Raw genomic sequence first — 50,060 nt, 5'->3', positions numbered from 1 at the left:
GGCGCGGCGGGCTTGGCCTTCACGGCCGGGGTGTAGAGATAGCCGAGGGCGACCACGGCGGCGAAGCCGGCGGCGGCTAGCCAGGCGCGAGGCTCCTTCCAGCCGGGCTTGGCGCCGGGCGCCATGTTTCCGAACACCTCGTCCTTGTCGAGGATCTGATGCTTGGCGACCGCGCCCAGGTGCAGGGCCAGAAGAACGTAGGTCAGCTTGACCAGCACGCCGTGGCCCAGTTCGCCGATCTCATGCCAGACGTGCTTGGGGCCGGCGGCCAGTTCGGGAATGCCCGGCACATGCGGCCAGGGAATGACCCCGTAAAGCAGGGTCGGGATCGCCACGCGGCTGGCCGAGACCAGGATCCAGCCCGTCAGCGGCAGGCCGATCATGATCACGTAGAAGCCGATATGGACGACCTTGGAGGCGATCCGTTCCCACTTCGGCTGCCCCTCGGGGGCCGCCGGCGGCTTGTTGAACAGCCGCCAGGCCAGGCGCGCCAGGCTCAGCAGCAGGATGGTGATGCCGATCGACTTGTGCAGCTGGAAGAGGGCGAAGGTCGTGGGCGAACCCTTGGGCCCGTCGCCCATCCGCCAGCCCAGGATGATCTGGAAGACGATGGCCGCGGCGATCAGCCAGTGAATGACGATCGCCACCGTCGTGTAACGCGTCCGGCTCGCGGCCATGCGTGTCTCCCAGATCCCCGAGTCTCGAACAGATTACTTCTTCTGGAACTCGACTTCGATGTTCAAGGTGACGTCGTCGCCGACCAGCGGGACATATTTGCTCACGCCGAAGTCCGAGCGTTTGATCGTCGTCACGGCCGAGAAGCCGGCGCGCGTTTGCAGCGGGTTCATGCCCGGACCCGAACCGTTGAAGGTCACGTCCAGCACGACCGGCTTGGTCACGCCGTGGAAGGTCAGGTCGCCGGTCACCTTGCCATGCTGGCCGTCGCCGACATTGATGGCGGTCGAGACGAAGGTGATGGTCGGGTACTTGTTGGCTTCCAGCCAGCCGTCGCCGATCAGTTCCTTGTTGAACTTCAGGCCGAACTCGTCGGCGCCGGTCGAGGTGTCGAGCGAGGCCGGATCGACCGTGACGCTCAGCTTGGCGGCCGCCGGCTGGGCCGGATCATAGGTGTAGTCGGCGTCCAGCTTGGTGAAGCGCAGGGTGTAGTTCGACAGGCCCATGTGCTTGAGCTTGGCGGTCAGGGACGCGTGGGTCTTGTCGAGGACATAGTGGCCGGCCGGCATCTTGGCCGGATCGGTCGACGGCGCGGCGTAGGCGGCCGGCGCGGTCAGCAGGGCCGCGGCGAGGGCGGCGTAGACGAGAGGACGATACATCGTGGGCTCCGAAAATTAGAACAGCACCGGTTACGGATCCCCGACTTAGGAACTCCACCATGGAGTTGAAGGGAGCGCTTATCACGAACCCGTGATTTCCTGCATAAACATGCGCGCGGCTTGGTGACGCCGCGTCACCCCGCCTAAAGAGGGGACCGAAATTCTGGAGCTTTCGGCCATGACCTACCGCGCGCCCGTCCGTGACCTCGCCTTCTCGCTGCGCCACGCCGCCGGCTTCGACCGGCTGGCCGACGCCTTCCCGGAGGCCGACGCGGACACCGTGGCGGCGGTGCTGGAGGCGGCCGGCGCCTTCGCCTCGGACGTGCTGGCCCCGCTGAACCGCCAGGGCGACCTGGTCGGCGCCAAGCTGGAAAACGGCGTGGTCCGCTGCGCGCCCGGCTTCGCCGACGCCTATCAGCGGTTCGCGCAAGGCGGCTGGACCAGCCTGGCCGCGCCAACCGAGCATGGCGGTCAGGGCCTTCCCAAGACGCTTGAGGTGGCGGTGCTTGAGATGGTCCAGGCCGCCAACATGGCCTTCGGCCTGTGCCCGATGCTGAGCCTGGGCGCGATCGAGGCGCTGGAGCACCACGGCTCCGAGAGCCAGAAGGCGACCTATCTGCCCAGGCTGGTCTCCGGCGAGTGGACCGGCACGATGAACCTGACCGAGCCGCAGGCCGGTTCGGATCTCGCGGCCCTGACCACGATCGCCACCCCGGACGGCGACGGCGGCTGGAAGATCAGCGGCCAGAAGATCTACATCACCTGGGGCGATCACGACGCGGCCGATAACATCGTCCACCTGGTGCTGGCTCGCACGCCGGACGCGCCCCCCGGAGTCAAGGGCATCTCGCTGTTCCTGGCGCCCAAGGTGCTGGTCAACGCCGATGGGTCGCTGGGCGAGCGCAACGCCCTGCGGGTCGGCGGGCTGGAGCACAAGCTGGGCATTCACGGCTCGCCCACCTGCGTGATGCTGTTCGAAGGCGCCAAGGCCGAGCTGGTCGGGGGTCTGGGTCAAGGGCTGCCCAACATGTTCACGATGATGAACGCCGCGCGCCTGCAGGTCGGCACGCAAGGCGTCGCCATCGCCGAGCGCGCCTACCAGCAGGCGCTGGCCTTCTCGCAGGACCGCGCTCAAGGCCGATCGGCCTGGACCGGCGCCTATCCCTCGCGCCTGTTCGATCATCCGGACGTGCGGCGCTCGCTGGTCTTGATGAAGGCCCATATCGAGGCCGCGCGCGGCATCTGCCTGTCGACCGCCGTCGCCGCCGACCTGGCCCGCGCGGCGACCGATGACGCGGCCCGGACGGCGGCCAAGCTGCGCGAGGAACTGCTGACCCCGATCGCCAAGGCCTGGTCGACCGACGTCGGCGTCTGGGCGGCCTCGCAGGGCGTCCAGATCCACGGCGGCATGGGCTTCATCGAGGAGACCGGCGCGGCCCAGCACTACCGCGACGCCCGCATCGCGCCGATCTACGAAGGCACCAACGGCATCCAGGCCATCGACCTGATCGGCCGCAAGCTCTCCATGGGCGAGGGTCAGGCCGTCGCCGATCTGATGGACGACATCCGCGACACCATCGACGCCCTGAACGCCTCGGACCTCAAGGCCGTCGGCCTGCGCCTTTCGGCCGCCCTCGACGCGGCGGCCAGCGCCACGGCCTGGCTGATCGAGCGCCGCGCCAAGTCCATGCCCGACGCGCTTTCGGGCGCCACCGCCTATCTGAAACTGCTCGGCGACGTGGTCGGCGGTTGGATGCTGGCCAAGGGCGCCCTGGCGGCCTCGGGCGAGGCGGACGCCGCCTGGGCCGAGAGCAAGCGCGCCCTGGCCCGCGTCTTCGCCGAAAGCGTCCTGGCCCAGGTCCCGGGCGCGGCGGCGGGCGTCATGATCGGCGGCGCGGACTTCGAGGCGATGACGCCAGACGTGCTCGGGGCTTGATGACTCAAAGGTAACGGGCGGTCGCGTTCGGCTTGATCTAGCTTCCCCGTCATCCTGGGGAGGAAACATGCGCAAAGCTCTTGGCCTGGCCGCCGTGGCCATAGCGACGGTCCTTTCAGGCGGGACCTCCCTGGCGGCGGACCGCTACGCGGGGCCGGTGATCGATACCCACGCCCACCTGCGGACGAGCCAGACCAACGGCCTGACCGACGCCCATCCGATGGGCACGGCGGCTCTGCGGGCCTTGGACGCGGCCGCCGGCGTCCAGCGCAGCGCCTTGATCGTCATGGCCGACAAGGGCGACATGCCCGCCACACGCGCTCTCAACGACGCCCTCCTGGCGGCGGTGGCGGCCGATCCTGACCATTTCTATCCCATCGCCTCGGTCCATCCGGCGGACGGCGACGCGGCGCTGGCGGAGCTGGAGCGCCTCGCGCGGCTGGGCGTCCGGGAGATCAAGCTGCATCCCAACAGCCAGCAGCTGGATGTCGCCGACCCGGCCGTGGCCCGCGTGACCGAGAAGGCCGGCCAGCTGGGCATGGCCGTGCTGTTCGACAGCTACAACCCGCTGGACACCAACCAGCCCGGCAAGCTGATGATGCTGTCGTTCCAGCAGCCGGGCACGAACTTCATCTTCGCCCACATGGGCTTCACGGAATTCCGCGAGTTCCAGAGCCTGGCGACGCTGCGCAAGCTGGGCCGCGGCGGCAACGTCTGGCTGGACGTCTCGGCCATCGCCTCGGCCTATGCGGGATCGCCGGTGGCGCCGGAACTGGTCTGGACCCTGCGCCGACACGGCATCGACCACGTGCTGTTCGGTTCGGACTGGCCCGTGGACAGCCCCGCCGAAGCCTTGAAGGCGGTCCGCGCCCTTGGCCTGACAGCCGCCGAGGAGAAGCTGGTGCTGCATGACAACGTGGTCAAGCTGCTGAAGCTGGACAAAGACCGCTGAGCCGCCATCCCCCGCCCTGGACAACAAGGCGCGGGATGGCGAGCGGGTTGGCGAGACCTACGACTTGAAGAACGCCAGCAAGTCGGCGTTGATCACCTCGGGATGGGTCGTCGCCATGCCGTGCGGCAGGCCCGGATAGGTCTTCAGCGTGCCGTTCTTGACCAGCTTGATGGCCAGATGGGCGCTATCGGCGATCGGGACGATCTGGTCGTCCTCGCCGTGCAGGATGAGCACCGGCGCGTCGATCGCCTTCAGGTCTTCGGTGAAGTCGGTCTCCGAGAAGGCCTTGATGCTGTCATAGTGGGCCTTGGCGCCGCCCATCATGCCCTGACGCCACCAGTTGTCGATCATGCCCTGGCTGACCTTGGCGCCCGGACGGTTGAAGCCGAAGAACGGACCTTCGGGGACGTCGCGGAAGAACTGAGCGCGATTGGCCAGCAGGGCGGCGCGGAAGCCGTCGAACACCTCGATCGGCAGACCGCCGGGGTTGCTTTCGGTCTTGACCATGATCGGCGGCACGGCCCCGATCAGCACGGCCTTGGCGACGCGGCCATTACCGCCGAAGCGGGCCACGTAGCGGGCGACCACGCCGCCGCCGGTGGAGTGGCCGACATGGATGGCGTTCTTCAGGTCCAGAGCCTCGACCAGGGCCGCGGTGTCGGCGGCGTAGGTGTCCATCTCGTTGCCGGTGTCGGTCTGGGTGGAGCGGCCATGGCCGCGACGGTCGAAGGCGATGACGCGATAGCCCTGGCCCAGGAAGAACATCATCTGGGCGTCCCAGTCGTCGGCCGACAGCGGCCAGCCGTGATGGAAGACGACCGGCTGGGCGTCCTTGGAGCCCCAGTCCTTGTAGAAGATTTCGGCGCCGTCGGTGGTGGTGATGAAACCGCTGCTCATGTCCCTCGAGTCCCTTGTCTGGCTGGCCGCGAGACCGTTCTCGCCGCTGACAAGAGAAAGATGCGCCCATCTCCGAGGATACGAAACGGAAATGATCGAAACTCATCGTTTCTGATATCGCGCCACAAAAAAGGCGGCCCCGGCATTCGCCGGGCCGCCCTTTCCGCGTGCGACCAAACGCCGCTTACAGCTGTTCCAGCAGGTACTCGGCCGCCGAAGCCTTGAAGGCGGTCCGCGCCCTTGGCCTGACAGCCGCCGAGGAGAAGCTCGGTGCTGCATGACAACGTGGTCAAGCTGCTGAAGCTGGACAAAGCCGCTGAGCCGCCATCCCCCGCCCTGGACAACAAGGCGCGGGATGGCGAGCGGGTTGGCGAGACCTACGACTTGAAGAACGCCAGCAAGTCGACGTTGATCACCTCGGGATGGGTCGAGGCCATGCCGTGGGGCAGACCCGGATAGGTCTTCAGCGTGCCGTGTTTGACCAGCTTGATGGCCAGGTGAGCGCTGTCGGCGATCGGGACGATCTGGTCGTCCTCGCCGTGCATGATGAGGACCGGCAGGTCGACCTTCTTGAGGTCGGCGGTGAAGTCGGTTTCCGAGAAGGCCTTGATGCAGTCGTAATGGGCCTTGGCCCCGCCCATCATGCCTTGGCGCCACCAGTTGTCGACAAGGCCCTGGCTGACCTTCGCGCCGGAACGGTTGAAGCCGTAGAACGGACCGGCCGGAACGTCGCGGAAAAACTGGGCGCGGTTGGCGAGGAGGGCGGCGCGGAAGCCGTCAAACACTTCGATCGGCAGGCCGCCCGGATTGGCCGGAGTCTTCAGCATGATCGGCGGCACCGCGCCGATCAGCACGACCTTGCCGACGCGGCCGGGCTTGGCGCGCGCGGCGTAGTGGATCGCCTCGCCGCCGCCGGTCGAGTGGCCGACGTGGAAGGCGTTCTTCAGGTCCAGGTGATCGGTCAGGGCGATGACGTCGGCGGCGTAGGTGTCCATCTCGTTGCCGGTGTCGGTCTGGGTCGAGCGGCCATGGCCGCGACGATCATGGGCGATGACGCGGTAGCCCTTCAGCAGGAAGAACATCATCTGGGCGTCCCAGTCGTCGGCGCTGAGCGGCCAGCCGTGGTGGAACACGATCGGCTGGGCGTCCTTGGGGCCCCAGTCCTTGTAAAAGATCTGGACGCCGTCCTTCGTGGTGACGAAACCGCTCTGGGCGCGGTGGGCGGCGTGCGGCTTGGCTGCGGCGGCCTTGGGGGTCGCCGCCTGGGCGGCCAGGGGCGCGGCGGCGGCCGCGGCGGCGAGGCCGAGACCAGCGGTCATCAGCCCGCGGCGGGAAGCTTGGTTCGACTGGCTCATGGTGATCCCTCTTTTCGTTTCCGCGATATTCGTTATCGCGATAATGATATGGCTAAGCCCAACCTAAGCCAGAGTCCAGAAGATTCTTATCGCGATATCATTTTTCGTGGTAAGGGCGGATCAGTACGCGAACGGAGACGCCGCCGATGCGCCCGCTGGATCAGCAGATCTGCTTCACCCTCTACGCCACGAGCATGGCGATCACCCGGGCCTACAAGCCGCTGCTCGACGAGCTTGGCCTGACCTATCCGCAATATCTGGTGCTGAGCGCGCTGGGCGAGACCGATGGCGCGACCATCGGCGGCGTCGCCGCGCGGCTGGACCTGGAATCCAGCACCGTCACGCCCCTGGTCAAACGCCTGGAAGCCGCCGGTCTGGTCGAGCGGCGGCGAAGCTCGGAGGACGAGCGTCGGGTTGAGGTGTGGATGACCCCGGCGGGTCGCGCGCTGCTCGAGCGGTCGGGCTGTCTAGGCGACCTGCTATTGGAGCGCTCGGGCATGGACGGCGCGGCGCTGGAAGCATTGAACGGCCGGATCCAGGCCCTGCGCGAAGCGGTGGCCGGGAAATAGGAGCGGCGTCCGCTCTGCCGCGCGCGGCGAGGAACGGACGCCAGGCCTGGAGCCTACAGCTGCTCCAGCAGGTACTCAGCGGACGAGACCTTGAACTGGCCCGCTTCCTCGACGTGCAGCTGGGTCACGACGCCGTCCTTGGCGATCAGCGAATAGCGCTGCGAACGCGGACCCATGCCGAACTTGCTGCCGTCGAAGTCGAGGCCGATGGCGCGGGTGAAGTCGCCATTGCCGTCGGCCAGCAGCAGGACCTCGCCGTCGATGCCTTGGTCCTTGCCCCAGGCCTTCATCACGAAGACGTCGTTGACCGAGACGCAGGCGATCGTGTCCACGCCCTTGGCCTTCAGGTCGGCCGCGTGGTCCTTGAAGCCCGGCAGGTGCTTGGCCGAGCAGGTCGGGGTGAAGGCGCCGGGAACGGCGAACAGGGCGACGGTCTTGCCCTTGAAGATGTCGTCGGTGGTGAGCGGCGCCGGCCCCTCGGCCGTGCTGGTCATGAAAGTCGCCGCGGGCAGCGTGTCGCCAACCTGGATCGCCATGGGGCCGTATTCCTCGTCTCGGGGGTGAGTACCGCGCCTTCGATATCCCTCGCCGAAGCGGTCGCCAAGCGCGCTTTCACGAAGCCTACGACTTGAAACCGTCTCCTTCCGAGCCAATGCTCCGCTCATGGCCAGCATGATCGAAGACTCCGAGCATGAATTCCTGACCGGGCGGCTCCTGGTGGCGATGCCCGGCATCGAGGACGAGCGCTTCGAGCGCACGGTGCTCTATCTCTGCGCCCACGACGAGGAACAGGCCGTGGGCCTGGCGGTGAACCGTCCCGTCGAGGGCCTGACGGTGTTCGAACTTCTAGAACGCCTGGGCGTGAAGTCCGAGATCGAGGCGCCGCGCGACCTCGTCCTGCTGGGCGGACCGCTCGAGCGCGAGCGGGGCTTCGTCCTGCACACCGACGACTTCAACTCGCCGGACTCGACCTTGCCCGTCGCCGAGGGCTTGGGCCTGACCGCCACCCGCGACGTGCTGGACGCCATGGCCAGCCAGACCCGCCGCCCGCGCCGATCGATCCTGGCCCTGGGCTACGCCGGCTGGGGTCCCGGCCAGCTGGAGCAGGAACTGCGCGACAATGTCTGGCTGATCTGCGACGCCGACGAAGGCCTGCTGTTCGACGAGGACCACGCGCACAAGTGGACCCGGGCGCTGGCCAAGCTGGGGATCACGGCGGATCATTTGTCCGCCAGCGCCGGTCGGGCGTGAGGACCTAAATCCGACTACCCCCGCGCCTTCACTGGCGCGGCGCCGTCGACATAGGCCTCGTTCAGATAGACCTCGGCCTCCCGCGGCGACAGGGCCGGCGCGTAGCCGAAGCCCTGGCCGTAGTCGCAGCCCAGAGACTGCAGGGCGTGGGCCATCTCGGCGTTCTCGACGCCCTCGGCCACCACTTCCAGATCCAGGTCCTGGCCCAGCTTGACGACCGAGCGGACGATCTTGGCCGACCCGGCGTTCGTGCCCATGGTGCGGACGAAATAGCGGTCGATCTTCAGCGTGTCGAACGGCAGGCGGGTCAGATACGACAGCGACGAGAAGCCGGTGCCGAAGTCGTCCAGCGCCAGACCCGCGCCGGCCTCGCGCAAGGTCTTCAGGATCACGGCGGCCCGCTCGGGGTCGCGCATGATGTCGCTTTCGGTGACTTCCAACTTCAGGGCGCCGCGCGGCAGGCCGTTGACGCGCAGGGTCTCGGCGACGTCGGCCACCAGGCCAGGGCGGTCGATCTCGCCGGTCGAAAGATTGACGCTGACCGTCAAGGCGCCCATGGCCGGATGGCTATCGCGCCAGGTCGCCAACTGCTTGGCGGCGGCGTGCATCATGTGCGCGCCCAGCTCGCTCATGAGGCCCATTTCCTCGATCAGCGGCAGGAACTCGTCCGGCGGCAGCATCCCCCGGCGCGGGTGGATCCAGCGGGCCAGGGCCTCAAAGCCCGACAGCGCGCCGGTCGACAGGCGCACGACGGGCTGGAAGTAGGGCATGATCTCGCCGCGCCCGATGGCGCCGCGCAGGTCGGCTTCCAGCGCCAGGCGCGAGAGGCCGTCGGTCTCCATCGAGCGGCCATAGGCGGCGGCGCCCCCACGGCCCGCGGCGGCGGCGGCCTCGACGGCCAGTTCGGCGCGGCGCAGGAGCTCAGCCGCCTCGGGGGCGTCCTGGCCGCCCTCGACCGAAACGGCGCCAACCGACAGGGTCGGATGAATGTCGAAGCCCGCGATGCGCAGCGGCTGCTCCAGCGAGTCGCGCAACACCGAGGCGGGCTCGTAGCCCCTCGGCTCGCAAAGCACGGCGAACTCGTCCTCGCCGATGCGGCCCAGGATGGCGTCCGAGGGGAAGGCGGCGGCCAGGCGCGACCCAAGCGCCGCCAGCACCAGGTCCGCGCGCTCGTGGCCCAGGGCCTCGTTAAGGCGGCGCAGCCGGTCGAGATCGGCGACGACCAGCTCATGCACGCCGTCGCGCGACAACCGCTCGCGAGCCCGGGCGATGAAACTGCGACGATCCAGAAGGCCGGTCAGGCCGCAGCGTTCGGAGGCCGAGAACTTGGTTTCGGGGGCGACGACGCCGGCGGCGCGGACGCCTTCTTCCAGCCAGACGCCGCGCCACAGGCAGGTCTCGCCGCCGCGCACGCGGAACCGGGCGACGACCTCGCAACCGGGCTCACGCGGCCTGAGGACCTCCTCGGCCTGGGCCCGGTCCTGCGGCAGGGCCAGGGCGCGGAAGGCGGCGGAGGAGCATTCGGGGGCCAGCGGGCCCAGGCCCAGGGCGCGGGCGGCGCCGTTGAGGCGCAGGCGGTCGGCCTCGGGCTCCCAGATCCACAGGGCGACGTCGGCGCCGCTCAACGCCTCCAGCGTCGCCGTCGTGTCCCAGATCCGTCGTTCGCCCGTCTTGAAAGACATGCCCGTCCCAACCGCGTCGAGCCCGATCCACAGCGCTTACTCGGGCGCGATCAGGCCGAACAGACGATGATCTCGCCAATCGCCGTTAATTTTCAAATAAGCGCGGGCGTATCCCTCTTCCAAAAACCCGCATTTCACCAACAGGTTGGCCGAGGCGTCGTTCTCCGGCATGCACGCCGCCTCTAGCCGATGCAGGTTCAGGCCCTGGAAGGCGAAGCGGATCAGGGTCTCGACCGCGTCCCGCATATAGCCCTGGCGCGCGAACGGTTGCCCGGCCCAATAGCCGATGGTCCCGGTCTGGGCGACGCCGCGCCGCACGTGGAACAGACGCACGGCCCCGACCAGGGCGTCGTCTTCCTGGCGGAAGATGAAAAACGGATAGGCCTCGCCCAGCTCCATTTCGCGAGCATAGGCGGCGAGGCGGGCGCGGAACGCCGGGCGCGTCAGATCGCCTTCGGGCCAAGTCGGCTCCCAAGGCTCCAGAAAATCACGCGACGCCAGGCGCAGCGCCGCCCACGGCTTATGGTCATGCGGACGCGGCGGCCGCAGATAGACCTTGCGCCCCAGCAACCGCGGCGGGGGACGGGGCTTCAGGAACGACAGCAAGGCGGATACGCACCAGACTCTGTTTGCTTCACCGCGCCACCTTTAACGCTCACGCCGCCTGGAACAACGCCTTGTCGAAGGCCTCGCCGGCCTTAAGGGCCGACTTGGCGCCGAGCACGGCGGTGGCGGCCTTGCCGGACAGCAGTCGCCCGCCCAGCCGCGCGACGTCGGCGGGCGTCACCGCGTCGACCTCGGCGGCCAGCTCGGCCGGGGCGTACAGCCGATCGAACAGCAGCACCTGGCCGGCGCCCTGCTCGGCGCGGGACAAGGGCTGCTCGCGCGCCATGAACATGTGGGCCTTCAGCTGGGCCTTGGCCCGGGCCAGTTCGGCCGGCTCGATGCGCTCGACCAGCTTGGCGATCTCGCCGGCGCAGACCTTCGCCGTCTCGACGGCGTCGCCCGCCGCGCAGCCGGCATAGATCCCCAGAGCCCCGTGGTCGGCATAGGTGTCGGCGTAGGCGTCGATGTTGTAGGCGAGGCCGCGCTTCTCGCGCGCCTCCTGGAACAGCCGCGAGGACATGCCGCCGCCCAGGCACTCGGCGAAGATCCGCAGGGCGAAATAGTCTTGGTCGCGCGAGCCGCAGGCCGGCAGCATGAAGACCAGATGCGCCTGCTCCAGCTTGCGCGCCTCGGCCTGGGGGCCGCCCACGAAGGCGGCGGCCTCGGGGACAGGCGCGCCCGGGGTGGCGGGCAGGTCGCCGAAGGCCCGCTCGGCGGCGGCCATCAGCTCGACCTCCTCGACCGCGCCGGTGGCGCTGACGACCAGGCGGTCGGCGGCATAGAGCGCCGCGCGCCAGTCGCCCAGCGCCTCGACAGAGGCGGCCTCGACGGTCTCGGCCGTGCCCAGGATCGGACGGCCCACCGGATGATCGCCCCAACTGGCGCGCTGGATCAGGTCGAAGACATAGTCGTCGGGCGCGTCCGCGGCCTCGGCGATCTCCTGGGCGACGACCTGCTTCTCGCGGGTCAGGTCGGCGGGATCCAGCGTCGGGCGTCGCACGAGGTCGGCGGCGACGTCCATGCCCAGATCCAGCCCGCCCTTCAGCGCCCGCACCTGGAAGCTGGTGCGCTCATAGCCCGTCGCGGCGTTGATCGAGCCGCCCTCGCTTTCGATCACTTCGACGATGTCGCGGGCCGAACGCTGGCCCGCGCCCTTGAACACCATGTGTTCCAGAAGGTGCGACCAGCCCGAGCGCGCCGGATCCTCGTACGCGGCGCCGCGCCCCGCCACGACGGTCAGGGCCAGGGTTTCGAGACCCGGCATCGGGTCGCAGACGACGCGGACGCCATTGGGCAGGGTGCGGAGGATCGCGGTCATGAGGCGCGGTATCTAGTGCCTCACGCCGCTAAACACCAGTCTGGCTTCAGCTATTGGCCGCGAAGGTCCGCACGAAGGCCTTCACCGACGCGCCGTCGGCCGGGAGGCGCTCGAACTTTTCGGGCTTCCTGGAGAGGTCCGGCGTCGCGCGCGGCGTGCTCGGCAGCAGGCCGGTGGCCGCCTGCACCGCCTCGGGGAACTTGGCGGGATGGGCGGTCGACAGCACGACGACCGGGATCGACGGGTCCAGACGCAGGCCCTGCGCCGCCGCCAGCCCAACGGCCGTATGGGGATCGACGATCTCGCCGGTCTCGTTCAGCGTCGAAAGCATGGTCTTGGCCGTGTCGGCCTCGCTGACCGAAGCGCCGCGGAAGAGCTCGCGCATCCAGGCGTGGGCGCCCGGCGGGATGTCCAGCAGGCCCGTGTCGGCGAAGGCGCGGAAGGCGCGGCCGGTCTCGACGCCGTCGCGACGGACGGCTTCGAAATACAGGCGCTCGAAATTGCTGGCGACCTGAATGTCCATGGCGGGGCTCTGAGTGGCCGCCACCGCGCCGCGCGCATAGCGGCCGGTCTCGAAGGCGCGCGCCAGGATGTCGTTGGAATTGGTGGCGGCCGTGACCGAATGGATCGGCAGCCCCATCGTCTTGGCCACGAAGGCCGCGTAGGCGTCGCCGAAATTGCCGGTCGGCACGACGAAGGCCACCTCGCGGCTGGGCGCGCCCAGGGCCACGGCGGCGGTGAAGTAATAGACGCTCTGGGCCGCGATCCGCGCCCAGTTGATCGAGTTGACTCCCGACAGGTCGACCGCGTGGCGGAACTGGTCGTCCTGGAAGGCCTGCTTGACGATCGCCTGGCAGTCGTCGAACGACCCCAGCACCGAGATGCAGGCGACGTTTGCGTCGGTCGCCGTGGTCATGAACCGGCGCTGCACCTCGCTGATGCGGCCCTCGGGGAAGAGGGCGACGATGCGGGCGTTCTTGCGGCCTCGGAAGGCCTCGACGGCCGCGCCGCCCGTGTCGCCCGAGGTGGCGCAGATGATGGTCATCTTCCGCGACTGGCGTTCCAGCACATAGTCGTACAGCCGCCCCAGCAGCTGCATCGCCACGTCCTTGAACGCCAGGGTCGGGCCGTGGAACAGCTCCAGCAGGTAGCGGTTCGGGGTCAGCTGCTTGACCGGGACGACGGCGGTGTGGGCGAAGGTGGCGTAGGCCTCCTCGCACATCGTCAGCAGGTCGCCCGCCGGAATGTCGTCGCCGACGAACTTGCCGACCACGGCGGCGGCGACCTGGGCGTAGGGTTTGCCCGCGAACGCGGCGATCTCGGCGGAGGTGAACCGCGGCCACTCGGAGGGCACGTACAGGCCGCCGTCGGGGGCCAGGCCGGCCAGCACCGCATCCAGGAAGCCGATGGACGCGGACTGGCCGCGGGTCGACACGTAACGCATCAGGGTCTCAATCTCCGCCAGAGCATGGCGGCATAGATAAACAGCAGGGTTACGGCAAGACCGAACCACGTCAGAGCGTATTCCAGGTGCCGATTGGAAATTTCTACCGGCAGCGGCGCGGGGGTGATCCCGGCGACAGCGGGGGTTTCCTGCTCGGCCATCAGGACCAGCGGCGCGGGCTTGCGGCCAGGAAAGCGCTTGAGGATCTCGCCACGATCGCCGCCCAGCTGCTTGATCGGGGTCAGGACGCCGACCACGCGCCGCGGGGCGTCGAAGGCGCGGGGTGGCGGGGCGACCTGGCCGGTCAGGTCGGGCGCGACGCCGCGATCGACCAGGATCATGTTGTAAGGACCGGCGAGCACCGCGCACGGGGCCTGGGCGCGCCAGACGACATCGCCGCCGCGCACGCCATAGACCAGCGGCAGGGCCGGCCCCGCGACATCGCCGCAGTCGACGCTGACCCGCGTCCAGGCAAGGTCGTCGGGCCGGGCCTCGGCGGTGAGAACCTGGACCAGCGGCAGGGCCGGCGCGGTCTTCAGCTTTTCGATGCGCGCGAGGATGCCTTCCTTCCAGTGCAGTCGCTGGACCTGCCAGGTTCCGAGGCCGCAGAGGATTAGGAAGGCGATGGCCGTCGCGATCGTCAGACCGATCGGAAAGGCGCGCGCGCCGGAGGCCGGGGCCTCAGACATCGCCGCGCCCCGCTTCCGAGGCCTTCTGAGCGGCCTGGGCGGCCACCATCAGTCCCTTGGCGGGGCGCATCAGGCCCAGGGTGATGACGAACACCGCCGGCAGCCAGACGATCAGCAGCGCCCAGACCGGCCAGTTCCAGGCGAACATCGAAAACAGCGCCCCGAACGCGCAGATCGTCCCGGCGATCAGGATCACGAAGGTCGCCGCGCCGTCGCCGGTCTCGTACTTGCCCAGCTCGAAGCCGCAGGCCTCGCAGAAGGGGGCCACCTTCAGGAAGCCCTCGAACAGGTGGCCCTCGCCGCACTGGGGGCAGAGGCCGCGCGCGCCGGCGGCGTAGGGATTGATCTTGGTCATGGAAACGACGCCTTGAAACGAAAAAGGCCCGGAACGCTGTCTGGCGTTCCGGGCCCCTTGGGATCTCTCGATCTAGTGGGCCGAGGCCCCGAAGATCACGTAGATGAACGCGAACAGGAACAGCCAGACCACGTCCACGAAGTGCCAGTACCAGGCGGCCGCCTCGAAGCCGAAGTGCTGCTTGGGCGTGAAGGCGCCGTTCATCAGGCGGATCAGACAGACGATCAGGAAGACCGTTCCGACGAACACGTGGAAGCCGTGGAAGCCGGTGGCCAGGAAGAAGGTCGAGCCGTAGAGGCCCGAGTTGGCGGCGGCTTCCGAGTAGAACAGGTGCTCGTGGTTGATGTGGCTGTACTCATAGACCTGGATGGTCGTGAACAGCGCGCCGAGCAGGATGGTCAGGATCAGGCCCCACTGGGCGCCCTTGCGGTCGCCAGTCTGCAGGGCGTGGTGGGCCCAGGTCACGGTCGTGCCCGAGAGCAGCAGGGTCAGGGTGTTGACCAGCGGCAGGTGCCAGGGCGAGACGGTCTCGACGCCGGCCGGCGGCCAGGTGGCCCAGGCGGTGCGGACTTCCTCGATCGCCGACAGGGTGCGGTGATGATGGAACAGCGCCATCTCGAAGAACATCCAGAACCACGCCACGAAGAACATCACTTCCGAGGCGATGAACAGGATCATGCCGTAGCGCAGGCCGATCGAGACGACCGGGGTGTGGTCGCCGGCCTTGGCTTCCTTGGCCACGTCCGACCACCAGCCGAACATCGTGTAGAGCACGCCCGCGACGCCGGCGGCGAAGATGGCCCAGTTGCCCTTCTCGATGCCGAGCACGCCGCCCTTGATCCAGCCGATAAGGCCGATCGCCATGACGGTCGCGGCGGCCGAGCCGACGAACGGCCAGGGGCTGGGCGGAAGGATGTGGTAGTCGTGTTTGACGGCGCCGGCCATGTTGCTGCTTACCCTTATATCCCTCAGGCCACGGTCGCAGGTTTCCCCCCAGCGCCGTGATCGTTGTTAAACGCTATAGCCCTCTCGACGGTGCGCCGCCAAGGGGTTCCACGATGCGAGGCGGCGCTTCGGCCGCGACTTTCGACTTCTTCGCGTCCTCGACGGCCGGGAAGAAGGTGTAGCTGAGCGTGATCTCGTTCTTGCCCTGGGTCTCCGGATCGTCGGCGAACTTGGGATCAACGAAGTAGACGACCGGGAATTCGACCGTCTGGTGGGGCTGTATCGTCTGGTTCGAGAAGCAGAAGCACTCCAGCTTCTGGAAATAGGGTCCGGCCGACTCGGGCACCACATTGTACAGCGCCCGCCCCGTCTGGGGCTTGTCGGTCGGGTTGGTGACCTTGAAGAAGGCCAGGCCCGTGTCGCCGATGCGGACGTCCTGGCTGGCCTGCAGGGTTTGGAATTCCCAGGGCAGGTCTCGGAGGTTCGCGTCGAAGCGGATGGTGACCTTGCGGTCCAGGATCCGGGTCGGCTTGGCCACGGCCTTGCGCACCGTGCCGTCGAAGCCCGTCGCCTGGCAGAACAGCTTGTAGAGCGGCACGGCGGCGTAGGCCGCGCCGACCATGCCGAAGAAGGTGACCGCGCAGATCAGGGCCACCTTGCCGTTGCGACGGGCGGCGACCTCCCGCGGCGTCAGGCCGTCCTTAGGGGTGCGGTTGGGCGACATTGGCGCCGAGCCTCACGAGGGTGACGATGAACACCAGGACCACGAAGGCCGCCAGCCCCAGGCCGATGGCGATGTTGCGGCCATTTCGGGCCTTGGCGGCCGCGTCCCGCGCCGCCTTGTCGTCGACGGGTTGATTCACTTGAGCAGCTCCAGGGCGGGAACGCCCGCGACGGCCTCGCCCAACAGGGCGGCGAACAGGGCGAACAGATAGAGGATCGAGAAGGCGAACAGATTGCGCGCGGCCTTGGCGCCGGCGGCGTGCTTGTCCTCGTCGACCTCGTAGAGGGCGCGATCGGTGACGCGCGGATCGGCCGCGTCGCCGGCCTTGCTGGCGAACACCCGCCAAGCCAGGACCAGGAACACCGCTCCCCCGAGGGCCGCGACGGCCAGATAGATCGGACCGCCCAGGCCCGTCAGCACCGGCGACAGGCAGATCGGGATCAGGATCAGGCTGTAGATCAGGATCTGCTTCCGCGTTTCCTTGGCGCCCTTGACCACCGGCAGCATCGGCACGCCGGCCTTGGCGTAGTCGGTGGTGACGTACAGCGACAGCGCCCAGAAGTGCGGCGGGGTCCAGAAGAAGATGATCGCCACCATCAGCCAGGCGTTCAGCGGCGCGTGGCCGGTGGCCGCGGCCCAGCCGATGGCGGGCGGCAGGGCGCCGGCCAGGCCGCCGATGACGATGTTCTGCGCCGTCCAGCGCTTGAGCCACATCGTGTAGACGACGGCGTAGAACACGATGGTGAAGGCCAGAAGGCCCGCGGCGAACCAGTTGACCGCGAAGCCCAGGAACATCACCGACAGCAGGCTGAGCACCACGCCCAGCGTGGCGGCTTCCTCGCCCTTGACCTTGCCGGCCGGGACCGGGCGGCCGCGCGTGCGGCGCATCTGGCGGTCGATGTCGGCGTCGTACCACATGTTCAGGGCCCCCGAGGCCCCCGCCCCGATGGCGATGCACAGCACGGCCACGGCGCCCAGCAGCGGATGCACCGGCGCGCGGGCGGCCAGCAGGCCGGTCAGGCCGGTGAACACGACCAGCGACATGACGCGCGGCTTCATCAGCTGGAAGTAGTCCTGCCAGCGGGCGGCCTGGATCGCGTCGGAACGCGGGGCATCCGGCGAGATGCTGTCCGGAGTCATGGCGGCGGTCTTCGACATGGAAGCTTGAATATACCGGTCTTCAATGGGCGAAGGGGCGCGGTCATGACCTTTCGGGTCTCGACCGCGCCCCCAGGCTTAGGATCCGATCCGGAGGACGAGCCTTAGTGGTGGCCGTCTTCCTTGATCACGGGCGGTTCGCTGAACTGGTGGAACGGCGGCGGCGAGGACAGGGTCCATTCCAGCGTGGTGGCGCCTTCGCCCCACGGGTTGGCCTCGGCCTTGCGGCGACGAATGGCGGCTTCGATCAGCACGATCAGGAAGACGGCGACGCCGACCACCGTGATCATGTAACCGACCGACGAGACGTAGTTCCACTTCGCGAAGGCTTCCGGATAGTCGACGTAGCGACGCGGCATGCCTTGGAGGCCCAGGAAGTGCTGCGGGAAGAAGATCAGGTTCACGCCGACGAACATGACCCAGAAGTGAACGCAGCCGAGGAACTCGTTGTACTTCACGCCCCACATCTTCTCGAACCAGTAGTAGAAGGCCCCGAAGATGGCGAACACCGCGCCCAGCGACAGCACGTAGTGGAAGTGCGCCACCACGTAGTAGGTGTCGTGCAGGCTGTAGTCGATGCCGGCGTTCGACAGGACCACGCCGGTGACGCCGCCGACGGTGAACAGGAAGATGAAGCCGATCGCCCACAGCATCGGCGTCTTGAAGTCCAGCGAACCGCCCCACATCGTGGCGATCCAGCTGAAGATCTTCACGCCGGTCGGGACGGCGATGATCATCGTCGCGGCCACGAAATAGGCGCGCAGGTTGATGCTCATGCCGACCGTGTACATGTGGTGCGCCCACACCACGAAGCCGACGAAGCCGATGGCGACCATCGCGTAGGCCATCGCCAGGTAGCCGAAGACCGGCTTCTTGGAGAAGGTCGAGACGATGTGGCTGATGATGCCGAAGCCCGGCAGGATCAGGATGTACACTTCCGGGTGACCGAAGAACCAGAACAGGTGCTGGAACATGACGGGGTCGCCGCCGGCGGCCGGGTCGAAGAAGTGCGTGCCGAAGTTACGGTCGGTCAGCAGCATGGTGATGGCGCCGGCCAGGACGGGCAGCGACAGCAGCAGCAGGAAGGCGGTGATCAGCACCGACCAGGCGAACAGCGGCATGCGGTGCAGGGTCATGCCCGGCGCGCGCATGTTGAAGATCGTGGTGATGAAGTTGATCGCGCCGAGGATCGACGAGGCGCCGGCCAGGTGGAGGGCCAGGATGGCCAGGTCCATGGCCGGGCCCTTGTGGCCGATCGTCGACAGCGGCGGATAGATCGTCCAGCCGCCGCCGAAGCCTTGGCCGGGACCGCCGGGCGTGAACATCGACGTCACCAGCAGCACCCAGGCGGCGCACAGAAGCCAGAACGAGATGTTGTTCATCCGCGGGAAGGCCATGTCCGGCGCGCCGATCATGATCGGGACGAACCAGTTGCCGTAACCGCCGATCATCGCCGGCATGACCATGAAGAAGATCATGATCAGGGCGTGGGCGGTGACCACGGCGTTGTAGCCGTGCTTGGTCTGCTCGACGAGACCCATCAGGTGGATCGGCGAGTCCGGACGGAAGATCTGGATGCCGGGGTTCATCAGCTCCCAGCGGATCAGGCCCGACAGGGCCCCGCCGACAATGCCCGCCATGATGGCGAACAGGATGTAGAGCGTGCCGATATCCTTGTGGTTCGTCGAGAAGAACCAGCGCTGGAAGAAGGGCGGCTTGTGGTCGGCGTCGTCGTGACCGCCGTGGCCGTGAGTGTCTGCGGCGTGAGCCATCGGACTGTTATCCTAACGAGCGTTCTAGACCGCCGGCGCGGCTTTCGCCGCGGCCGGAGCGGAAGCGGGAGCGGCCGGAGCCGAGACGGGGGTCGCGGCCGGAGCGGCGGCGGCGGGAGCCGCGGGCGCGGCGGCCGGCGCGGCCTTCGACTTCACCCAGGCGTCGAACTCGCCTTGCGAGACCACGTGGATCTCGATCGGCATGTTGGAGTGGTCGACGCCGCAGAGCTCCGAGCACTGGCCGTAGAACACGCCGGTCTTCTCGGCCTTGAACCAGGTTTCGTTCAGGCGGCCGGGGATGGCGTCGATCTTCAGGCCGAAGGCCGGCAGGGCGAACGAGTGGATGACGTCCGCGCCGGTGACCTGCACGCGAACCACCTTGCCCACCGGCACGATCATCGCCTTGTCGGCGGCCAGCAGGTACGGGACCTTCTTGGCGTCGGCGTCTTCCTTGGACAGCGGCAGGGAGACGATCTCGCTGATCTTCTGATCAGGATATTCGTAGCCCCAGTACCACTGATAGCCCGTGGCCTTCACGGTCATGTAGGGCTTGGGCATGTCGTTGTAGTGGAACAGCAGCCGGAACGAGAAGATGGCGATGACCATCAGGATCAGGACCGGCACCAGGGTCCAGATGATCTCGATCGTGGTGTTGTGGCTGAACTTGGCCGGAACCGGGTTCGCTTTCTTGTTGTAGCGCACCACGATCCAGATCAGCAGGCCCAGCACCAGCAGGGTGATGCCGGTGATGATCGGCAGCAGGATCATGTCATGGAACCAGATCGCGTGGTGCTTCAGCTCCGAAGCGGCCGGCTGAAGGTCGATCGCCCCCGGCGTCGGCTGGCCCAGCAGATCCTCGGCGAGAGCATGTCCCGCGAACATCATCGTGGCGGCGAGCGCCGACGCGCCCGTCAAGATCCGCCGAATCCCCGAAAATTGCGCCTTCATTTCCCTCACGGCCCGTTTCGGCGGATTTGACCTCTCTCAAGGTCTCGCCGCGCCGACTTGCTTATTACGACACACGATCGGCCCCCTTGCGATCGACGCGCCTCGAAATGAGTCGCGCGTCGGCGCCAGCCCGTCCGCATGTTGGTCCATCGGCTGCATACGCGCATCGCCAGCGGTTGCCAAGCCGCTGAGACCGCGCGCGTGGCCCGCGATTGCCCGCCTGCCCAAGACCCGCGCGCCTAGTCGAGAATCATTCTTAGAAAACCGCGACGATTTCGCCGGATGGGGCCTCCGCGTCATTACGTATCGTTCATGGATAGGTACCTTGCGGTGATCAGTACCTGGCGGTAGAAGAGAGCATCAACGGAGGCAAGAGACGCCGTGCCGGAAACAATCGAGATTCAACTGAAAAAGGGGGTGCTGGCCCTCTGCGTGCTGGCCCTGCTCTCCCGCGCCGACAGCTACGCCTACGAGATCGCCAGCCGGCTGACGAAGGACATCGATATGGGGGAAGGGACGATCTATCCGCTGATGCGCCGCATGCAGTCGGATGGGCTGGTCGAGACCTATCTGGTGGAAAGCCAGAGCGGTCCGCCGCGCAAATATTACCGCCTGACCAACGCGGGCCGTCGGAGCTTCGAGCAGCAGAAAGCCGAATGGGCCGCCTTCTCGAACGCGGTCAACGACATCGTGGGAGCCGCCGCATGACCCGCGCCGAGTTCATTTCACGTCTGCGCCGAGGCCTGGCCGGCCTGCCGGTGACGACCATCGCCGACATCGTCGCCGATCACGAGGCGCACTTCGCCGACGCCGAGGCCGCCGGCCGCAGCGAGGCCGAGGTCGCCGCGGCCCTGGGCGATCCGGACCGCCTGGCCCGCGAACTGCGCGCCGAGGCTGGCCTCAGGCAATGGGAAGAGAAGAAGAGCCCGTCGAACGCCGCCGGCGCCATCGTCGCCCTGCTGGGCCTGGGGGCGCTGGACGTGATGTTCCTGCTGCCGTTGCTAATGGGGGTGCTGGGCGCCCTGTTCGGGGTGCTGGTCGCCGTGGTCGCGCTGTTCATCGGCGGCGGCTTCGTCTTCGCCGTCGGACCACTGGCCTCGCCGCCCGGCGGACCGATCACCGCCTTCCTGATCGGCCTGGGCCTGATGGCCGCGGCCACCTTCCTGGGGGCGCTGCTGACCGCCGCGACGGTCGGCCTGTTCAACCTGGTGGTCTGGTACGGCCGCCTTCACTTCCGGCTCCTGAAGCCGGCCATCGATCAAGTTTGAGCGAAAGGGAGGGGACCTGACATGCTGATCCGCAATACGCTCATCGTCGGCGCCGCGAGCCTGGCTCTGGCCGTCGTCTGCTTCGCCGGCGTCGCCTGGGTCGCCGGACCGGAAATCATCAAGAACGGCTGGACCATTCCGATCAATGGCGACGAAACCATCGTCGTCCGCGACGGCGGCAGGGTCATCCATACCGGCCGCCATGTCGGCCTGGGTCACGGCGGCCCCGCGCCGGCGCTGGTCGACCGCACCTTCGCCTGGACCGGCAAGGACACGCTGTCGATCGACCTGCCCGTCGACGTCACCTACGTCCAGGGCGCCGACGCCAAGGTCGTGATCTCGGGTCCTCAGGCCTATGTCGACCACATGCGGGTCGAGGGCGGCCGGCTGACGTTGGACGACGAGGACATCGTCGAGCGCGCCACCATGACCCTCGGCGCCGACGGCCTGCAAGTTCGCAGCGACGCCGAAAGGGTCAAGGTGACGGTCGTGGCGCCGGCCGTGACCCGGTTCGAGGTCGAGGGCTCGGGCGACCTGAAGATCCACCGCTACGACCAGCCGCGCCTGTCAGTGTCGATCGAGGGTTCGGGCCGGGTCAACGCCCAGGGCAGGACCGAGACGATCTCGGTCGACAATTCCGGCTCGGGCTACGCCGATCTCTCCGATCTGAAGGGCCGGGACGCCGTGGTCGACGTCTCCGGCAGCGGCGGCGGCGCGGTGTTCGCCACCGGCAAGGTCAAGATCGACATCTCCGGCAGCGGCGACGTCGAACTGCGCACCGAGCCCAAGAGCGTCGACACCGAAATCACCGGTTCCGGCGAGGTGCGGCGCGATTTCTAGAAGGCGACGACGTCCACGGACGGCTCGCGACAAAGCGGCGGGGTGACGGACGCGTTCGGAAGGCCTACCTGTAGGCTCATGAACGCACCGCTCCCCGCCTCTTCACTGTTGGGTCCATCCATCCTGGACGCCGCCGGCGTCGATCCCGAACGCGCCCAGCGGATCCTGGGCGAGGCCCTCGCCGGGGCCGATGACGGGGAACTGTTCCTCGAGCGCTCCGAGAGCGAAGCCTTCGTCTTCGATGACGGACGCCTGAAGAGCGCGGCCTATGACAGCGGCGAGGGCTTTGGCCTGCGCGTCGTGGCTGGAGAGACTGCGGGCTACGCCCATGCCGCCGAGATCAGCGAGGCCGCCATCCGCCGTGCCGCCGATTCGGCCAGCCTGGCAAAGCGCGGCCACGCGGGCGTCTCCGCCGAAGGTCCTCGCGCCACCAACGAGAAGCTTTACGGCGAGGATAATCCGGTCAGCGCGCCGGACTTTTCCGACAAGGTCGCCCTGCTCCAGGAGATCGACGCCTTCGCTCGCGCCCGCGACCCGCGCGTCGTGCAGGTGATGGCCTCGCTGGCCGGCGAGCGCCGCGTGGTCGAGATCCTGCGCGCCGACGGCCGGCTGATCCGCGACGTGCGCCCGCTGGTGCGGGTCAATGTCCAGGTCACCGTCGAGAAGGACGGCCGCCGCGAGAGCGGCTCGTCGGGCGCCGGCGGCCGCGCCGGTTTCGCCGCCTGGATCTCGCCGGACAAGTGGCGAGACCAGGTCGACGAGGCCCTGCGCATGGCGCTCGTGAACCTCGACGCCGTCGCCTGTCCGGCCGGGGAGATGGACGTGGTGCTGGGTCCGGGCTGGAACGGCGTGCTGCTGCACGAGGCCGTCGGCCACGGCCTGGAAGGCGACTTCAACCGCAAGGGCATCAGCGCCTTTTCGGGCCGGATCGGCGAACGCGTCGCCGCCAAGGGCGTCACGGTGTTCGACGACGGCTCGATCCCGGGCCGCCGGGGCTCGCTGACCGTCGACGACGAGGGCACGCCCACCGAGCGCACGGTGCTGATCGAGGATGGCGTCCTCGTCGGCTACATGCACGATCGGATGAGCGCCCGGCTGATGGGCATGAAGGCCACCGGCAATGGTCGCCGCCAGTCCTACGCCCACATGCCGATGCCGCGCATGACCAATACCGGGATGCTGGCGGGGAACGACGATCCGCGGGAAATGATCGCCTCGATGAAGCGGGGCCTGTACTGCGCCAATTTCGGCGGCGGCCAGGTCGACATCACCAACGGCAAGTTCGTCTTCCAGTGCACCGAGGCCTATCTGGTTGAGGACGGCAAGATCACCGCCCCGGTCAAGGGCGCGACCCTGATCGGCGACGGCCCCTCGGCCCTGACCCGGGTGACGATGATCGGCGACGACTTCGACTTCGATCCCGGCATCGGCGTCTGCGGCAAGGCCGGCCAGGGCGTGCCGGTCGGCGTGGGCCAGCCAAGCCTCAAGATCACCGGCCTGACGGTCGGCGGCACGGCGGTTTAGGTCGCGAGCGTCCGCTCCAAGTACGTCACCGTCTTCTTCCCGCCGTGGATCGTCGCCGTCCCCACCGCGACGAACCCCAGCGCGGCGTGGAAGGCCTCCGAGGCCGGATTCGGCGGGTCGGAATTGACCTCGCAGACGATCCGCTCATGGCCCGCCAAACGGGCGGCGACGAACAGGTCGTCATAGAGCCGCCGCGCCAGCCCCCGACCCCGCGCGCCGTCGGTGACCACGACCCGGTCGACATAGACGAAGGCCGGATAGCGCTCGCGGAACCACAGGAAGTTGGGGCTGTCGTAGTCGGCCGCTTGGTCGAAGGTCAGCAGCAAGGCGTCGGCGACGCCGATTCGGCGGGCGACGAAGGCTTCCGAAACCAGATGCGCCAGCCGCGCGGGCTCCAGCCAGGACAGTTCCTCGGCATGGGCGTTGTTCAAGGCCAAAAGCGCCTCGCCGGCCGGGCCGACCAGGTCCGCCGCCGTCAGCCGCGTGATCGTGTCGGTCATCGTCCTCCCTCCCCGTTCGACATCCAAGACCGCCCCGCGCCTTGCAAATCCGGGCGGACTGTCGGTTTCTGTCGAAGGTTTAATGCACATTTCTCGCTTGTAACTGTCCTCGCCCGCCCCGCGCGGTCAACTTGCGCGGGTCGCGCCAGGGACGGCGCGCGAGGGATGGACGACGCTGCGCGCGACCGCGACGCACGCCGTCACAAGCCCTTCAAAGGAACACGCCAAACCACCGGACGGACCCGCGACGTCCGCCAAGCTTCGAACGAGCTTCGGGTAGGAGCGGAAAGCGGCCCTGGCGATTTGAGCCATCGCCAGGGCCGTTCCCACCTGGAGTGAGACGCGGCCCCTCCGCGTCTCGGAGAAGGGCCCCGGCGGATCACCCGGGGCCCTTCGTTTTTTCCCGCGCCCGGCCTTTAGGCCTGGCCCGAGACGGTGGAGTCGGCGATCGGTCCGGCGTCGACATCGTCGGCGCCGTGCGACCACTTCTTGAGGACCGGGGCCAGCAGCAGGAACAGCACCCCGATGCCGATGGCCGCCAGGCCGATAACCTTGAAGACCAGCAGGGCCTGCGCCATGGCCGCGCCCGGATTCAGCACCTGACCAGCGATCGTCTCGGTCGAGGCGATCGCCGCGATCCAGCCGCCGAACAGGTTGGCCATGGCCAGCGCCATGTACCAGACGGCCATCACGAACGAGACGATGCGCAGCGGCGACAGCTTGGTCATCTGCGACAGGCCGACCGGCGACATGAAGAGTTCGCCGGTCGTGTGCAGCATGTACATCACGACCAGGAAGATCAGCGGCATCTTGAAGGTGGGGCCGGCGAACTGCGCGCCGAGCAGCAGGACCAGGAATCCGCCGCCGACCTGGATCAGGGACAGGCCGAACTTGATCATCGGACTGGGATTGACGCCCTTGCGCGTCAGCACGGTCCACATCGCGGCGAACACCGGCGCGTAGATCAGGATCCAGCCCGCCTGGATGGCCTGGGTCTGGGCGGCGTTGAGGTCGGTGTTAATCCACAGCCTGCCGGCGGTCGAGATCCCCGCCGCCGCGAGTTGGCTGGGAGCGCCGAGCACCACCGCGCCCCCGAACCATTCGGCCGGCTTGGACAGCAGCAGCAGGTCGACATTGGTGGCCGCGAACAGGTTCAGCGACGAACCGGCCTGCTCGAACAGCGTCCAGAACACCACCGCGCCCAACACCAGCACCGTGACCAGCAACAAGCGCTCGCGCTCGACCTTATCGACCTTGGCGAAGGCGAACCACAGGATGTAGGCCAGCGAACCAAACATCCCGGCGATCAGCGCGCCTCGCACCACCGGCGTGTACTGCACCAGCAGGAACACCGCCGCCACGGCCAACAGCGAGACGCCGTAGATCACCACCTCGCGCGTGACGTGGCCGGCGACCCTTTCCTTGAGCTTGGCGTCCGCCGGCGGCTCGCCCTTGCCCAGCAGCCAGGGCTTGCCCAGCACGAAGATGACGAAGCCGGCCAGCATCCCCAGGCCCGCGGCGCCGAAGCCGGCCCACCAGCCAATGTTGACGCCCAGAATGCCGCACAGAATGGCCGCCCAGAACGAGCCCAGATTGATGCCGTAGTAGTAGAGGGTGAAGCCCGGATCGCGGCGCGGGTCGCCCTGCGGGTAGAGCTGCCCGACCAAGGCGGCGACATTGGACTTCATGAAGCCCACCCCGACGATGATGAGCGACAGGGCCAGCCAGAAGATGTTGAGATAGGTCGGGTCGCGGTCCTTAACGTCCAGCTTGTACTGACCCTTGGGCAGCACCGAAGGCAGGCCGGCGCCGGCCGGCAGGTCCTTGATCTCGAAGTCGCCGGTCTCGGTGGCTTTGACCGCGTAGGGCTTGCCGGCGACGACCATTTTGGCCACGCGCTCCTCGCCCCGGCCCTCGGCCTGGAAGGCGTAGGCATGGCCGCCATAGGTCAGGGTCTGGGTGGCCGGCGGCCCCTCGATCGCCATGGCCAAATGGCCGGCGACCAGCAGGATCGCGCCGAACGCGACGGCCTTGCGGGTGCCCAGATACCGGTCGGCCAGGAAGCCGCCCAGCAGCGGAACGATATAGACCAGCGAGGTGTAGGAGCCGTAGTGGCCGCTGGCGACCTTCGAGTCGAACAGGAAATGCTGGGTCAGATAGAAGATCAGCAGCCCCCTCATGCCGTAGTAGGAGAAGCGCTCCCACATCTCGGCCAGGAAGCAGATGATCAGGCCGCGCGGATGGCCGCGCAGCAGCTGGACGAGGACGGGCACGCCGGTCACGAGCGTGACCAGGATCCCCGCGGCGATGACGACATTCATACGCGAACCTTGAACCGTGACGAGAAGCGGGACGCCGCCCCCTAGGCCCGTCGAGCTTGGATAACCTCCAACTCGATGAAAAAGCCCTAGAAGCAAAACCTTGGAGCGCGTCGGACGGCGAAATCGCTCATACGTTCGCCCGACGCGCCCCAGGTCAAATCATTCCGCCGACCCCAAGTTGGCGGGAGAAGATCACGCGTCAGACCGTTTCACAAGCAACGGCTTGCCGCCGCCCCGGTCGCGCCCATCTTTGTCCGGAGCTTGGCCGAAACCCCATGCGTTTCTCCAGGCGACCCTATTCCACGGACGGGAGCCCGGCATGAAGATCCCCGACGAGACCCACCCGATCACCATCACCCCGGCCCCGAACGCCGTGCGCGCGCTGTTCGAGGGCCATGAGATCGCCGACAGCGACGATGTTCTGGTGCTGCGGGAGGCCAGCTATCCGCCGGTCTTCTACTTTCCGCGCGACCACGTGCGGATGGCCTTCCTGCGACGGACCGACAAGGTGACCCACTGCCCCTATAAGGGCGACGCCTCGTACTTCACGATCTATCGCGACGGCCATCTGATCGAGAACGCGGTGTGGTCCTACGAGACCCCGTTCCCGGCCGTGGAGTCGATCGCGGGCCGCGTCGCCTTCTACCCCGAGCACGTGGAGTTCCAACTGGGCGACCGCGCGACGACCGAGACGACGACCGTCGACGTCGACGAGGTGGTTCTTCACACCGATAGCGGTTCGGGCCGCAGCCAGGCCGAGCCTTGGCCCCCAAATGTCGAGACGCCCGATCCCGACCACGTCGAACGCGATGTCGATCGCCCCTACCGCGACACCGGGTCGCTGTAGGCGTTTCTTAAGCGCCCGTTAACGCCTGGAAGCGCTGCCTTGTAAGGCCGCTCCCGCCAGAGGAGCGCGGAGGAAGCCATGGCCTACGTCACGTATCATCGGACGTCCGCGGTTCACGCCTCGGCCGAACGTCCCGTCCGCCGCTTCGCCTGGGGCCGCCTGCTGGCCCTCGCCGCCACGATCGGATTATGGGCGGCGATCATCGCGGCGGTCCGAGCGGTGCTCTAGGGTTTGACCGTCACCAGGATCGGAAGCGTCGTCTCGGCGCTCGACGCGATCTGGATCACGTAGCGGCCGGGTCGCAGATCGAAGTTGACGATCTTGCGGACCGTTGAACAGGCGGGTCCGTGGCCGTGAGCGGTCGAGCGCAGCGCGACGCCGTCCTTGATCACATCGACCCACGCGCCCGCGCCCAGCGCGACGGCGTAGGTCCCCGCCACCGGCGCGTCGAAGGCCAAAAGGCCGCCCTTGCCGTCCGGGATGGCCGGGCGGTCGGGCTTGACCGGATAGGTAACGTCCGCCGCCGGGCTCAAGGTCGCCGCATAAGCCTTCCCGGGCGCCAGAACGGCCTTATCCAGCCCCGACACGCCGCGGGCGGCCGCGAGCGGGGCCCTGTCCCGCCACGCCGCCAGCTCTGGCGGCAGGTCGGCGTCCTTGGCGACGCAGGTCTCGGGCGGCGCGGCGGCCTGGGCCTGAACGGCGGCCGGCGCGGCCAGGAGCGCGAGGGCAAGCAGGATGGAACGCATTGAACGCCTCGTTATGAAGACAGACTTCATAACGCCACGAATTGCCGGCCACGGCCAGGGCTGACGACAACCCGCTCAGTAGGCGAAATCGGTGAACAGGCGGCCGATGTCGCCGCGCCATTCGCCATTGTACAGCGACAGCAGGCGTTCGGCCGGCGTGACGCCGCTGTCGGCGATCTCTTCCAGTTCGCCGAGATAGATCGTCTCGTCCAGGAAGCCGCCGTTCATGTAGGCGCGGTTCTTCAGGCCCGATTTGGCGATGGCCACGAAGTCGCGGGCGACGTCGCGGACGCCGCGCCCCGCCACCTGGGCCTTCAGCCCCAGCCTCGGCACGTCGCGGCGCAGGCCCTCGCGATCCTCGATCGTCCAGTCCTTGCAGAGGTCCCAGGCCGCCGCCAGGGCCGCGTCGTCATAGAAGACGCCGGTCCACAGGGCCGGCAGAGCGCACAGGCGGCTCCACGGGCCGGCGTCCGCGCCGCGCATCTCCAGATAGGTCTTCAGGCGCACTTCGGGGAAGGCCGTGGTCGTGTGGTCGGCCCAGTCCTTCATCGTGGCGATCTCGCCCGGCAGCTCGGGCAGCTTGCCCTCGATGAAGTCGCGGAAGCTGCGGCCGGCGACATCGATGTACGTGTCGCCGCGCTTGACGAAATACATCGGCACGTCGAGGGCGTAGCGGGCGTAGCGCTCGAAGTCGAAGCCGTCCTCGAACACGAAGTCCAATAGGCCCGTGCGGTTCGGGTCGGTGTCGGTCCAGACATTGGCCCGGGCCGACAGGAAGCCGTTCGGCTTGCCTTCCGTGAACGGGGAGTTGGCGAACAAGGCCGTGGCGATCGGCTGCAGGGCCAGGCTCATGCGGAACTTGGCGACCATGTCGGCTTCGCTGGAGAAGTCCAGATTGGCCTGCACCGTGCAGGTGCGCAGCATCATGTCGAGGCCGAGATTCCCGACCTTCGGCATGTAGTTGCGCATGATCACGTACCGACCCTTGGGCATGACCGGCACCTCCTCGCGCTTCCATAGCGGCGAGAAGCCCAGGCCCACGAAGCCCAGGCCCAATTCGTCGGCCACGGTCTTGACCTCGTCCAGGTGCTGGCCGGTCTCCGCGCAGATCTCGTGCATGGTCGCCAGCGGCGCGCCCGACAGCTCGAACTGGCCGCCCGGCTCCAGGCTGACATTGGCGCCGTTGCGCTCCAGCCCGATGATGGTCTCGCCTTCCATGACCGGCGTCCAGCCGAAGCGCTGAAGACCCGTCAGCAAGGCGTGAACGCCCTTGTCGCCCTCGTAGGGCACTGGCGCGTGAGAGCCGAGATAGAAGCCGAACTTTTCGTGTTCGGCGCCGACGCGGAAACGCTCGCGAGGCTTGCTGCCCCGCGCGAAGTAGTCGGTCAGGTCGGCGAGCGTCAGCTGACGCTCCTGGACGCTAGCGGTGTCGGCCATGCAAGCCGTCCCTCCCCAGGGTTTGCGATGATGCTGGAGGAGAGGGCCCAATCTCTCCGCCGACGGCGATACTACTCGGTCACGCCCAGTTGGGCGTTTTCTTTGAGAACCTCAAGGGGGCGCCTTGAGCATAATCGTTCCTGGCCAGCCTAACGCCAGTCGCCGGCGGCGGCTTGCCAGAGAGTCATGGCCGAAATCGCGGCCGTGTCGGCGCGCAGGATGCGCGGTCCCAACGACACCGGCGTGACGAAGGAAAGCGCCCTCAGTCGTTCGCGTTCCTCCGGCGCGAAGCCGCCTTCCGGACCGATCAGGATCGCCGCCGGCGCGCCGGTTCCAGCCAGGGCCTCGATCGCCGGCCTGGCGTCGCCGCCCTCGTCGCAGAACACCAAGCGGCGGGACGGGTCCCACGCGTCCAGGATCTTATCCAGCTTCTCCGGATCGGCGATCTCGGGCACGTCCAGGCGACCGGTCTGTTCGGCGGCCTCCATGGCGATAGCGTCCAGGCGGCCCAGCTTCACGAAGTCGACATTGGTTCGCCGCGTCACCGTCAGGCGAACCCGGCGCGCGCCCAGCTCGGCCGCCTTCTCGACGATGGTCTCGACCCGCCCGCGCTTGACCATGGCGACGATCAGGTCGAGGTCGGGACCCATCGCCATCGGACGGGTCTGTTCCTCGGCCTTCAGCAGGCAGCCGCGCTTGGTCGCCTCGACGAGGCTCGCGCGCCACTCGCCGTCGCGGCCATTGAACAGCAGGAGCTCGTCGCCGACCGACAGCCGCATGACCGAGGTCAGGTAGCGGGACTGGTCGACGGTCGGAACGACGCCGGCGCCGGCCGAGAGGTTGTTGGGAACAAACAGACGGATCATGACGTCCTTCTAGCTCATCTCGCCTTTCCGGGGGTAGGCTGACGTCATGAGCAAGCAAGACGACTACGAGAACGAGCTGGCCCAGCTGCAGCTGGCCCTGATCGCCACCCAGAAGAAGGCGATGAAGGAGGGCTGGAAGACGCTCGTGATCTTCGAGGGCCGCGACGCCGCCGGCAAGGACGGCGTGATCGCCCGGGTCACCGAGCATCTGTCCAAGCGCGACACGACGGTGGTCGCCCTGCCCAAGCCGAACGCGCGCGAACTCACGGAGTGGTACTTCCAGCGCTATGTCGAATACCTGCCGGCGGGTGGCGAGACGGTGATCTTCAACCGCTCCTGGTACAACCGCGCCGGGGTCGAGCGGGTGATGGGCTTCTCGACGCCCGAGCAGCAAGAGCAGTTCCTGAAGGATGTGCCGGCCTTCGAACGGATGCTGGTCGACAACGGCGTGCGGTTCGTCAAGTTCTGGCTGGACATCACCCGCGAGGTCCAGGCCGAGCGCCTGAAGGCCCGGCGCGACGATCCGCTGAAGGCGTTCAAGACCAGCGAGCTCGACAAGGTCGCCCAGGACAAATGGGACGACTACACCAAGGCCCGCGACGAGATGCTGATGCGCACCCACAGCGACGTCTCGCCCTGGGTCTGCGTGCGGGCCGACCACAAGAAGGAAGCCCGCCTCAACGTCATCCGCTGGCTGCTGCACGCCTCCGGCGAGAAGAAGCTGATCAAGGGCGTCGCCCGGCCCGACCCGAACGTGATCTTCTCGTTCGAACCCCGCGCCCTGGAGGACGGACGGCTGGCGCGATAGAGCGCCGCCTCCGTCACACCGGCCCTACGCCGCGCTCGCGCCTCTCGCGTTTCCGCCCCGCCGCCCGAACCGCGTTCTGAGCGACGCGGCGGCGGACAATGTCGGCCACCAGCTCGGGCGGCAACGGCGCTTCGGGCTGGAAGCGGATCGTGCCCTTGGCCGTCTCGAACCCCTTCAGCCGATCGGCGAAGTCTTGGACCACCGCGCCTGGATAGAAGGCGCAGTGCTTCGCCGCCGCGCCGAAATGCACGAGATTGCCGTTCAGCTTGAAGGTCGGCAGGCCGTAGCTGATCGCCTCGCTGGCTTCGGGCGCCGCGGCGCGGATCTGGTCGCGAAGCGCGGCCAAGGCCGAGCGCTGCTCGGCGGGCAGCGCGGAGAGATAGTCGTCGATCGTCGCGGCGGGGGACTTCGTCATCGGTCGCTTCTCCCAGGGATGGACCCAGGACGTTTCGGAAGTCCCTCCGCCGACAAGCCCTCGACTATTTCGCCTCGAACAGCGCCGCCACGTCCTTGCGGAAGGCCGCGCCGCTGTCGGGGCGGCTGTAGAACATGTGGCCGCCCGGATAGACGCTCAGCCTCACGCGGCCAGCGGCGGCCTTGGGCATCTGGTCGATCACGAGGCGCGAGACGAAGTAGGGGCATGACAGGTCGCCATAGCCGTGGACGACTAGCACCTTCATCTTCGGATCGGCGGCGACGGCCTTGCGGAAGGCGGTGACCGACTCGGCCGAGCTGAACCAGTTCTTTTCCCAGTTCTCGCCGACCTCGCCGCTGAGGGCGTTGTAGCGCCCCTCGGCCTTCCAGCCGACGACGCGCGTGGCGAAGTCGACATAGGCGCTGGTGGTCGGGGCGATGATCGAGTCGAGAATCGGGTCGCCGCTCCGCCGGTCGGCCGACCACGGGAAGGGATCGTCGGCGACGACGTTGCTGTCGTACCAGCTTCCGATCTTGCCCTCGGCCCGGCGGCGCTCGCGCAGATAGGTCTGGCTGTCGATCCGGCCGCCCATGGTGCGGACCAGGCGCGGATCCAGGCCCGTATAGGTCGCCACGTGGGTCACCAGATCGTTGAAGGCGGCTTCGTCGGACGAGCCCTTCAGCAGGTCGACGACCATGTCGCCGCGGGCGAAGGCCTCGATCGGAGCCATGGCCTGGGCGCCGATCGGCTTGCCCTGACGCTCCAGTTCGGCGGCGGCCATCGACGGCAGAGAGGTGATCCAGGGCATCGGCGAGAAGTCGCCGCCGACCTCGGCCTTGGCGTCCAGGAACGGCGAAACCATCACCACGCCGCTGACGCCGACGCCGTACTCGGTCTGCAGGGCGTAGGTGATGCGCGGCGCGCGGAAGCCGCCATAGCTTTCGCCGGTCACGTACTTGGGCGAGGCCATGCGGCCGTTCTTGACCAGCCAGTCGAAGACCACCCGCGACAGATAGGCGACGTCGGAGTCGACGCCGAAGAACGTCTTCTTGGTGGTCTCCAGATCGACCAGCGAGCGGGAATAGCCCGTGCCGACCGGATCGATGAAGACGAGGTCGGTGAAGTCCAGCCAAGAGGCGGGATTGTCGATCAGGGCCGGCGAATCGGAGGGGGCGTCGCCGGCCGCGCCGAACTGCACGCGCTTGGGCCCGATGGCGCCGAGGTTCAGATAGACCGAGGCCGCGCCCGGTCCGCCGTTGAACGCGAAGGTGACGGGCCGTTTGGTTCCCGGCGCCGCGCCGTCCAGCGTGTAGGCGGTGAAGACGACGTCGGCGATGACCTTGCCCTTGCCGTCGCGCACCGGCAGCGAGCCGACCGTGGCGGTGTAGGACAGGGTCTTGCCGCCCAGGACCATGGTCTGCTTGACCGACTTGTCGGCCGGCAGCGGCGGCAGGCTGATGTCGCTCTTGGCCTCGGCGGCCGGCTTGTCGCCGCCCTTCTCCTCGGCCAGGACCGGCCCGGCCCCGATCAACGCGGCGGCCAGCAAGCTCGCGACGCCCGCCTTGAAAGACTGTTTCATGTTCACCCCTCGACTGAGGTCGAAATTGCTAAGGCGCCCGGCCGCGCTTCACAACCGCGTGTGAGCGTGCTGCTGTCGGGCCAACAAGGGGAGACGCTGGACATGGACGCCGCCGAGGCCAAGCAGACGCGAACCGCCGCCGTCGCCCGACTGGCCATCGGCCTGGTTCAAGGGATCGTTCTCTTCCTGTTGCACCGGGCCGACGACGCCAAGACCTGGCCGGCGACCGCGCCTCTGCTGTTCGGCCCGCTGCTGGTCTGCGCCCTGACCGTTCCGCTGATCCCTCTGGCGGGGCTGTCGGCCATGCGCCGCGCGCCCCTCCTGGTCTGGACCGCCGCGGCCGCCACGCTGGCGGCCATCCTCGCCATCCACGCCGCCTGGACCGGTCAGCAGCCCGGCGCGGTCGGCGCCGGCGCCCTGTCGCCAGCCGTGTTCCCCGCCGTGGCGGCGCTGCTGTTCATCGCCCATCATCTGGTCCAACCGGCGGAGGCGGTCGGCAAGCCCGTCGCCCCCTATGCGGACTATTTCGACCTGGCCTGGACGCACGGCGCGCAGTTGGCCCTCTCGCTGGCCTTCACCGGCGTGTTCTGGCTGCTGCTGGCCCTGGGCGGCGCGCTGTTCAAGCTGATCGGCATCGACGCCATCCAGAAGCTGATCAGCGAGGCCGCGTTCTTCATGCCGGCCACCTGCGTGATGTTCGCCGTCGCCGTGCAGCTGACCGACGTCCGCGCTGGCCTGGTGCGCGGGGTGCGCGGCGTGGCCCTGACCCTGTTGGCTTGGCTGCTGCCGCTGATGACCCTGATCGCCGCCGGCTTCCTGGCCAGCCTGCCCTTCACGGGCTTGGCGCCGTTGTGGAAGACCAAGGCCGCCACCGCCCTGCTGCTCTCGGCCGCCGCCCACCTGATCGTCCTGGTCAACGCCGCCTATCAGGACGGAACCGAACCCGGCCACGCCGTGCTGCGCTGGTCGGCGCGGATCGCGGGCCTGCTGCTGATCCCGATCACCCTCCTGGCCGCCTACGCCCTCCATCTGCGGATCGACCAGTACGGCCTGACGCCCGAGCGGGTCTATGCCGGCGCCTTCGTGATCATCTCGGCGGGCTACGCGATCGGCTATGGCGTCGCCGCCCTGAGGCCCGGCGCCTGGATGAAGGCGCTGGAGCCGACCAACCTCGTCATGGCCCTGGCGGCGGTGCTGCTGCTGATCGGTTTGTTCACGCCGGTCGGCGATCCGGCGCGGCTGTCGGTCAACAGCCAGGTCCAGCGCCTGAACGCCGGCAAGATCGCGCCCGACCGATTCGACTACGCCTTCTTGCGCTTCGACGCCGGCCGCTATGGGCGCGAGGCGCTGGATCGCCTTAAGACCAACCCTCGGGCCGAGATCGCCCGGCGAGCCGCCGACACGGCCGCCCAGAAGGAAAAGACCTTCGCGCCAGCCAAGCGCGGTCCCGACTTCGCCAACATGAAGGTCTATCCCGTCGGCAAGGCCCTGCCCGACAGCTTCAAGGCCCAGGACTGGACAGCCGACAGCTCGGATTCCAGCTGCACCTTCGCCGGGATGCAGTGCGCGGCCCTGGTGGTCGATGTCGACGGCGATGGAGTCGACGAAGTGCTGCTGGCCGGCGGGGCGGGCTTCGACGTTTTCAAGGCCGGCGAGCACGGCTGGCGTCGCGTGGCCCAGGCCGCCTCGACCTGCCCCGGCGTCGATATCGACGCGGCGCTGAAGGCCGGCGCCGCGCGCCTGGACGCGCCGACGCCTCGCCGCGACCTCCTCATCGGCGATCAGCGCCTGCCGCTGGTTCCGGCCGGCGAAGGCTGCGCCAACACGGCGCCGAAGGGGGCGGGCGTCTGGCTGCCGACCGATATCCGGCCTACGCCACGCCCTCGCTGATCGCGTTGAGCCGGGCGTAGACCCCGCCCTTGGCCTTCAGCTCGGCATGGCGGCCTTCCTCGACGACGCGGCCCTTCTGGAACACCAGGATGCGGTCGGCGCCGCGCACGGTCGACAGGCGGTGGGCGATGACGATCGTGGTCCGCCCCTCCATCAGCGCCTCGGCGGCGGCCTGGACCTGGCCCTCGGTCTCGACGTCCAGCGATGAGGTAGCCTCGTCCAGCACCAGGATCGGCGCGTCCGCCAGGAACGCGCGGGCGATGGCCACGCGCTGGCGCTCGCCGCCCGACAGCTTGACGCCGCGCTCGCCGACCAGGGTGTCGTAGCCCTGGGGCAGCTTCAGGATGAAATCGTGGGCGCGCGCCTTCCTGGCCGCCGCCTCGACCTCCTCGCGGGTGGCGTCGGGCTTGCCGTAGGCGATGTTCTCCAGCAGCGAGCGGTGGAACAGGGCCGGATCCTGCGGCACCACCGCGATGGCGCGGCGCAAGGACGCCTGGGTCACCTTCGAGACGTCCTGGCCGTCGATCAGGATCGCGCCGTCCTGCAGGTCGTGCAGGCGCTGGACCAGCTTGACGAAGGTCGACTTGCCCGAGCCCGTCGGCCCCACCAGCGCCACGCGCTCGCCGGGCGCGATCTTCAGGGAGAAGCGGTCGTATAGCGGCGCGCCGGCGGCCTTGTAGCGGAAGGTCACATCCCGGAATTCGATCGCGCCGGGACCCGGCTTGAAGTCCGGCGCGCCGGGGGCGTCGGCGATCTGCGGCTCCAGCCGGTTCCAGGCCGCGACGTCCTCGGCGTCGTCCAGGCCCTTCTGCAGCATCCGGATGTTCTCGCCCAGATTCCGCAGATAGCCGCTCATCAGCATGAAGGCGGTGATGGCGAAGGCGACGTCGCCGGGCGTGGCGGTCCCGTGCGCCCACGCCCAGACCATGGATCCGGTCAGGCCCGCCTGCAGAAGCACCAGCAGCAGGTTCTGGCCCAGCCAGACGTCGGTGAAGCGGTTCCAGGTTACCATCACCGCGTCGCGCCAGGCGGCGGTGACCTTGGCCAGGCGCTCGGCCTCGCGCCGCTCGGCGCCGAAGCTCTTGACGGTGGGATTGGAGGTGACGGCGTCGGCCAGGGCCCCGCCGATGCGGGAGTCCAGGGCGTTGGACCGCAGGTTGCTGGGCCGGACATAGCGCTCGGTGACCAGCAAGTTGACGGCTAGATAGGCGACCACCACGACCAGCGAGATCACGCCCGCCGCGGGCTGGCGGATCAGCATGGCGATCGAGAGACCGACCAGCACGATGACGCCCGGCCCCAGCCAGATCGTCACCGCGTCGGTGACGCTGTCATAGCCCCACATGGCGCGGGTCAGCTTGCGCACGGTCGCGCCGGCGAAGCTGTCGGCGTGCCAGTCCGACGAGAAGGCCTGCACCTTGGCGAAGCCCTCGTTGGTCATCTCTTCCATGTTGCGGGCGGCCAGCGGGATCCAGAACCGCATGGCCAGGTTCCGCACCAGGGAAAAGCCCAGATAGACGCCGACAAAGGCCATCCAGGCCGACCAGGCGACACTGGGCGCGCCCCGGTTGGCGACGGTGTCGACCAGCCGTCCGGACGCCCACGGCAAGGCCAGGTCGAAGCCGATCGCCACCAGGGTCAGGCCGACGCCCAGGCCAAACAGCACCGGCCGGCGTCGCCAGAACCGGGCGATGAAACCCAGCACCTGGCGATTCGACAGCGCGCGCGCGCGGGCGCCGGTTTCGTCCTCGTCATCGAAAGTGTCGGTCATGGCGGGGGAGATAGGGCCTTTCCCCGCCTTATCCCAGGGGCGGAGGCCTCAGAAGGCTTCCGCGACGCCGCCGACGCGGTAGGCCGGGCGGCCGGCGAGACGGCGTCGGACGCGGGGACCGAACTTGGTCGCCGAGGTCAGGCGATCGACCATCGCGCGATCGCCGGCCCGGGCGAACAGCCTGGCCGACGCGGTCCACAGCGCGGTCGTCGCCGGGTGCGGCAGGACGATCCCGGCGCCGACGCCCGCCAGCAGCAGGCTCCAGCCGGTCAGGCGAAAGGCGGTGGCGGACATGTCGGCTTCTCCTGCGAACGATTTGCGAGAAGACCTTCGCCGACAGCCGGTAATAAATCCAATCGATCCTTTTTCTTGTTGGGATCGAAGTTTCCTATTCCATCTTTTCGCCCGGCGCGATTGCGGGTTATGCCTCGCGGCCATGAGCACCTCGACGACCACGATCCTGCCCGACGCCGTCGCCGGCAACTGGGTCGACCGCCATGCGCCCGAACGCCTTCGTCCGTGGCTGAAGCTGGGCCGCTTCGACCGTCCGGCGGGGATCTGGCTGCTGATGCTGCCGGGCTGGCAGGGGATCGCCCTGGCCGCCGCCGAGCGCGGCCGCTGGCCCGACCCGCTGCTGCTGTTGGCGGTGTTCGTCGGCGCGGCCCTGATGCGGGCGGCGGGCTGCGCCTTCAACGACATCGTCGACCGCGACTTCGACGCCCAGGTGGCGCGCACGGCGATGCGGCCGATCCCGGCGGGGCAGATCAGCGTAAAGCAGGCCTGGATGTTCCTGGTCGGCTGCAGCCTGGTCAGCCTGATGATTTTGCTGACCCTGGGCTGGGTGGCGATCGGACTGGGCGTGCTGTCGCTAGGCTTGGTGGCCGGCTACCCGTTCATGAAGCGGATCACCTGGTGGCCGCAGGCCTGGCTGGGCCTGACCTTCAACTGGGGCGCCCTGCTGGGCTACGCCGCCGCCACCCACCACCTCTCGTGGTCGGCCGCCCTGCTCTACGCCTCGGGGATTTTCTGGACCCTCGGCTACGACACGATCTACGCGATCCAGGATATCGAGGACGACGCCCTGGCTGGGATCAAGTCCTCGACCCGGCGCCTGGGCCGCCACGTCCGGCTGGGCGTCGCGGGCTTCTACGCCGCGTCGTTCGCGCTGCTGATCGCCGCGGCGTGGGTCGGGAACATCGGTCCGCTGTTCCTGCCACTGGCCGGCGCCTTCGCCCTGCACCTGTCGCGACAGGCCGCCGCCGTGCGGCTGGACGACGGCCCCGGGGCGCTGAAGCTCTTCAAGTCAAACGCCTTGGCCGGACTGATGGTCTTCGCCGGCCTGGTCGCCGGCTTCTGGAAGCCTGGCGTCAGCTTCTAACCAAGATTAGAACGGCCCCTGGCGGTAGACGCGCTCCATCACCGCGTTCAGCTCGCCCAGCCGCTGGTCGTAGCTGCGGGCCAGGCAGGCCCGGTTGGCGCCGCAGGTCGCCCGCGACCTCAGCCAGGCGCGCTGCTGGTCCATGATGGCGTCGCGCCCGCCCATCGGCACGAGGTGACGGGTGATGTCGTACAGCTGGCCGACGCGGACGTCCTGATCGTTCAGCGGCCGGTAGGCGCAGATCGCCCGCTCGTCGGGCGCGCGGGCTCGGTTGCAGTCGAAGCTGGCGGCGGCGGCCGGCAGGGCGGCGCCAAAACCGGTCGCGGCGAGGACGAGGGCGGGGATCAGACGGCGCATCGGCGGCTCCGGGCTATGACGTCGGGTCAGGCTGTCAGGTCTAAGCTGAATGTGCGATGATCGTTCCATGGCCGTCGCCGCGCGCGTCAAACCCCAGGACCTGTTCACCGTCGACGAGTGGGCGAGGATTTCCGCGCGCTCGTCCTGGCGCGGGATCGCGATGGTGGTTCACGCCTGGGCCGTGATCATCGCCGCCGGAGCGATGTTCGTCCTCTTCCCCAATCCGCTGACCTATGTCCTCGCCGTCATGCTGATCGGGGCGCGGCAGCTGGGCCTGGCCATCCTGATGCACGAGGCCGCGCACGGCGGCCTGCATCCGAACCTCAAGGTCAATGACTGGCTGGGCGAATGGCTGTGCGCGGCGCCGACGGGCGCGTCGCTGGCCAAGTATCGTCCCTATCACCTGACCCACCACAAGTACGCCCAACAGGCCGAGGACCCGGACCTGATCCTGTCGGCGCCGTTCCCGACCACCCGGGCGTCCCTGCGCCGCAAGATCATCCGCGACCTGACGGGCCAGACGTTCTTCAAGCAGCGCTTCGGCCCGCTGTTCGGAAAGATGAAGGCGGCCGGCGACCAGCCGAAGGGCGCGATCTTCGCCGGCGAGGTCGCGCGGCAGGGACCGTTCCTGATCTGGAACCTCGGCATCCTCGCCGTTCTGAGCGCCCTGGGCCTGTGGTGGGCCTGGTTGGCGCTGTGGATCGTGCCGATGGCCACCTGGTTCCCGCTGGTCACGCGCCTGCGCAACATTGCAGAGCACGCCCTGGTGGCCAAGGACGAGCCCGACCCGTTCCGCCACGCCCGCACCACGCGCGCCAACCTGATCGAACGCGCCCTGATCGCGCCCTACCACGTCAACTTCCACGCCGAGCACCACATGTTCATGCATACCCCGTGCTGGAACCTGCCGATGGCGCACCGGTTGCTGGAAAAGAAGGGCCTGACCGACCGGATGCTGACCGCGCCGGGCTATCTGACGGTGCTGAAGGCGGCCACGAGCCGACCGGCGGTCGCCGCCTGACGAGCGCCGTGCTCTAAGGCGGTCATGATCGTCCAGACCCTTCCCGGCCGCCGCGCCTTCATCCGCGAGAACACCCGCCTCCAGGCGCCGCCGCATACGCCGGAGCTCTCGCTGCATCTGGCCGACGAGGTCACGCCGATCTGGCGGCTGACCGAGGAGGCGCTGGAAGAGATCGGCCTGCCGCCCCCGTTCTGGGCCTTCGCCTGGGCGGGCGGCCAGGCCCTGGCGCGCTATGTCCTCGACCATCCCGATATCGTCGCCGGCCGGCGAGTCGTCGATTTCGCCACGGGCTCGGGCATCGTCGCCATCGCGGCGATGAAGGCCGGGGCGCGCCGGGTGCTGGCCACGGACATCGATGTCTTCTGCGAGGCCGCCGTGGGGCTGAACGCCGAGGCCAACGCGGTCGCGGTCGACTTCACCGACCAGAACCTGCTGAACGCCCCGCCGCCGCAGGCCGACGTCCTCCTGGCCGGCGACATCTGTTACGAGCGGCCGATGGCCGAGGCCGTGATGGCCTGGCTGCGGCGCGGCCGCGAGGCCGGCGCCCGCGTGCTGATCGGCGATCCGGGCCGCACCTATTTCCCGAAGGACGGCCTCGAAAAGCTAGCCGAGTACCAGGTGCCGACGACGCGCGAACTGGAGGACCTGGCCGTCAAGCGCACCAGCGTCTGGACTCTGCCGTGATGGCGGAATAGAACAAATAAAGAACGATTTCCTGGAGGAGGCCATGCGCGAGGACGGCAAGATCGACTACATCGAATGGCCGGGCGGCGACCTGCCCGGAACCAAGGCGTTCTACGCGGCCGCGTTCGGCTGGAGCTTCGTCGATTACGGCCCCGACTATGCGGCCTTCGAGGGACAGGGCGCCGACGGCGGTTTCGCCAAGCCCCAGGACGGCTCGACCGACCGCCCGCTGGTCATTCTGTACGCCCACGACCTGGAAGCCATGCTGGACAAGGTGGTCAAGGCCGGCGGCGTGATCACCGCCCCGATCTTCGCCTTCCCCGGCGGCCGCCGGTTCCACTTCACCGATCCGTCCGGGAACGAACTGGGCGTCTGGAGCGCGACCGGGGTCGATTAGCGCATTATTCGCCCCAAAAGCGCGGGCGCGGTAGGCGCGGACGATAAAAATTACACTTGTGACCCAATCTCCGCCGCAATCCGTCGCCATAAGGGTTGCGAGGGACACCTTGTCGGTTTTAATGCCGACCTCTCGTCTTGTTGGGGATAACCAGCCTATGCGCCTTGCGCTCGCCAGCCTGATCGCCGTCGGCGCGGTCTCGACCACCGCCGTTGCTCAAACCGCCGCTCCGGCGCCGACCCCCGCCCCGGCTCCCGCCCCGGCGGCCCAAGCCGCTCCGGCTCCGGCCCAAACGGCTCCCGCTCAGACGGCGCCCGCCGCTCCGGCGACTCCCGCGCCCGGCGCTCCGGCCGACGCCGCCGCTCAACCCGCCGCCGCCCCGCAAGCGGGCGCCGCGCCGGCCGAGACCTATGTCGCCCCGACCCGCGGCCCGAAGACCACCGATCCGGTGACGGTGCGTCTGCTCGACGTCCTGGACAAGGTCTGCAAGCCGCAGGTCAACGGCGGCGACTTCGCCCAGCTGGTCAAGGACTACGGCTTCAAGAAGAAGAAGGACCAGTGGGTCTTCGACCTGGGCAAGCCGTACAACATCACCCTGGACAATCCGGGCTCGAACAAGAACGTCTGCACGGTGACGATCGAGTACTCGCAGGACGCCGCCCAGGCTCAGGAACTGGCCAACGGCCTGCACGACTGGGCCACCTGGGAAAACAGCCCGCAGCTGCGCCTGATTCGCAACGACCAGACGGTCGGCAGCGACTTCCGCCGCTTCACCGTGTCGTGGGACGACGCCTGGGCCGGCGGCCACGCGGGCCTCGTCTACATGCGCCTGAAGAAGCTGGACGAGAGCTCGGTCGGCAAGAACTTCGAACGCGCCCAGATCCTGTACAGCACCACCAGCCGCTAATCCGGTTGTCCCGCCGCTCTGGCGGGCCTATCTAGCGAAGGCGCGAGGGACGACCCTCGCGCCTTTTGCTTTGCGCGAAAGCCGCTTCCGGGGACGACCCCGCCTTTGAAAAGGGGCTCGTCGTGGCCTGGATCATTCTGTTCGTCGCCGGTCTTTTCGAGGTCGGCTGGGCCGTGGGTCTGAAGTTCACCCAGGGCTTCACCAAGCCGATCCCTATCGTGCTGACCGCGATCAGCCTGGCGCTCTCGATGGGCCTGCTGGGCTGGTCGGTGAAAAGCCTGCCGCTGGGCACGGCCTATGCCGTCTGGACCGGCGTCGGCGCGATCGGCACCGCGATCGTCGGCATCGTGCTGTTCAAGGAACCCGCCACGGCGGCGCGGCTGGCCTGCCTGGGCCTGATCGTGGCCGGCATCCTGGGCCTGAAGCTGTTCACGCCGACGAGCTGACCCAGCTCTATCTTCAAAAGGCCTCAGGCCGCCGCCCGGCCCTGCGCCCCAATGAAATCGAGGCAGCACTGGGCCACGGACTCCCAGCCCGGCTCGCCCGGCAGCCAGTGGCTCATCTCCTCGAACACCTCGACCCGCCCGCCCAGTCGCGCGGCCGTCTGACGGACCGTGGCCGGGGGATGGATCACGTCCTGTCCGCCGGCGATGGCCAGCACCGGGCAGCCAGGGCTCCGGACGCTGGTGGTCATGAACGGATCCAGCCACCAGTTCAGCGTCTCCCAGAGGGCCCGTCCGCTCTCGGAGGTCATGCGTGCGAAGATCGCCTTGCGCTCGGCGCGCGGCAGACGATCGACGCTGTAGCGCCGCACCACGCCATAGTCCGGCGCGATGGCCTGCAGCCAGTACGGTCCGAAGGAGTAGAGGCTGACGGCCGAAACCGCCTCTTCCAGGGTGGCGCCGGACACGCCCCAGGGCGCGGATGGGGCCAGCAGGATCAGCTTTTCGACCGCGCCCCCCTTCGCCGCGACCCGGGCCGCCGCCATCTGCGCCACCAGACCGCCCATAGAGTGACCGATCAGGATCGGCGGCGTCTCGCACGCCTTGATCAGCCCGGCGATCTGCCGGGCGTAGTCGCTCATCGAGACGCCGGAGACCGCGGTCGCGCCATCATGGCCGATCAGGTCGGGGGTCAGCACCCGATGGCCGGCCGCCTCGAACGGCGCGCGGAAGGCGTCGAACGTCCAGCCGCCGCAGAAAGCGCCGTGGACCATGATCACGGGTGCGCGCATGGACGCCCTAACAGAAACCCCGCCGGCGAAACGGCCGGCGGGGTCAGCCTACACTTACTTCGCCGGCTTGGGCGAGGTTTTGGCGGTCGTCTTTGTCGCGGGCGCCTTGGCGGTCTTGGGCGCCGTCTTCGGAGCCGTCTTCGCGGCCGCCTTGGGCGCCGCGGCGGACTTGGACGCAGCGGGTTTCGCCGGAGTCTTGGCGGGCACGGCCGGCGCGGTTTCCGCCTTGGGCTTGGCCGGGGCCTTGGGCTTGGCCGCCGTCTTGGCCGTCGCCGGCTTCGCGGCGGGAGCCGCCTTGGGCGTCGGCGCGGTCTTCGGCTTCGCGGCGGGCTTGGCGGTCGCCTTCGGAGCCGGCGCGGCTTCCGGCTCCGCCTTCGGCTTGGCGGGCGCCTTGGCGGCGGCCTTCTTGGGCGCGGCGGCGGCCTTCGGCGCGGGCGCGGGCTTTTCGGCCGGCGCCTTGGGCTTGGCGGGAGCCTTAGCCTTGGCGGGGGTCTTGGCCGGGGCCTTCGCGGCGGGGGCGGGCTCCGGCGCCGCTTCCACGGGCGCGGGGGCCGGCTCGACCGCCTTCACCGGCTCCGGCGCGGGTTCGGGCGCCGGCGCGGGAACGGGAGCGGCCTTCGGCGGCTCGGCCTTGGCGGCCGGGGCCGGGGCCGGGGCCGGCGCGGGCTCGGCGGCCGGCGTCAGTTTCTTGCCCGTCAGCCAGGCGATCACATCGTCGAGGATCTTCATCGTGTTTGGCTCATCTATCAGATAGTGGGCGTTTTGCGGGTATTCGCGATAGTCGGCGGTCGCGTACTTCTGTCCGACCCGGCGGACGTCCTCGGGCGGCGTGGTGCGATCCAGGCCGCCGGCCAGCACCAGCACCGGCACGGTGACCTTGGCGCTGTCGACATGGGCGGCCTTGTTCGGATCCTTGTGAGGCCAGGCCAGGTCGGACAGCACCTGACCGCTGTCGTGAACCATCTTGGCGTACAGCCCATCATGGCGCGGCGCGGGCACGGCGTTCATGACGCCGAACTTGAAGCCCGGTTTCCACATCTTGCCCGCCCGCGTCTCGGGCTTGGATTGCAGGGCCAGGTTCAGGAAGGTGAAGACCGGCGAAAGCTTTGGCTTGCCGCGCGCGTCGGCCGGCGAGGCGGGCGCGAACAGCACCAGCCCGGCGGCGTGACCAGCCTCGGCGATCTTCTGGGCGATCAGCCCGCCCATCGAGTGGCCAAAGACCAGAGGCTTCTTACCCGTTTCCTTGGCCAGGGTCTGGGCCAAGGCGCTCATCTCGGCGACATAGTCGGCCAAGGTCAGGCCGGCGAGGCCGGCGCGCGGCCCCTCGACGGTGCGCACCGCCGACCGGATCGTCGGCGTCTCGACGCGAAACCCCTCGGCCCGCAGGCGCGCGGCGATGGGGTCCCAGACGTCCCCCGCGCAGCCATAGCCGTGGATCAACAGAACGGTATCCGCCATCCGGTACTCCCCTGCGCGGCGGCGAAGCGATCAGCCGCGCGCGAACCCCTCGAACGCGGCGACCACGGCTTCGTAGACCCCGCGCTTGAAGGGTACGATCAGTTCGGGCGTTTCGTCGAGCCTGCCCCATTTCCATGCGTCGAACTCGACGTGCTTGTCCGCTTCAAGATCGATCTCGGCGTCGTCTCCGGTGAAGCGATAGGCGAACCAGACCTGTTTCTGACCAAGCCAGCCTCGCGAATGCTTCGGATCGGCCAGAACCTCGGGCGGGAAGTCGTAGGTCAGCCAGCCCTCGGTGCGGCCCAGAAGCGCGATCGAGGTGACGCCGGTTTCCTCGGCCAGCTCGCGGCGAGCGGCGGTTTCCAGGTCCTCGCCCTCGTCGACGCCGCCTTGCGGGAACTGCCAGTTATAGGGCGGCGGCTGCTTATGGCGACGCCCCAGCCAGACGCGCCCCTCGCCGTTGAATAGGACAACGCCGACGTTCGGGCGGTGCTTGGGATAGTCGAGCTCGGTCATGCCGAGCTTTAGAGCAGGAGTTCTAGCGGTGCGCCAGCGCCGAGGCCGGAGCCAGCTGCAGGCCGCGCGCCTGCAGGCCGGCGGCCCAGATCCGCACCTGGTTGATCGTCACCGGATAGGCGAAGCCCGAGCCGAGCGACTGGCCGCGACCGGCGGCGCCGCCTTCCAGCGCGCGCAGCTGCGCGTCGATGGCGCTGGCCGACAGCTCGTCGTCGATGACCCGGTCGGCCGAGGCGCGCGGCACGGGCCCCGCGCGGCGGGAGGCCAGCCCGTCGTCGATAAAGGCCAGGCCGCGCGACTTCAGCACGGCGTTGAACGTCGACATGGCCTGATCGTTCTCGACGAACTTGGCGCCCAGATAGTTCGACAGGCCGAAATAGCCGGTGGCCCGCGACATCAGCCATTCCAGCTTGCGCACCGTGTCGTCGGGACGATTGGCGGCGATCAGGGTGTAGGGACCCGGATCGTTGGCGGGATAGTCGGCCGGCTCCATCGGCGTTTCCAGCAGCACCTCGTGGCCGTGGGCGCGGGCCAGATCGATCCAGCCTTGCAGGTTCTCCGCATAGGGGGCGAAGGACAGCGTGATCTCGCCGGGCAGGGTCTCGATCGCCGCGCGGGTGGTTTGGGCGTTGAGACCCAGGCCGCCGATCACCACCGACACCTTCGGGCGGCCATTGGGCGTGAACGGCCGGGCATAGGCCTCGGCGGCCGTCCGGCCATCGGCGCCGATGATCGGCAGGGGACCGCCGCCAGGCCCGGGGGCGGTCAGACCGGCGATCGGGGCCTGGGCCAAGCCGGGTCCCTGCTGGATCGGCGGAAGATTCTGGGTTTCGGCCGGCGGAAGCTCGCCGGTCTCGGCGGCCGGCTTGGGCGCGAACGGGTTGCGCGACAGGTCAATGCGGCCCGGCGTCAGGGCGGCTTCCTCGGCGCCCTCGGCGGTCAGGGCCTCGCGCCAGCCGTCGGGCGCGTTCTTCGTGGCGCCGATCTGGGTCAGGGGCAGGCGAATCACCGGCGAGCCCGCGTGAGGATCGCTGGTGATCAGGACCAGCGTCGCCAGCGAGGCCAGAAACAGGCAGGCCGCGCCGCTGGCGCTGATGTAAGGATTGGCCAGCGCCGTCATCAGCTTGGCGCGCGCGTCCCCGCCGCCGCTCTTGGCGGGCGTGGCGGCGGCATAGGCGGGCTTGCGCGAGAACGTGACGGCCATGACCTCACGACCTTATCGGCAAGCTTCGAATATATGGTTAACGAGATATGGCCAAAGCGGCGTCGCGGCGCGGCGCGACGACGCGGCGCTTCGCCGAGACCCTCTCCGGCCGCCTATTTCTCCTGGACCGGCGGGCCCTTTCCGGCCGCCGCCGCGGCCTTGGCGGTGACCTCGGCGATCTTGGCGGCGGGCTTGGGAAGCTTGGGCACATTGGCCACGCCCCCCGCCTTCAGAACGGCGATGGCGCGCTGCAGCTGGAAGTCGCCCTTCTTGTCGTCGAACCCGGCGGGTGGCGCCTCGGCGGGATTGTGAACCCCTTGACGGGTCTTGCCCTCGTCGGCGTTCAGCGCGTTCTTGAAGCTGGCCTCGCTGAACCAGACGCGGTTGGCGATGTCCTGGGCCTGGTCGCGGGTCTGGGCGACCTCGAGGTCCGGCGTGATGCCGGTCTTCTGGATCGAGCGCCCCGACGGCGTGTAGTAGCGCGCCGTGGTCAGCTTCAGCGCGCCGTCGGCCCCGCCGCGCAGCGGGATCACCGTCTGCACCGAGCCCTTGCCGAAGCTGGTGATGCCGACCAGTTCGGCGCGGTGGCGATCCTGCAGGGCGCCGGCGACGATTTCGGCGGCCGACGCCGAGCCCTGGTTGATCAGCACCACCATCGGCAGGCCGTTCAGGAGATCGCCGGGCTTGGCGTTGTAGCGCTGGATGTTGCGCGGGTCGCGGCCGCGCTGGCTGACCACCTCGCCGCCGTCCAGGAACACGTCGGCCACGCCGACCGCCTGGTCCAGCAGGCCGCCGGGATTGTTGCGCAGGTCGAAGATCAGACCCTTCATGTGCGGGTTCTTGGCCTTCAGGTCGTTGATCGACGCGATCAGCGCCTCGGTGGCCTTCTCGTTGAACCCGGGCAGACGGACATAGCCATAGTCGCCTTCCATGCGGGCGATGGTGGCCTTGGGCTTGATGACCTCGCGGATCAGCTTGACGTCGAACGGATCGGTCTTGTCGCGGGCGATCGTCAGGGTGACGGCCTCGCCCGGCGCGCCGCGCATCTGCTTGACCGCCTCGTTGACGGTCAGGCCGAGGACGCTCTGGCCGTTGACGGCCGTGATGTAGTCGCCGGCCTGAATACCCGCGCGGGCCGCCGGGGTGCCGTCCATCGGCGAGATGACCTTGACCACGCCGTCCTCGCTGGTGACCTCGATGCCGAGGCCGCCATATTCGCCGCGCGTGGTGTCCTGCATGTCCTCATAGGCGTCGGGCGCCAGATAGCCCGAGTGCGGGTCGAGGCTGGTCAGCATCCCGTCCAGCGCCGCCTCGATCAGCTTCTTATCGTCGACCTCGGTGACGTACTGGTCCTCGACCGTGCCCAGCACGTCGCCGAACAGTTCGAGCATCTTGTAGGTCTTGGCCTTGGGCGCGTTGTTGGCCTGGGCGATGGGGCTGACATAGGCCATGGCCCCCGCGCCGAGGACGAAGGCGGAAACGCCGATGAGCAGGTACTTGCGCATTAAGGCCCAGAAGGCTCCCTACGCGACGCGCGGCGCCGCAACCGTTGTTAGCTTCGTCCAATCCTGTCAGGGATCGGAGGTATAATTGCGGCCAAGCATTACCGAAAAACCCGGCTACCGCGACTCCTGTTTCAGCCAGCGCTCCGGATCCGCCGGTTCGCCGTTTTCGCGGACCTCCATATAGAGCTCCGGATCGGAGGATACATGATCGGGCATCTTGCCGATCGGAACCCCCGCCGCGACAGATTGTCCGGGCGACGCCGAGATTTGATCCAGCCCGGCAAGGACCACGTGATAGGCGCCCTGTGAGCGCAGAATGACCACGCCGCCCCAACCGTTCAGGGCGCCGGCGTACTCCACCGTGCCGGCGGCGGGCGCGACGATGGCCTGGCCCTTGTCGGCGCGAATCGAAAGGCCGGGCGACTTGCCCCCCGTCGGCATGTCCTGGCCAAACCGGCGGACGATGGCCCCGGCGACCGGCGAGCGCAGGGCCAGCGGCCCGGTCGGCTCGACCTTGCCCAAGCCGTCGGTCAGCACGCCCAGGGTCTTCAGCTCGCTCTCGCGCGACAGGCTGTCCTGGGCGTAGGCGCGCTCCAGCGCCGTTTTCTCGACGATCAGCCGCTCGATCTCGCCCTTGCGGTCGGCGACCTGACTCTCGGCCGTGAACAGCTCGGCCGAGGCGGCGGCGGCTTCGCGGCGCAAGGTCCCGACGGCGGCCGCCTGGCGGGCGTAGGCGTCGGCTCGGCTCTGCAGCTCGGGTGTCATGGCGCGGATCAGGATCGCGGCCCGCACCGCGTCGCGGGCGCTGCCCGGCGAGACCAGCAGGGCCGGCGGCGGATCGCGGCGGAACAGCTGCAGGGCCGACAGCAGCAGCGACAGGCGCTGACGATTGGTCCCCAGGTCGGCCAGGATCGCGCGTTCCCGGGCGTTCAGCGCCTCCAGGCGAGCGCGCTTGGCGTCGACATCGACGCCGGCGGTCAGACGCGCGTGCTCCAGCCGGTCCAGCTCGGCGCGCAGGTCCTCGATCTCGCGGCGCGTGTCGGCGACGGTCTGGCGGTCCTTGGCGTCCTGGCTCTGGACCGCCTTGTCGGCGCGCTGCAAGCCGACCACGGCCGTGGGAACGGCCACGGCGAGCAGGCAGGCGGCGATGACGAGTCGCGAGCGAGGCATCGCCGTTTCTCTAGAGCGTGAGGCTGAAAGTGGGAACCGGTTTCAGCTTATCTCACGCTCTAAACATTTGATTTAGAGCCTTTTTGACGCCTGAAATCGATTCCGATTTCAGGCTAAGGGCTCTAGCCCTAATCGCGGTGATAGGGCGAGCCCGACAGGATGGTGACGGCGCGATAGATCTGCTCGGCCAACATCGCCCGCGCCAGGGCGTGGGGCCAGGTCTGGGGCCCGAAGGCCATGGTCTCGTTGGCGCTGGACAGGATCGAGGGATCAAGGCCATCGGCGCCGCCGATCAGAAAGACCACGCGACGCGCGCCATCGTCGCGCAGCCGTCCCAGATGCTCGGCGAACGCCCGGCTTGGTCGAACCTTGCCATGCTCGTCACAGGCGATGACGTAGGCGCCCTCAAGATGCGGGCGCAGCACCTCGGCCTCGGCGGCCTTGCCGGGCTTGCGGGCCTCGACCTCCAGGATCTCGACCGGGCCCAGGGCCAGGGCGCGGCCGGAGGCGGTGGCGCGGGACGCGTAGTCCAGGGCCAAGTGCGCCTCGACCATGCGGCCAAGCTTCCCGACGGTGAGGATGGTGATTTTCATGGGAGAGCCCCTCCAACCCCGCTCATCCCCGCGAAAGCGAGGACAAGCGGTTTGGGGCGCGAAAGATCAGTTCGCCGCCGTGCGGTGCGGGGCGTCGACCGCCCAGATCTTCTCGATGTTGTAGAAGCTGCGCACTTCGGGACGGAACAGGTGGATGACCACGTCGCCGGCGTCGATCAGCACCCAGTCGCAGTGCGGCAGGCCTTCGACCCGCGCCTTGCCGAAGCCGCTGTCCTTCAGGGCCCGCAGGATGTGGTCGGCCAAGGCGCCGACGTGACGGTGCGAACGGCCCGACGCCACGATCAGGCTGTCGGCGACCGAGCTTTTGTCCGTCAGGTCGATGTGGACGATGTCCTGGGCCTTGTCGTCGTCGAGACGCTCCAGGATCAGGCGCTCCAGCGCCTTGATGTCGAAGGCCGGACTCTGGCCATGAGATTCAGTCGAGGACTCGGCGCCGGCCGGGCCTTCGTGCGCACTGTGCGCGGGGTCGCTACGCAGCGGATTGCTCCTTATGGGGTCGCTGTGGATATCTTCCATAGCACGGAATTGGGCGGAAAGTGAGAGGGTGATGCCTCGCCGTGGCCGATCGCCTCAGCGGCGTGGCTTTCCAGCCGCTTTGGCTGAGCCGAAAAGGCCGCTCACGACAAAGCCCACCAGCCCAATCGCGGATGCAGCCGTGCTGCCAGCGATGATGCCAAGCACAGTGTCCGAGATGGTGAAGCCCCTATACTTGAACCCCGCCATAAGAATGACTGCTCCTACGAACGAACAGTAACCGACAAGGAAACCGAACACCTTATCGGCGTAGGGCCTCATCATTTCGGCTCGCACGGAGTCGTAGGTTTGCTGGCCTTTTCGCTGCTCGTTGTCAGCTCGCAGCTTTTCATTT

The 50,060-nt window shown here is 68.3% G+C and carries 54 protein-coding genes; 18 read left to right on the top strand and 36 right to left on the bottom strand.

Features of this window, described 5'->3' with window-relative positions; all coding sequences use genetic code 11:
* Together OR37_RS18485 and OR37_RS18480 are read right to left on the bottom strand one after the other, a co-directional pair.
* Window positions 1-677, bottom strand: a 677-nt coding sequence (locus tag OR37_RS18485; protein ID WP_004623399.1) for a cytochrome b, incomplete at its 3' end; no start/stop codon positions are given.
* Between the two features lie 33 nt (window positions 678-710).
* On the bottom strand, window positions 711-1,334 hold the full coding sequence (locus tag OR37_RS18480) for a YceI family protein (protein ID WP_004623398.1): 624 nt from the start codon (window positions 1,332-1,334) through the stop codon (window positions 711-713).
* A 178-nt stretch (window positions 1,335-1,512) separates the two neighbouring features.
* Here OR37_RS18480 and OR37_RS18475 point away from each other — a divergent pair, with 178 nt between their 5' ends.
* Both OR37_RS18475 and OR37_RS18470 read left to right on the top strand, forming a co-directional pair.
* Window positions 1,513-3,270 carry an acyl-CoA dehydrogenase gene (locus OR37_RS18475; protein ID WP_004623396.1) on the top strand — a complete coding sequence of 586 codons (1,758 nt, stop codon included), beginning with the start codon at window positions 1,513-1,515 and terminating at the stop codon, window positions 3,268-3,270.
* Window positions 3,271-3,337: 67 nt separating this feature from the next.
* Window positions 3,338-4,222 (top strand): amidohydrolase family protein, encoded by an 885-nt coding sequence (locus OR37_RS18470; protein ID WP_004623394.1) that lies wholly within the window; start codon window positions 3,338-3,340, stop codon window positions 4,220-4,222.
* A gap of 57 nt (window positions 4,223-4,279) precedes the next feature.
* Here OR37_RS18470 and OR37_RS18465 read toward each other — a convergent pair whose 3' ends face one another.
* Both OR37_RS18465 and OR37_RS18460 read right to left on the bottom strand, forming a co-directional pair.
* Entirely contained in the window at window positions 4,280-5,119 is an 840-nt protein-coding gene (locus OR37_RS18465) for an alpha/beta fold hydrolase (protein WP_004623393.1), read from the bottom strand.
* Window positions 5,120-5,496: 377 nt separating this feature from the next.
* The gene (locus OR37_RS18460) at window positions 5,497-6,474 is read right to left on the bottom strand and encodes an alpha/beta fold hydrolase (RefSeq protein WP_004623388.1); all 978 of its coding nucleotides are present in this window, start codon (window positions 6,472-6,474) and stop codon (window positions 5,497-5,499) included.
* A 146-nt stretch (window positions 6,475-6,620) separates the two neighbouring features.
* Here OR37_RS18460 and OR37_RS18455 point away from each other — a divergent pair, with 146 nt between their 5' ends.
* Complete coding sequence (locus OR37_RS18455; protein WP_004623386.1) at window positions 6,621-7,043, top strand: MarR family winged helix-turn-helix transcriptional regulator; 423 nt, start codon at window positions 6,621-6,623, stop codon at window positions 7,041-7,043.
* Between the two features lie 53 nt (window positions 7,044-7,096).
* On the opposite strand, the gene OR37_RS18450 is transcribed toward OR37_RS18455, so the two are convergent.
* Window positions 7,097-7,579, bottom strand: a complete 483-nt coding sequence (locus tag OR37_RS18450) for a peroxiredoxin (RefSeq protein WP_004623384.1) — start codon at window positions 7,577-7,579, stop codon at window positions 7,097-7,099.
* A 127-nt stretch (window positions 7,580-7,706) separates the two neighbouring features.
* Here OR37_RS18450 and OR37_RS18445 point away from each other — a divergent pair, with 127 nt between their 5' ends.
* Window positions 7,707-8,294, top strand: a complete 588-nt coding sequence (locus OR37_RS18445) for a YqgE/AlgH family protein (protein ID WP_004623382.1) — start codon at window positions 7,707-7,709, stop codon at window positions 8,292-8,294.
* Window positions 8,295-8,308: 14 nt separating this feature from the next.
* Here OR37_RS18445 and OR37_RS18440 read toward each other — a convergent pair whose 3' ends face one another.
* The 12 genes from OR37_RS18440 to coxB form a co-directional block, all read right to left on the bottom strand.
* Window positions 8,309-9,976, bottom strand: a complete 1,668-nt coding sequence (locus tag OR37_RS18440; protein ID WP_004623381.1) for a putative bifunctional diguanylate cyclase/phosphodiesterase — start codon at window positions 9,974-9,976, stop codon at window positions 8,309-8,311.
* Window positions 9,977-10,012: 36 nt separating this feature from the next.
* Window positions 10,013-10,582: a GNAT family N-acetyltransferase gene (locus tag OR37_RS18435; protein WP_004623379.1), complete on the bottom strand. Its 570-nt coding sequence runs from the start codon at window positions 10,580-10,582 to the stop codon at window positions 10,013-10,015.
* A 49-nt stretch (window positions 10,583-10,631) separates the two neighbouring features.
* Window positions 10,632-11,900, bottom strand: coding sequence for a M16 family metallopeptidase (locus OR37_RS18430; protein ID WP_004623377.1), 1,269 nt, complete (start codon window positions 11,898-11,900; stop codon window positions 10,632-10,634).
* A gap of 46 nt (window positions 11,901-11,946) precedes the next feature.
* Window positions 11,947-13,344, bottom strand: a complete 1,398-nt coding sequence (gene thrC / locus OR37_RS18425) for a threonine synthase (RefSeq protein ID WP_004623376.1) — start codon at window positions 13,342-13,344, stop codon at window positions 11,947-11,949.
* Window positions 13,344-14,033: an SURF1 family protein gene (locus OR37_RS18420; RefSeq protein ID WP_004623375.1), complete on the bottom strand. Its 690-nt coding sequence runs from the start codon at window positions 14,031-14,033 to the stop codon at window positions 13,344-13,346. The genes thrC and OR37_RS18420 overlap by 1 nt, the downstream gene beginning before the upstream one ends.
* Complete coding sequence (locus OR37_RS18415; protein ID WP_004623374.1) at window positions 14,026-14,388, bottom strand: DUF983 domain-containing protein; 363 nt, start codon at window positions 14,386-14,388, stop codon at window positions 14,026-14,028. Before OR37_RS18415 ends, OR37_RS18420 begins: the two co-directional genes overlap by 8 nt.
* Window positions 14,389-14,460: 72 nt before the next feature.
* Window positions 14,461-15,333 carry a cytochrome c oxidase subunit 3 gene (locus tag OR37_RS18410; RefSeq protein ID WP_004623373.1) on the bottom strand — a complete coding sequence of 291 codons (873 nt, stop codon included), beginning with the start codon at window positions 15,331-15,333 and terminating at the stop codon, window positions 14,461-14,463.
* A 73-nt stretch (window positions 15,334-15,406) separates the two neighbouring features.
* Window positions 15,407-16,057, bottom strand: coding sequence for a cytochrome c oxidase assembly protein (locus OR37_RS18405; RefSeq protein ID WP_004623372.1), 651 nt, complete (start codon window positions 16,055-16,057; stop codon window positions 15,407-15,409).
* Entirely contained in the window at window positions 16,035-16,196 is a 162-nt protein-coding gene (locus OR37_RS21925; RefSeq protein WP_004623371.1) for a hypothetical protein, read from the bottom strand. The genes OR37_RS18405 and OR37_RS21925 overlap by 23 nt, the downstream gene beginning before the upstream one ends.
* Window positions 16,193-17,215, bottom strand: a complete 1,023-nt coding sequence (cyoE, locus tag OR37_RS18395) for a heme o synthase (RefSeq protein WP_004623370.1) — start codon at window positions 17,213-17,215, stop codon at window positions 16,193-16,195. Before cyoE ends, OR37_RS21925 begins: the two co-directional genes overlap by 4 nt.
* Before the next feature lie 104 nt (window positions 17,216-17,319).
* Complete coding sequence (gene ctaD, locus OR37_RS18390) at window positions 17,320-18,987, bottom strand: cytochrome c oxidase subunit I (protein ID WP_004623368.1); 1,668 nt, start codon at window positions 18,985-18,987, stop codon at window positions 17,320-17,322.
* A gap of 24 nt (window positions 18,988-19,011) precedes the next feature.
* Complete coding sequence (coxB, locus tag OR37_RS18385) at window positions 19,012-19,935, bottom strand: cytochrome c oxidase subunit II (protein WP_035017703.1); 924 nt, start codon at window positions 19,933-19,935, stop codon at window positions 19,012-19,014.
* Between the two features lie 381 nt (window positions 19,936-20,316).
* Between coxB and OR37_RS18380 the strand changes: the two genes are divergently transcribed.
* From OR37_RS18380 to tldD, 4 genes are all read left to right on the top strand, one after another.
* Window positions 20,317-20,643 (top strand): PadR family transcriptional regulator, encoded by a 327-nt coding sequence (locus tag OR37_RS18380; RefSeq protein WP_004623364.1) that lies wholly within the window; start codon window positions 20,317-20,319, stop codon window positions 20,641-20,643.
* On the top strand, window positions 20,640-21,203 hold the full coding sequence (locus OR37_RS18375) for a DUF1700 domain-containing protein (RefSeq protein ID WP_004623362.1): 564 nt from the start codon (window positions 20,640-20,642) through the stop codon (window positions 21,201-21,203). The genes OR37_RS18380 and OR37_RS18375 overlap by 4 nt, the downstream gene beginning before the upstream one ends.
* Before the next feature lie 21 nt (window positions 21,204-21,224).
* Window positions 21,225-22,043, top strand: coding sequence for a GIN domain-containing protein (locus OR37_RS18370; protein ID WP_004623361.1), 819 nt, complete (start codon window positions 21,225-21,227; stop codon window positions 22,041-22,043).
* A 78-nt stretch (window positions 22,044-22,121) separates the two neighbouring features.
* Complete coding sequence (gene tldD, locus OR37_RS18365) at window positions 22,122-23,567, top strand: metalloprotease TldD (RefSeq protein WP_004623359.1); 1,446 nt, start codon at window positions 22,122-22,124, stop codon at window positions 23,565-23,567.
* On the opposite strand, the gene OR37_RS18360 is transcribed toward tldD, so the two are convergent.
* Together OR37_RS18360 and OR37_RS18355 are read right to left on the bottom strand one after the other, a co-directional pair.
* Complete coding sequence (locus OR37_RS18360; protein WP_004623356.1) at window positions 23,564-24,067, bottom strand: GNAT family N-acetyltransferase; 504 nt, start codon at window positions 24,065-24,067, stop codon at window positions 23,564-23,566. The two genes, tldD and OR37_RS18360, sit on opposite strands and share 4 nt — an antisense overlap.
* A gap of 416 nt (window positions 24,068-24,483) precedes the next feature.
* Window positions 24,484-26,388, bottom strand: coding sequence for a peptide MFS transporter (locus tag OR37_RS18355; protein WP_004623355.1), 1,905 nt, complete (start codon window positions 26,386-26,388; stop codon window positions 24,484-24,486).
* Window positions 26,389-26,707: 319 nt separating this feature from the next.
* Between OR37_RS18355 and OR37_RS18350 the strand changes: the two genes are divergently transcribed.
* Both OR37_RS18350 and OR37_RS21920 read left to right on the top strand, forming a co-directional pair.
* On the top strand, window positions 26,708-27,235 hold the full coding sequence (locus OR37_RS18350; protein WP_004623354.1) for a DUF427 domain-containing protein: 528 nt from the start codon (window positions 26,708-26,710) through the stop codon (window positions 27,233-27,235).
* A gap of 78 nt (window positions 27,236-27,313) precedes the next feature.
* On the top strand, window positions 27,314-27,463 hold the full coding sequence (locus tag OR37_RS21920) for a hypothetical protein (protein WP_004623352.1): 150 nt from the start codon (window positions 27,314-27,316) through the stop codon (window positions 27,461-27,463).
* On the opposite strand, the gene OR37_RS18340 is transcribed toward OR37_RS21920, so the two are convergent.
* The 3 genes from OR37_RS18340 to OR37_RS18330 form a co-directional block, all read right to left on the bottom strand.
* On the bottom strand, window positions 27,460-27,981 hold the full coding sequence (locus tag OR37_RS18340; RefSeq protein WP_004623351.1) for a hypothetical protein: 522 nt from the start codon (window positions 27,979-27,981) through the stop codon (window positions 27,460-27,462). The two genes, OR37_RS21920 and OR37_RS18340, sit on opposite strands and share 4 nt — an antisense overlap.
* A 75-nt stretch (window positions 27,982-28,056) precedes the next feature.
* The gene (locus OR37_RS18335) at window positions 28,057-29,418 is read right to left on the bottom strand and encodes a glutamate--cysteine ligase (protein WP_004623350.1); all 1,362 of its coding nucleotides are present in this window, start codon (window positions 29,416-29,418) and stop codon (window positions 28,057-28,059) included.
* 149 nt (window positions 29,419-29,567) lie between these two features.
* Window positions 29,568-30,284 (bottom strand): 16S rRNA (uracil(1498)-N(3))-methyltransferase, encoded by a 717-nt coding sequence (locus OR37_RS18330; RefSeq protein WP_004623349.1) that lies wholly within the window; start codon window positions 30,282-30,284, stop codon window positions 29,568-29,570.
* Window positions 30,285-30,330: 46 nt separating this feature from the next.
* Between OR37_RS18330 and ppk2 the strand changes: the two genes are divergently transcribed.
* Window positions 30,331-31,092, top strand: a complete 762-nt coding sequence (ppk2, locus tag OR37_RS18325) for a polyphosphate kinase 2 (protein WP_004623348.1) — start codon at window positions 30,331-30,333, stop codon at window positions 31,090-31,092.
* Between the two features lie 13 nt (window positions 31,093-31,105).
* Here ppk2 and OR37_RS18320 read toward each other — a convergent pair whose 3' ends face one another.
* Both OR37_RS18320 and OR37_RS18315 read right to left on the bottom strand, forming a co-directional pair.
* Window positions 31,106-31,507 (bottom strand): iron chaperone, encoded by a 402-nt coding sequence (locus OR37_RS18320; RefSeq protein WP_004623347.1) that lies wholly within the window; start codon window positions 31,505-31,507, stop codon window positions 31,106-31,108.
* 64 nt (window positions 31,508-31,571) lie between these two features.
* A complete protein-coding gene (locus tag OR37_RS18315; protein WP_004623346.1) occupies window positions 31,572-33,086 on the bottom strand; it encodes a S10 family peptidase in 1,515 nt (504 codons plus the stop codon).
* Window positions 33,087-33,188: 102 nt separating this feature from the next.
* Between OR37_RS18315 and OR37_RS18310 the strand changes: the two genes are divergently transcribed.
* The gene (locus OR37_RS18310; protein ID WP_004623344.1) at window positions 33,189-34,976 is read left to right on the top strand and encodes a DUF4153 domain-containing protein; all 1,788 of its coding nucleotides are present in this window, start codon (window positions 33,189-33,191) and stop codon (window positions 34,974-34,976) included.
* Here OR37_RS18310 and OR37_RS18305 read toward each other — a convergent pair.
* On the bottom strand, window positions 34,957-36,747 hold the full coding sequence (locus OR37_RS18305) for an ABC transporter ATP-binding protein (RefSeq protein WP_004623342.1): 1,791 nt from the start codon (window positions 36,745-36,747) through the stop codon (window positions 34,957-34,959). The two genes, OR37_RS18310 and OR37_RS18305, sit on opposite strands and share 20 nt — an antisense overlap.
* 48 nt (window positions 36,748-36,795) lie before the next feature.
* Window positions 36,796-37,041, bottom strand: coding sequence for a hypothetical protein (locus tag OR37_RS18300; RefSeq protein WP_004623340.1), 246 nt, complete (start codon window positions 37,039-37,041; stop codon window positions 36,796-36,798).
* A gap of 142 nt (window positions 37,042-37,183) precedes the next feature.
* On the opposite strand from OR37_RS18300, the gene ubiA reads away from it, so the two are divergent.
* On the top strand, window positions 37,184-38,125 hold the full coding sequence (ubiA, locus tag OR37_RS18295) for a 4-hydroxybenzoate octaprenyltransferase (protein WP_004623337.1): 942 nt from the start codon (window positions 37,184-37,186) through the stop codon (window positions 38,123-38,125).
* Between the two features lie 6 nt (window positions 38,126-38,131).
* Here the strand turns inward: ubiA and OR37_RS18290 are convergent, their stop codons facing one another.
* Window positions 38,132-38,482, bottom strand: a complete 351-nt coding sequence (locus tag OR37_RS18290) for a lysozyme inhibitor LprI family protein (RefSeq protein ID WP_004623335.1) — start codon at window positions 38,480-38,482, stop codon at window positions 38,132-38,134.
* A 67-nt stretch (window positions 38,483-38,549) separates the two neighbouring features.
* Between OR37_RS18290 and OR37_RS18285 the strand changes: the two genes are divergently transcribed.
* From OR37_RS18285 to sugE, 5 genes are all read left to right on the top strand, one after another.
* Complete coding sequence (locus OR37_RS18285) at window positions 38,550-39,503, top strand: fatty acid desaturase family protein (protein WP_004623333.1); 954 nt, start codon at window positions 38,550-38,552, stop codon at window positions 39,501-39,503.
* Between the two features lie 24 nt (window positions 39,504-39,527).
* Window positions 39,528-40,187: a class I SAM-dependent methyltransferase gene (locus OR37_RS18280; protein ID WP_004623332.1), complete on the top strand. Its 660-nt coding sequence runs from the start codon at window positions 39,528-39,530 to the stop codon at window positions 40,185-40,187.
* 43 nt (window positions 40,188-40,230) lie between these two features.
* On the top strand, window positions 40,231-40,584 hold the full coding sequence (locus OR37_RS18275) for a VOC family protein (protein WP_004623329.1): 354 nt from the start codon (window positions 40,231-40,233) through the stop codon (window positions 40,582-40,584).
* A 121-nt stretch (window positions 40,585-40,705) separates the two neighbouring features.
* A complete protein-coding gene (locus OR37_RS18270; protein ID WP_085953282.1) occupies window positions 40,706-41,491 on the top strand; it encodes a hypothetical protein in 786 nt (261 codons plus the stop codon).
* Window positions 41,492-41,613: 122 nt separating this feature from the next.
* A complete protein-coding gene (gene sugE / locus OR37_RS18265) occupies window positions 41,614-41,937 on the top strand; it encodes a quaternary ammonium compound efflux SMR transporter SugE (RefSeq protein WP_004623325.1) in 324 nt (107 codons plus the stop codon).
* A gap of 23 nt (window positions 41,938-41,960) precedes the next feature.
* Here sugE and OR37_RS18260 read toward each other — a convergent pair whose 3' ends face one another.
* The 9 genes from OR37_RS18260 to OR37_RS22250 form a co-directional block, all read right to left on the bottom strand.
* Window positions 41,961-42,725: an alpha/beta hydrolase gene (locus tag OR37_RS18260; protein WP_004623324.1), complete on the bottom strand. Its 765-nt coding sequence runs from the start codon at window positions 42,723-42,725 to the stop codon at window positions 41,961-41,963.
* A gap of 54 nt (window positions 42,726-42,779) precedes the next feature.
* Window positions 42,780-44,183, bottom strand: a complete 1,404-nt coding sequence (locus OR37_RS18255; RefSeq protein ID WP_004623322.1) for an alpha/beta hydrolase — start codon at window positions 44,181-44,183, stop codon at window positions 42,780-42,782.
* Between the two features lie 30 nt (window positions 44,184-44,213).
* Window positions 44,214-44,699, bottom strand: a complete 486-nt coding sequence (locus tag OR37_RS18250; RefSeq protein WP_004623320.1) for an RNA pyrophosphohydrolase — start codon at window positions 44,697-44,699, stop codon at window positions 44,214-44,216.
* A 22-nt stretch (window positions 44,700-44,721) separates the two neighbouring features.
* Window positions 44,722-45,903, bottom strand: coding sequence for a divergent polysaccharide deacetylase family protein (locus OR37_RS18245; RefSeq protein WP_004623319.1), 1,182 nt, complete (start codon window positions 45,901-45,903; stop codon window positions 44,722-44,724).
* 113 nt (window positions 45,904-46,016) lie between these two features.
* Window positions 46,017-47,408: a S41 family peptidase gene (locus tag OR37_RS18240; RefSeq protein ID WP_004623317.1), complete on the bottom strand. Its 1,392-nt coding sequence runs from the start codon at window positions 47,406-47,408 to the stop codon at window positions 46,017-46,019.
* A 114-nt stretch (window positions 47,409-47,522) separates the two neighbouring features.
* Window positions 47,523-48,578, bottom strand: a complete 1,056-nt coding sequence (locus OR37_RS18235; protein WP_004623315.1) for a murein hydrolase activator EnvC family protein — start codon at window positions 48,576-48,578, stop codon at window positions 47,523-47,525.
* Between the two features lie 128 nt (window positions 48,579-48,706).
* Entirely contained in the window at window positions 48,707-49,171 is a 465-nt protein-coding gene (gene rlmH / locus OR37_RS18230; RefSeq protein ID WP_004623313.1) for a 23S rRNA (pseudouridine(1915)-N(3))-methyltransferase RlmH, read from the bottom strand.
* A gap of 66 nt (window positions 49,172-49,237) precedes the next feature.
* Window positions 49,238-49,669, bottom strand: coding sequence for a ribosome silencing factor (gene rsfS / locus OR37_RS18225; protein ID WP_165570632.1), 432 nt, complete (start codon window positions 49,667-49,669; stop codon window positions 49,238-49,240).
* A gap of 93 nt (window positions 49,670-49,762) precedes the next feature.
* Window positions 49,763-50,060 (bottom strand): hypothetical protein (locus OR37_RS22250; protein WP_235046603.1); only part of this gene is annotated, 298 nt, incomplete at its 5' end.

Source organism: Caulobacter vibrioides OR37 (assembly GCF_000372645.1).
GTDB lineage: Bacteria > Pseudomonadota > Alphaproteobacteria > Caulobacterales > Caulobacteraceae > Caulobacter > Caulobacter vibrioides_E.
Note: the sequence above shows the minus strand (reverse complement) of the source record. Positions and strands in the feature narration are given on the sequence as shown.

What these genes read in the sequence shown, in the direction of transcription:
- rlmH (WP_004623313.1), bottom strand. Translation starts at nt 49,171, where the DNA reads ATGAAAATCACCATCCTCACCGTCGGGAAGCTTGGCCGCATGGTCGAG.
- OR37_RS18330 (WP_004623349.1), bottom strand. Translation starts at nt 30,284, where the DNA reads ATGATCCGTCTGTTTGTTCCCAACAACCTCTCGGCCGGCGCCGGCGTC.
- OR37_RS18445 (WP_004623382.1), top strand. Translation starts at nt 7,707, where the DNA reads ATGGCCAGCATGATCGAAGACTCCGAGCATGAATTCCTGACCGGGCGG.
- coxB (WP_035017703.1), bottom strand. Translation starts at nt 19,935, where the DNA reads ATGAAGGCGCAATTTTCGGGGATTCGGCGGATCTTGACGGGCGCGTCG.
- OR37_RS18475 (WP_004623396.1), top strand. Translation starts at nt 1,513, where the DNA reads ATGACCTACCGCGCGCCCGTCCGTGACCTCGCCTTCTCGCTGCGCCAC.
- OR37_RS18335 (WP_004623350.1), bottom strand. Translation starts at nt 29,418, where the DNA reads ATGGCCGACACCGCTAGCGTCCAGGAGCGTCAGCTGACGCTCGCCGAC.
- OR37_RS18235 (WP_004623315.1), bottom strand. Translation starts at nt 48,578, where the DNA reads ATGCCTCGCTCGCGACTCGTCATCGCCGCCTGCCTGCTCGCCGTGGCC.
- OR37_RS18455 (WP_004623386.1), top strand. Translation starts at nt 6,621, where the DNA reads ATGCGCCCGCTGGATCAGCAGATCTGCTTCACCCTCTACGCCACGAGC.
- OR37_RS18300 (WP_004623340.1), bottom strand. Translation starts at nt 37,041, where the DNA reads ATGTCCGCCACCGCCTTTCGCCTGACCGGCTGGAGCCTGCTGCTGGCG.
- OR37_RS18460 (WP_004623388.1), bottom strand. Translation starts at nt 6,474, where the DNA reads ATGAGCCAGTCGAACCAAGCTTCCCGCCGCGGGCTGATGACCGCTGGT.
- tldD (WP_004623359.1), top strand. Translation starts at nt 22,122, where the DNA reads ATGAACGCACCGCTCCCCGCCTCTTCACTGTTGGGTCCATCCATCCTG.
- OR37_RS18375 (WP_004623362.1), top strand. Translation starts at nt 20,640, where the DNA reads ATGACCCGCGCCGAGTTCATTTCACGTCTGCGCCGAGGCCTGGCCGGC.
- OR37_RS18410 (WP_004623373.1), bottom strand. Translation starts at nt 15,333, where the DNA reads ATGGCCGGCGCCGTCAAACACGACTACCACATCCTTCCGCCCAGCCCC.
- ppk2 (WP_004623348.1), top strand. Translation starts at nt 30,331, where the DNA reads ATGAGCAAGCAAGACGACTACGAGAACGAGCTGGCCCAGCTGCAGCTG.
- OR37_RS18355 (WP_004623355.1), bottom strand. Translation starts at nt 26,388, where the DNA reads ATGAATGTCGTCATCGCCGCGGGGATCCTGGTCACGCTCGTGACCGGC.
- OR37_RS21920 (WP_004623352.1), top strand. Translation starts at nt 27,314, where the DNA reads ATGGCCTACGTCACGTATCATCGGACGTCCGCGGTTCACGCCTCGGCC.
- ctaD (WP_004623368.1), bottom strand. Translation starts at nt 18,987, where the DNA reads ATGGCTCACGCCGCAGACACTCACGGCCACGGCGGTCACGACGACGCC.
- OR37_RS18370 (WP_004623361.1), top strand. Translation starts at nt 21,225, where the DNA reads ATGCTGATCCGCAATACGCTCATCGTCGGCGCCGCGAGCCTGGCTCTG.
- OR37_RS18315 (WP_004623346.1), bottom strand. Translation starts at nt 33,086, where the DNA reads ATGAAACAGTCTTTCAAGGCGGGCGTCGCGAGCTTGCTGGCCGCCGCG.
- OR37_RS18405 (WP_004623372.1), bottom strand. Translation starts at nt 16,057, where the DNA reads ATGTCGCCCAACCGCACCCCTAAGGACGGCCTGACGCCGCGGGAGGTC.
- OR37_RS18290 (WP_004623335.1), bottom strand. Translation starts at nt 38,482, where the DNA reads ATGCGCCGTCTGATCCCCGCCCTCGTCCTCGCCGCGACCGGTTTTGGC.
- OR37_RS18340 (WP_004623351.1), bottom strand. Translation starts at nt 27,981, where the DNA reads ATGCGTTCCATCCTGCTTGCCCTCGCGCTCCTGGCCGCGCCGGCCGCC.
- OR37_RS18260 (WP_004623324.1), bottom strand. Translation starts at nt 42,725, where the DNA reads ATGCGCGCACCCGTGATCATGGTCCACGGCGCTTTCTGCGGCGGCTGG.
- OR37_RS18420 (WP_004623375.1), bottom strand. Translation starts at nt 14,033, where the DNA reads ATGTCTGAGGCCCCGGCCTCCGGCGCGCGCGCCTTTCCGATCGGTCTG.
- OR37_RS18430 (WP_004623377.1), bottom strand. Translation starts at nt 11,900, where the DNA reads ATGACCGCGATCCTCCGCACCCTGCCCAATGGCGTCCGCGTCGTCTGC.
- OR37_RS18305 (WP_004623342.1), bottom strand. Translation starts at nt 36,747, where the DNA reads ATGACCGACACTTTCGATGACGAGGACGAAACCGGCGCCCGCGCGCGC.
- OR37_RS18440 (WP_004623381.1), bottom strand. Translation starts at nt 9,976, where the DNA reads ATGTCTTTCAAGACGGGCGAACGACGGATCTGGGACACGACGGCGACG.
- OR37_RS18415 (WP_004623374.1), bottom strand. Translation starts at nt 14,388, where the DNA reads ATGACCAAGATCAATCCCTACGCCGCCGGCGCGCGCGGCCTCTGCCCC.
- OR37_RS18350 (WP_004623354.1), top strand. Translation starts at nt 26,708, where the DNA reads ATGAAGATCCCCGACGAGACCCACCCGATCACCATCACCCCGGCCCCG.
- OR37_RS18270 (WP_085953282.1), top strand. Translation starts at nt 40,706, where the DNA reads ATGCCGACCTCTCGTCTTGTTGGGGATAACCAGCCTATGCGCCTTGCG.
- OR37_RS18450 (WP_004623384.1), bottom strand. Translation starts at nt 7,579, where the DNA reads ATGGCGATCCAGGTTGGCGACACGCTGCCCGCGGCGACTTTCATGACC.
- OR37_RS18310 (WP_004623344.1), top strand. Translation starts at nt 33,189, where the DNA reads ATGGACGCCGCCGAGGCCAAGCAGACGCGAACCGCCGCCGTCGCCCGA.
- OR37_RS18360 (WP_004623356.1), bottom strand. Translation starts at nt 24,067, where the DNA reads ATGACCGACACGATCACGCGGCTGACGGCGGCGGACCTGGTCGGCCCG.
- OR37_RS18255 (WP_004623322.1), bottom strand. Translation starts at nt 44,183, where the DNA reads ATGGCGGATACCGTTCTGTTGATCCACGGCTATGGCTGCGCGGGGGAC.
- OR37_RS18280 (WP_004623332.1), top strand. Translation starts at nt 39,528, where the DNA reads ATGATCGTCCAGACCCTTCCCGGCCGCCGCGCCTTCATCCGCGAGAAC.
- OR37_RS18470 (WP_004623394.1), top strand. Translation starts at nt 3,338, where the DNA reads ATGCGCAAAGCTCTTGGCCTGGCCGCCGTGGCCATAGCGACGGTCCTT.
- OR37_RS18275 (WP_004623329.1), top strand. Translation starts at nt 40,231, where the DNA reads ATGCGCGAGGACGGCAAGATCGACTACATCGAATGGCCGGGCGGCGAC.
- OR37_RS18240 (WP_004623317.1), bottom strand. Translation starts at nt 47,408, where the DNA reads ATGCGCAAGTACCTGCTCATCGGCGTTTCCGCCTTCGTCCTCGGCGCG.
- OR37_RS18465 (WP_004623393.1), bottom strand. Translation starts at nt 5,119, where the DNA reads ATGAGCAGCGGTTTCATCACCACCACCGACGGCGCCGAAATCTTCTAC.
- cyoE (WP_004623370.1), bottom strand. Translation starts at nt 17,215, where the DNA reads ATGTCGAAGACCGCCGCCATGACTCCGGACAGCATCTCGCCGGATGCC.
- OR37_RS18320 (WP_004623347.1), bottom strand. Translation starts at nt 31,507, where the DNA reads ATGACGAAGTCCCCCGCCGCGACGATCGACGACTATCTCTCCGCGCTG.
- ubiA (WP_004623337.1), top strand. Translation starts at nt 37,184, where the DNA reads ATGAGCACCTCGACGACCACGATCCTGCCCGACGCCGTCGCCGGCAAC.
- thrC (WP_004623376.1), bottom strand. Translation starts at nt 13,344, where the DNA reads ATGCGTTACGTGTCGACCCGCGGCCAGTCCGCGTCCATCGGCTTCCTG.
- OR37_RS18250 (WP_004623320.1), bottom strand. Translation starts at nt 44,699, where the DNA reads ATGACCGAGCTCGACTATCCCAAGCACCGCCCGAACGTCGGCGTTGTC.
- OR37_RS18285 (WP_004623333.1), top strand. Translation starts at nt 38,550, where the DNA reads ATGGCCGTCGCCGCGCGCGTCAAACCCCAGGACCTGTTCACCGTCGAC.
- OR37_RS18245 (WP_004623319.1), bottom strand. Translation starts at nt 45,903, where the DNA reads ATGGCCGTCACGTTCTCGCGCAAGCCCGCCTATGCCGCCGCCACGCCC.
- OR37_RS18480 (WP_004623398.1), bottom strand. Translation starts at nt 1,334, where the DNA reads ATGTATCGTCCTCTCGTCTACGCCGCCCTCGCCGCGGCCCTGCTGACC.